At 41.6% G+C, this 51698-nt stretch carries 42 protein-coding genes and 1 pseudogene (1 of these 43 running past the window's edge); 21 read left to right on the top strand and 22 right to left on the bottom strand.

Annotation, left to right across the window (positions count from 1 at the left end):
* The coding region (locus LNTAR_RS07150) for a hypothetical protein (protein WP_007277993.1) at nucleotides 1–1957 on the bottom strand (1957 nt) is incomplete at its 3' end.
* A gap of 86 nt (nucleotides 1958–2043) precedes the next feature.
* Here LNTAR_RS07150 and LNTAR_RS07145 point away from each other — a divergent pair.
* The 4 genes from LNTAR_RS07145 to folK are packed head-to-tail and all read left to right on the top strand — an operon-like array spanning nucleotide 2044 to nucleotide 5008.
* Nucleotides 2044–3255: a class I SAM-dependent RNA methyltransferase gene (locus LNTAR_RS07145; RefSeq protein WP_007277992.1), complete on the top strand. Its 1212-nt coding sequence runs from the start codon at nucleotides 2044–2046 to the stop codon at nucleotides 3253–3255.
* Nucleotides 3248–4153: a GTPase Era gene (era, locus tag LNTAR_RS07140; protein WP_007277991.1), complete on the top strand. Its 906-nt coding sequence runs from the start codon at nucleotides 3248–3250 to the stop codon at nucleotides 4151–4153. Before LNTAR_RS07145 ends, era begins: the two co-directional genes overlap by 8 nt.
* Complete coding sequence (folB, locus tag LNTAR_RS07135) at nucleotides 4143–4505, top strand: dihydroneopterin aldolase (RefSeq protein ID WP_007277990.1); 363 nt, start codon at nucleotides 4143–4145, stop codon at nucleotides 4503–4505. The genes era and folB overlap by 11 nt, the downstream gene beginning before the upstream one ends.
* Nucleotides 4505–5008 carry a 2-amino-4-hydroxy-6-hydroxymethyldihydropteridine diphosphokinase gene (gene folK, locus LNTAR_RS07130; RefSeq protein ID WP_007277989.1) on the top strand — a complete coding sequence of 168 codons (504 nt, stop codon included), beginning with the start codon at nucleotides 4505–4507 and terminating at the stop codon, nucleotides 5006–5008. Before folB ends, folK begins: the two co-directional genes overlap by 1 nt.
* A gap of 1 nt (nucleotide 5009) precedes the next feature.
* Here the strand turns inward: folK and LNTAR_RS07125 are convergent, their stop codons facing one another.
* Genes LNTAR_RS07125 through LNTAR_RS25305 form a run of 3 tightly spaced genes read right to left on the bottom strand, consistent with a single transcriptional unit; the run spans nucleotide 5010 to nucleotide 8355 of the window.
* Entirely contained in the window at nucleotides 5010–5960 is a 951-nt protein-coding gene (locus tag LNTAR_RS07125) for an alpha-L-glutamate ligase-like protein (protein ID WP_007277988.1), read from the bottom strand.
* Complete coding sequence (locus tag LNTAR_RS07120) at nucleotides 5957–7489, bottom strand: inactive transglutaminase family protein (RefSeq protein ID WP_007277987.1); 1533 nt, start codon at nucleotides 7487–7489, stop codon at nucleotides 5957–5959. The genes LNTAR_RS07125 and LNTAR_RS07120 overlap by 4 nt, the downstream gene beginning before the upstream one ends.
* On the bottom strand, nucleotides 7489–8355 hold the full coding sequence (locus LNTAR_RS25305; RefSeq protein WP_007277986.1) for an ATP-dependent zinc protease family protein: 867 nt from the start codon (nucleotides 8353–8355) through the stop codon (nucleotides 7489–7491). The genes LNTAR_RS07120 and LNTAR_RS25305 overlap by 1 nt, the downstream gene beginning before the upstream one ends.
* Before the next feature lie 177 nt (nucleotides 8356–8532).
* On the opposite strand from LNTAR_RS25305, the gene LNTAR_RS07105 reads away from it, so the two are divergent.
* On the top strand, nucleotides 8533–10740 hold the full coding sequence (locus LNTAR_RS07105; protein WP_040914376.1) for a B12-binding domain-containing radical SAM protein: 2208 nt from the start codon (nucleotides 8533–8535) through the stop codon (nucleotides 10738–10740).
* 149 nt (nucleotides 10741–10889) lie between these two features.
* Here the strand turns inward: LNTAR_RS07105 and LNTAR_RS07100 are convergent, their stop codons facing one another.
* The 3 genes from LNTAR_RS07100 to thiS are packed head-to-tail and all read right to left on the bottom strand — an operon-like array spanning nucleotide 10890 to nucleotide 13153.
* Nucleotides 10890–11498: a 3-isopropylmalate dehydratase small subunit gene (locus LNTAR_RS07100; protein ID WP_007277983.1), complete on the bottom strand. Its 609-nt coding sequence runs from the start codon at nucleotides 11496–11498 to the stop codon at nucleotides 10890–10892.
* A gap of 4 nt (nucleotides 11499–11502) precedes the next feature.
* Nucleotides 11503–12918, bottom strand: coding sequence for a 3-isopropylmalate dehydratase large subunit (leuC, locus tag LNTAR_RS07095; protein ID WP_007277982.1), 1416 nt, complete (start codon nucleotides 12916–12918; stop codon nucleotides 11503–11505).
* Nucleotides 12919–12946: 28 nt separating this feature from the next.
* Nucleotides 12947–13153 carry a sulfur carrier protein ThiS gene (gene thiS / locus LNTAR_RS07090; protein ID WP_007277981.1) on the bottom strand — a complete coding sequence of 69 codons (207 nt, stop codon included), beginning with the start codon at nucleotides 13151–13153 and terminating at the stop codon, nucleotides 12947–12949.
* 357 nt (nucleotides 13154–13510) lie between these two features.
* Here thiS and rpmA point away from each other — a divergent pair, with 357 nt between their 5' ends.
* From rpmA to LNTAR_RS07075, 3 genes are read left to right on the top strand one after another with little or no spacing between them, the layout of a single operon-like run.
* Nucleotides 13511–13765, top strand: a complete 255-nt coding sequence (rpmA, locus tag LNTAR_RS07085) for a 50S ribosomal protein L27 (RefSeq protein WP_007277980.1) — start codon at nucleotides 13511–13513, stop codon at nucleotides 13763–13765.
* A 57-nt stretch (nucleotides 13766–13822) separates the two neighbouring features.
* Nucleotides 13823–14998, top strand: coding sequence for a GTPase ObgE (obgE, locus tag LNTAR_RS07080; protein WP_007277979.1), 1176 nt, complete (start codon nucleotides 13823–13825; stop codon nucleotides 14996–14998).
* Nucleotides 14999–15787 carry a PP2C family protein-serine/threonine phosphatase gene (locus tag LNTAR_RS07075; protein ID WP_007277978.1) on the top strand — a complete coding sequence of 263 codons (789 nt, stop codon included), beginning with the start codon at nucleotides 14999–15001 and terminating at the stop codon, nucleotides 15785–15787.
* A gap of 2 nt (nucleotides 15788–15789) precedes the next feature.
* Here LNTAR_RS07075 and LNTAR_RS07070 read toward each other — a convergent pair whose 3' ends face one another.
* The 7 genes from LNTAR_RS07070 to LNTAR_RS07040 form a co-directional block, all read right to left on the bottom strand.
* Nucleotides 15790–16956: a hypothetical protein gene (locus LNTAR_RS07070; protein ID WP_007277977.1), complete on the bottom strand. Its 1167-nt coding sequence runs from the start codon at nucleotides 16954–16956 to the stop codon at nucleotides 15790–15792.
* A 415-nt stretch (nucleotides 16957–17371) separates the two neighbouring features.
* Complete coding sequence (locus LNTAR_RS07065; RefSeq protein WP_007277098.1) at nucleotides 17372–18538, bottom strand: IS256 family transposase; 1167 nt, start codon at nucleotides 18536–18538, stop codon at nucleotides 17372–17374.
* 215 nt (nucleotides 18539–18753) lie between these two features.
* Complete coding sequence (locus tag LNTAR_RS07060; protein WP_007277976.1) at nucleotides 18754–19008, bottom strand: Txe/YoeB family addiction module toxin; 255 nt, start codon at nucleotides 19006–19008, stop codon at nucleotides 18754–18756.
* The gene (locus LNTAR_RS07055; RefSeq protein ID WP_007277975.1) at nucleotides 19005–19256 is read right to left on the bottom strand and encodes a type II toxin-antitoxin system Phd/YefM family antitoxin; all 252 of its coding nucleotides are present in this window, start codon (nucleotides 19254–19256) and stop codon (nucleotides 19005–19007) included. The genes LNTAR_RS07060 and LNTAR_RS07055 overlap by 4 nt, the downstream gene beginning before the upstream one ends.
* 166 nt (nucleotides 19257–19422) lie before the next feature.
* Nucleotides 19423–19812, bottom strand: a complete 390-nt coding sequence (vapC, locus tag LNTAR_RS07050; RefSeq protein WP_007277974.1) for a type II toxin-antitoxin system VapC family toxin — start codon at nucleotides 19810–19812, stop codon at nucleotides 19423–19425.
* Between the two features lie 4 nt (nucleotides 19813–19816).
* Nucleotides 19817–20017 (bottom strand): type II toxin-antitoxin system VapB family antitoxin, encoded by a 201-nt coding sequence (locus LNTAR_RS07045; protein ID WP_007277973.1) that lies wholly within the window; start codon nucleotides 20015–20017, stop codon nucleotides 19817–19819.
* Nucleotides 20018–20214: 197 nt separating this feature from the next.
* Nucleotides 20215–20673, bottom strand: coding sequence for an SMI1/KNR4 family protein (locus tag LNTAR_RS07040; protein ID WP_007277972.1), 459 nt, complete (start codon nucleotides 20671–20673; stop codon nucleotides 20215–20217).
* 168 nt (nucleotides 20674–20841) lie between these two features.
* On the opposite strand from LNTAR_RS07040, the pseudogene LNTAR_RS07030 reads away from it, so the two are divergent.
* A pseudogene (locus LNTAR_RS07030) lies at nucleotides 20842–22295 on the top strand (IS1380-like element ISLar2 family transposase).
* 971 nt (nucleotides 22296–23266) lie between these two features.
* Nucleotides 23267–24109, top strand: coding sequence for a helix-turn-helix domain-containing protein (locus tag LNTAR_RS07025; RefSeq protein WP_007277968.1), 843 nt, complete (start codon nucleotides 23267–23269; stop codon nucleotides 24107–24109).
* Nucleotides 24110–24526: 417 nt separating this feature from the next.
* On the opposite strand, the gene LNTAR_RS07020 is transcribed toward LNTAR_RS07025, so the two are convergent.
* Nucleotides 24527–24991 carry a ParB/Srx family N-terminal domain-containing protein gene (locus LNTAR_RS07020; protein WP_007277967.1) on the bottom strand — a complete coding sequence of 155 codons (465 nt, stop codon included), beginning with the start codon at nucleotides 24989–24991 and terminating at the stop codon, nucleotides 24527–24529.
* Nucleotides 24992–25399: 408 nt separating this feature from the next.
* Here LNTAR_RS07020 and LNTAR_RS07015 point away from each other — a divergent pair, with 408 nt between their 5' ends.
* The 3 genes from LNTAR_RS07015 to nagB are packed head-to-tail and all read left to right on the top strand — an operon-like array spanning nucleotide 25400 to nucleotide 28439.
* The gene (locus LNTAR_RS07015; RefSeq protein ID WP_007277966.1) at nucleotides 25400–26788 is read left to right on the top strand and encodes an ROK family protein; all 1389 of its coding nucleotides are present in this window, start codon (nucleotides 25400–25402) and stop codon (nucleotides 26786–26788) included.
* Nucleotides 26789–26796: 8 nt separating this feature from the next.
* The gene (locus LNTAR_RS07010) at nucleotides 26797–27645 is read left to right on the top strand and encodes a PIG-L deacetylase family protein (protein ID WP_007277965.1); all 849 of its coding nucleotides are present in this window, start codon (nucleotides 26797–26799) and stop codon (nucleotides 27643–27645) included.
* A gap of 8 nt (nucleotides 27646–27653) precedes the next feature.
* Nucleotides 27654–28439, top strand: coding sequence for a glucosamine-6-phosphate deaminase (gene nagB / locus LNTAR_RS07005; protein WP_007277964.1), 786 nt, complete (start codon nucleotides 27654–27656; stop codon nucleotides 28437–28439).
* A gap of 343 nt (nucleotides 28440–28782) precedes the next feature.
* Here nagB and LNTAR_RS07000 read toward each other — a convergent pair whose 3' ends face one another.
* Nucleotides 28783–30162 carry an arylsulfatase gene (locus tag LNTAR_RS07000; RefSeq protein WP_007277963.1) on the bottom strand — a complete coding sequence of 460 codons (1380 nt, stop codon included), beginning with the start codon at nucleotides 30160–30162 and terminating at the stop codon, nucleotides 28783–28785.
* The gene (locus tag LNTAR_RS06995; protein ID WP_007277962.1) at nucleotides 30159–31559 is read right to left on the bottom strand and encodes a TIM-barrel domain-containing protein; all 1401 of its coding nucleotides are present in this window, start codon (nucleotides 31557–31559) and stop codon (nucleotides 30159–30161) included. The genes LNTAR_RS07000 and LNTAR_RS06995 overlap by 4 nt, the downstream gene beginning before the upstream one ends.
* A gap of 212 nt (nucleotides 31560–31771) precedes the next feature.
* On the opposite strand from LNTAR_RS06995, the gene LNTAR_RS06990 reads away from it, so the two are divergent.
* A complete protein-coding gene (locus LNTAR_RS06990; protein WP_007277961.1) occupies nucleotides 31772–33829 on the top strand; it encodes a serine/threonine-protein kinase in 2058 nt (685 codons plus the stop codon).
* A gap of 429 nt (nucleotides 33830–34258) precedes the next feature.
* Here LNTAR_RS06990 and LNTAR_RS06985 read toward each other — a convergent pair whose 3' ends face one another.
* A complete protein-coding gene (locus tag LNTAR_RS06985; RefSeq protein ID WP_007277960.1) occupies nucleotides 34259–36835 on the bottom strand; it encodes a DUF7133 domain-containing protein in 2577 nt (858 codons plus the stop codon).
* 249 nt (nucleotides 36836–37084) lie between these two features.
* Here LNTAR_RS06985 and LNTAR_RS06980 point away from each other — a divergent pair, with 249 nt between their 5' ends.
* The 6 genes from LNTAR_RS06980 to LNTAR_RS06955 all read left to right on the top strand — a co-directional run bounded on the left by LNTAR_RS06980 (nucleotide 37085) and on the right by LNTAR_RS06955 (nucleotide 45442).
* Complete coding sequence (locus LNTAR_RS06980; protein WP_007277959.1) at nucleotides 37085–38668, top strand: arylsulfatase; 1584 nt, start codon at nucleotides 37085–37087, stop codon at nucleotides 38666–38668.
* Nucleotides 38669–38699: 31 nt separating this feature from the next.
* Entirely contained in the window at nucleotides 38700–40091 is a 1392-nt protein-coding gene (locus LNTAR_RS06975; protein WP_007277958.1) for a sulfatase, read from the top strand.
* A gap of 402 nt (nucleotides 40092–40493) precedes the next feature.
* Complete coding sequence (locus LNTAR_RS06970; RefSeq protein WP_007277956.1) at nucleotides 40494–42134, top strand: glycoside hydrolase family 31 protein; 1641 nt, start codon at nucleotides 40494–40496, stop codon at nucleotides 42132–42134.
* 14 nt (nucleotides 42135–42148) lie between these two features.
* Nucleotides 42149–43855 (top strand): beta-galactosidase, encoded by a 1707-nt coding sequence (locus LNTAR_RS06965; RefSeq protein ID WP_007277955.1) that lies wholly within the window; start codon nucleotides 42149–42151, stop codon nucleotides 43853–43855.
* A gap of 4 nt (nucleotides 43856–43859) precedes the next feature.
* Complete coding sequence (locus LNTAR_RS06960) at nucleotides 43860–44864, top strand: ThuA domain-containing protein (RefSeq protein WP_040914375.1); 1005 nt, start codon at nucleotides 43860–43862, stop codon at nucleotides 44862–44864.
* 20 nt (nucleotides 44865–44884) lie between these two features.
* Nucleotides 44885–45442 (top strand): hypothetical protein, encoded by a 558-nt coding sequence (locus tag LNTAR_RS06955; RefSeq protein ID WP_007277953.1) that lies wholly within the window; start codon nucleotides 44885–44887, stop codon nucleotides 45440–45442.
* Here the strand turns inward: LNTAR_RS06955 and LNTAR_RS06950 are convergent.
* The 3 genes from LNTAR_RS06950 to LNTAR_RS06940 all read right to left on the bottom strand — a co-directional run bounded on the left by LNTAR_RS06950 (nucleotide 45399) and on the right by LNTAR_RS06940 (nucleotide 48226).
* Nucleotides 45399–45752, bottom strand: a complete 354-nt coding sequence (locus LNTAR_RS06950) for a four helix bundle protein (protein ID WP_007277952.1) — start codon at nucleotides 45750–45752, stop codon at nucleotides 45399–45401. The two genes, LNTAR_RS06955 and LNTAR_RS06950, sit on opposite strands and share 44 nt — an antisense overlap.
* Nucleotides 45753–45937: 185 nt before the next feature.
* Nucleotides 45938–46537, bottom strand: a complete 600-nt coding sequence (locus tag LNTAR_RS06945) for an RNA polymerase sigma factor (RefSeq protein ID WP_007277951.1) — start codon at nucleotides 46535–46537, stop codon at nucleotides 45938–45940.
* A gap of 294 nt (nucleotides 46538–46831) precedes the next feature.
* The gene (locus LNTAR_RS06940; RefSeq protein WP_007277950.1) at nucleotides 46832–48226 is read right to left on the bottom strand and encodes a sulfatase; all 1395 of its coding nucleotides are present in this window, start codon (nucleotides 48224–48226) and stop codon (nucleotides 46832–46834) included.
* Between the two features lie 193 nt (nucleotides 48227–48419).
* Between LNTAR_RS06940 and LNTAR_RS06935 the strand changes: the two genes are divergently transcribed.
* Nucleotides 48420–50492 carry a serine/threonine-protein kinase gene (locus LNTAR_RS06935; RefSeq protein WP_007277949.1) on the top strand — a complete coding sequence of 691 codons (2073 nt, stop codon included), beginning with the start codon at nucleotides 48420–48422 and terminating at the stop codon, nucleotides 50490–50492.
* Nucleotides 50493–50702: 210 nt separating this feature from the next.
* Here LNTAR_RS06935 and LNTAR_RS06930 read toward each other — a convergent pair whose 3' ends face one another.
* Nucleotides 50703–51698, bottom strand: the 3' portion of a protein-coding gene (locus tag LNTAR_RS06930) for an aldo/keto reductase (protein ID WP_157473336.1). The gene runs 198 nt beyond the window's last position; the window shows 996 of its 1194 coding nt (coding positions 199–1194); the start codon falls outside the window, past its right edge; its stop codon occupies nucleotides 50703–50705.

Below are 51698 nucleotides of genomic sequence, written 5' to 3'. Positions count from 1 at the left end.
GGACGGGTTCAATATCCATGGTGAACTCAGTGGACCAAAGCTTGGCAAAATGCAGAATGCGCTTTTCTTGTCCCTTATTAATGGCTTTTATCAGTTGCAACCTCAGTAGATCTTTGCGCAAAGCCAGGGCTTGTACTGGTGTTTGGACTTTAGTGGGTTGAAGAAGCGCGTGAGCGAGTTGCAGTTCAGCAAATTTAGCCCATGCAATATGATCTTCTTTTTGAAGAAAATGTAAACCAGCCGAGTTAATGAGCATCATAGAGTCTTTGTTGAAAACGAGGGGGCGAGGATGTAAACGCCAATAAATTTGCTCGAGAAGATCCCTTTGCTTAGCTTTTTTGAAAAAGAAAGCCGTCTTATTTAAGTGAGCTAAACTCACGTAGTAGGATTCGGTGATTTCGTCAGCTTTTTGCGCTTTATCAAATGATCCCTTCTGATTGAGAGCAAAGGTGGCAATTTCCATGAGCTCAGGGATCTTCATTTCATGTCTTATGAGTCCATTATGAGCCGCTCCGAGGTATTCTTTTTTACGAAGCAGTGCCAGGGAGCCTGTGATAATATGTTGAATATGTTGGTTTTTGTCATCAATAACTTTTAAAGTGCCAAGTGCGGCATCTGGTAGATTGCTATCTAGGGCGAGTGAGGCACAGAGATTGACAAATTGGTCGAGATCTTGGTCGCGTAATTTGAGTTTTTGTTGGATTTTTACGATGTAGCCAAGGAAGGATTGAGGATTCTCAGTGAAGGACAAAAGGTTGACAAAGTTAAAGGCCTCTTTTTTGGGCAATCGTTTGTACAAGTAGAGATAGAGCTCAGCTGCACTATTTGAATTTGTGAGGTTTGCTAAGGCTAAAAAAGTTGTATTCGGATTGGAGCTTTCAAGAGAGATTTTTTGTAGCTTTTGAAAATAGTCTTCGTTCTGGTAATTGTTCTTCAGTAGCCAGGCAATTTGTTGGACTTGGTCAACTTCGCTAGCTTGCGAAGGAATTTTTTGTAATGATTCGGGGATGTGCCCTTGAGCTTTACGGTAGAAATAGGACTGCTGTGGAGCAGGGACTTGGGGAAGGAGTTTCTTGGCTAAAGAGAATTGATTGAGTTCGAGCAGGAAGGGAAATAATAAATTAGCTTTGGGATTAAGCAGGTACGCCTCTTGATGTTGGCCGGTAAAAATTAAGCTCTGGATAGAACGAGCGAGGTCGGCGTTGGGGTGATCAACGATTTGTTTAAGCAGGGCATTCGTATCTTTGCCTTGGAGCAGTTTGAGAGCGAGTTGATCGTGCAACTTTTCATAAGTCATTAAGGAATTTGAGGGCTCTTCGTTATATATTTTATTAAGGAATTTTTCGTATTGAGAAAAATCCCCCGTACGAGCCGAACAAATGATCATCCGTCTACGCAGTAAGAAACGAGAGTTTTGGTCATTGAGTTTATTGTGGGCTCGATTGATGGCTTCAAGAGAACGTTTGTAATGACCTTGGGCTTCATAAGCCAAGCTGAGTGTGTAATTGAGGCGAAAGTTCCATATACCTTGTTTGTTTTTCTGGACCAAGTCTTGGAGTTGAGTAATGACGGGGTCCAATTCACTCTTTTCTAACAACCAGGTATTTTGTTGGAGAATATTCTCCTGAGCCTGAGGTTTATCCTCCTTAAACCAAGTAATGAGTAAGGTGCGGTAGTAAGTGTCTGAAGTAAAGACTTTTATCGTAGGGGCTTGGTAGCTTTTAATGACCTCGCTAATACTATCGTCTGCACTTAAAACAGCGTTTTCTAATAACTTGTAGGGGTCGTTTTCGATGAGTTTGATGATGTGTTTTTTAAGCGCTTGATCAGAAGAAACTAAAAAATCTCTTGTTTGTTCTTGATTAGAAAGTCCACTATGTGCAGTAGTGGCAGGCTTTATTGCCTCTTCTGCATAGAGATTTATTGCTAAAAAAATAAATAAAACTATTCTACTCATAAATTATACCTAAGCTTCTTTCAACCACTATAGGTTATAGAAGAGTATTTGTCACATAATGGTACATAAATAAACATGAGAAGATAATGGAACGTGAAGAAATTTTAGTAATCGATAATATCGCCTATGGTGGAGACGGAGCAGGCCGCTTAGACGACGGACGTGTATGTTTTGTTCCCTTTTCGGTTCCTGGTGAAAAAGTTAAAGTTAGCATAGTCAAAGATAATAAGAATTTTTGTCGTGGTGAAATCCTCGAACTTGTAGAAGCTTCCGAGAACCGAGTTGAAGCTCCTTGTCAGTATTTTGGTGAATGTGGGGGCTGTGCTTATCAACATATTGATTACGATGAGCAAGTAAAGATCAAAGAAGCCCAATTTCGTCAAGTATTGAAGCGCATTGGTGGTTTGAATATTGATGAAGACGACGTTGAAGTCGTAAGTTCTACTAATAAGTGGAATTACAGAAATAGAATCAGCCTCAATGCTCGTCGTACAGAAACAGATGAAGTGATTTATGGTTTTATTGCGCGTGATAATCGCAGTCTCGTTAGAATCAAAGAATGTCTCCTAGCTCAAGCACCTGTAAATGAATTAGTGCCCGATTTGAATAAAACGAAGTGGGGACATAAAAATCGTCAAAGAGATCGTCCTCTGCGTGCGACCATTCGCCATGCGAGTAGCAATAAAGAAACAGTGGCGTTCTATGGCAAGGCTCCGGTTGGACTTCCTTGGCGTCGTGAGGTATATAATGACCGTGAATTTGTTATGCCAGCTGGTTCCTTTAGTCAAGTGAATCGCGATGTAGCCGAAGCTTTACAGAGAATGTGTGCAGAGATTATTTCGTCTTTGGAAGCCTGTACTTTCGTTATTGATGCTTTCTGCGGGTCAGGCTTCTTATCAATGGGCTTAAGAGATGTGAAAGTTGTGGGCTTGGAAATTGATGCGAAGGGCGTAGAAGCCGCTAACTTTAATGCACAAGACCAAGGGCTAACAACGCATAAATATGTAGCTGGTGATGTGAATAAGCTCTTGCGCCAGCGCTTGGGGAAATTAGCACCAGAGACGACTCTGATTCTTGATCCTCCTCGAGCAGGCGTTGGGCCGGGTACAATTAAGGCCATTAGTAAAAGGTCACCTAAATGGATTCTTTATGTTTCTTGTGACCCAGGAACTTTAGGACGTGATTTAAAAGAGATTCTCCCTTTAGGTTATAAGCATAAAAAATTAGCTATGCTCGACATGTTCCCACAAACCTCGCACTTTGAATCCTTGATCTTACTTGAGTTGGATAATGCTTGAAGACTACGGTTATGGTAATTGTGGCTATGTGGCAATTGTAGGACGTCCCAACGCGGGCAAGTCGACTTTTGTCAATCAAGCCTTGGGTTATAAGCTAGCGGCAGTGTCGCGAGTTCCCCATACCACACGCAGACGTTGGGTAGGGATATTTACCGACGATGATGCCCAGATAATTTTTTCTGACACTCCAGGGATTCATGAAAGTAAAAACCGCATGGACGAAATGATGGATCGTACTATCAAGCGTGCCATCGATAAAAATGACATAACGCTTTTGCTTTGTGATCCCATGCGTGAATTTGGTATGGAAGATGAAATGGCGGCCAAAGCTGCGGCAGCAGGTGGGAAGCCCACTATTCTTGTTCTCAATAAATGTGATAAGGCGAGTGCCGAAGAGAAACGCGAGATGGAGTCGAATTACTCAGCGCATTTTTCTGAGAAGCCAAAAATTCATCACATGTCAGCCTTAAATAATGAAGGTGTGAATGAGCTTCTTGAATTAATTAAAGAACTTCTTCCCAAAGGTCCTTTTTTATACCCAGATGATCAAATTGCCGATGCCTTTTTGAGAGATATTGGCGAAGATATTATTAGAGAAAGTGCTTTAGAACTTCTTCATAGTGAATTACCTCATTCTCTCGCAGTAATGATCGATAAATGGGATGAACGCGAGAAGAAGATCAAAATTGAAGCCACAGTTTTAGTCGAACGTGAGTCCCAAAAGCAGATTGTCATTGGTTCTGGCGGCAAAATGGTGCAGGAAATCCAGCGTCAATCGAGATCAAAATTGGGTAAAAGTTTTGAGAAATTTGTCGATTTGCGTCTCTTTGTTAAAGTGATGCCAGATTGGCAGAATCGCATTGGTTTGTTGAAGGAGATGAACCTCAATGACAAATAAATTCGATATCATTCATATTCAGAATATTCGCGTCAATGCGATCTTGGGGCTTTACCCCGAAGAGCGCGTAACTCCCCAAGATTTTATTGTTTCCGCTAAGCTTTATCTCGATTTAAAAAAAGCAGGTGAAAGTGATGATTTACAGCATACGGTTGATTACGATTCACTTCATCGTGATTTAGCGAAGATCGCAAAGACCTCTGAATGCTTATTAATTGAGAAATTGGCCGAGCTCTGTGCTCAAGAATGTTTATCAAGAGGCTTGGTGCAGGCTTGTGAGCTTACTATCGATAAACCCCAAGCGCTTGACTTGGCGGATAACGTAGCCATCACAATTTATAGAGAGAGATAATGAAAACTGCTTATGTTGCCATCGGTTCAAATATTGACCCTTTTGATAGCGTGAGTGCAGCTCTCGTCGACTTAGAAAATGAATTTAAAATTACTGCGGTATCAAAATTTTATTTAAATGGTGCAGTGGGGACGAGTGAAGGACAGCACGAGTTTCTTAATGGTGTTGTTCGCTTTGAAACAGACTTAGATCCCTATGACCTCAAGTATCGTGTTTTACGTAGTATAGAGCAAAGATTTGGTCGCCAAGATGGCGAACATAAGCATGATGAGCGCAAGCTCGATTTAGACCTGATTCTCTATGGATCATTAGTCGTCACTACCGAGCATATTCAACTGCCGCACCCCGAAATTCTTACTAGAGATTTTGTTTATGTGCCCTTGCTAGAGATTGTGCCTGGCTTAGTTCATCCACAAGAGGGGCTTTTGTTAGCTGATTTAGTTGATGGCGAGGCTCGCAAAATGCAAGCCTATAAAATGGGCAAAAGCCATTACAAAAACTAAGCTATCTAAAGTCCGCAAATTTTTCTTTGACTAGGGCGAGTTTTTCGTCGATATTCCGGCGCTTTTTGTTGACGGAATCAATGTAGCGCAAGCGACGACCTAAGCCATGGCCGTTGGCAATCTGGATAGAAAGCCCTGGACGAGCATTAAGTTCTAGAATGAGGGGTCCACGATCTCTGTCTAAGACAATGTCAGCACCTAAGTAGCCTAGTTCAGTAATGTCAAAACTCTTTGCAGAAAGTTTGAGGACAGTATCCCAGTCAGGAATCGCTAATCCCTCAAAAGATTGGCCTGTGTCAGGGTGTTTAGTCACAAGCTTATTAAATTGAACAGCCTGAATAGCTTTCCCTGTGACAATATCGAGCCCAACTCCTACAGCTCCCTGGTGAAGGTTGGCTTTGCCATCAGATACTTTTGTCGAGAGACGAGTCATAGCCATGACGGGGTAGCCTCGATAGATTATCACGCGAATATCTGGAACCCCTTGGTAGGTGTAACCATTAAATGTGTCGGTAAAATGAACAAGTTTTTCAAACATGGCGGAATCAGGAACACCGCCGAGTGAGTACATACCCGTAAGAATGCTCGCCACATGGCGATCGAATTCAATGTAACTTACAATTGAGCCAGAAGCTTTGACAAAACCTTTTTCATTGCGATCAACAATGACTAAAATCCCTTTGCCAGCACAGCCCTTGGCGGGCTTCACGACAAACTCTTTTTGAGTTTTAAGGATTTTATGGAGTTCTTTCATTTGGTGATTGTACTTCAAGCAGCAAATAAGGTCGGGAACACTCAAATCCTCGAGCAAAGCGATGCGCTTGGTCTCCATTTTATCATCGACTAATGGATAGAGCTCACGTTTGTTTTTAGAGAGGACATAACTAAAGTTTCGGGCATTCATTCCTAGAATGCCTTTCTCACTTAGTTTAAATGGTGAGGCCCATTTCATTGTTTTAAGTCCTCATCTTTCAAGAGGGGTTCAAAACGGAAGAGCTCAGTCAATCTATAACCAGTATATACACCGATGAGAAGCACGAAGGCGAGCATGATCAACATGACTTCGGGGAAAGTGAAGGTGAAGTATTTAACAAAGCTATTGGTCATGACGAAATAAACAATAATGGATACGATCAAGCTGCCACCCATTTTTTCGATTACTTCTCGACCGCCATGTTCTTCCCACATAATAGAGGTTCTCTCAATCGTCCAAGAAATAATAATCATTGGGAAGAAAGTCACACTAACGCCACCAGTTATTCCCATTTTGTAGGAACTCACCGAGATGAAGGCCATGAGGATGACCACGCAAATAACGACAGCAGAAATCCTAGGGACGAGTAGAAGGTTCATTCGCGAGAGGTAAGTCCGAATCAAAAGGCCTAAAATCATCATCAGTAAAAGAACCACTAAGCCTTTGACAAGAGTCGTTTCGATGAAGGCAATGGCGAGCAAGACGGGCATGAAAGTACCGGAGGTTGAGAGGCCAATAAGGTTACGGATGATCACAACAATCAAGGTGCCCACTGGAATGAGTAAAAGGAGTTTGAAAACGGCCTGAAACTCAAGGGGTAAACTGAAAATTGAGAAGCTCATGATCGGGTTGGAATCTTCAAGGCTATTTTTGATGGCTAAAGACTTGGCCGATTGTTCACTTTTTATCGTCGAAAAAGTGATGCGTGAGTTTGTGCAGCCTTCCACCTCAAGGACTGAAGTGAGAGCCCAGAAAATCGTGTCTTCAGGAATACCCACTTCAGCGGAAACGTGATTGATGACGCTCCAACTCTTGTCAAAATAAGCTAAATAGTTACTTGGAGTAGTTTTACGTACACCATCTTCAAGTTTTAATCCTCGCAGCACTGTGGCAGGTACATCTTTGAGAAGCAGCAGGTCGCGTACTAGGTGAGCCTCGGTGTAAGATCCTTTGATTAAGCTTCTGACTAAGTTGGTGTTTTGGTCTGGGTCAGCAAAATTTAAGCGACGAATAACTTCTTTAGTAAAAGTGGTGTTGTCGGCTGATTTTTTCCATGCCGAATCGACTAAAGAGAGGGCGGCAGTCTTAAATGAGGGGTCAAAATAGGGTTGGTCGAACTTATACCTGTTTCGGTCTGAAGTGTCTTGCAGTTCTTTAGTATCAAAAATACTAAAGGTGTAGTAGATGCTTTGTTTGCCTGGAGTTGGAGTACGGCTAGACCAAACAGCCTTTTTATTAGGACTCTCTTCTGTTGAAAATCCATAGCCATTTGAGGAACCTTGTTGTTCCAATAACTCGTATTGAGCATAGTAGGTTGGTAAAGCAGCTTTGATTTTGACGGGCTTGTCTTGCGCTTCAAACTCAATTAAAGCTTCCACAACCCACACATCGCGTTTTTCACCTTGGCTAAGCGGGATGTCGAGTTGCACGCTTTTGTAGGCGATAGCGCCAATGCCAAGAGTGATTAATAGAATTGACCAGAGATAAACTTGCGCTTTAGCACTCATTATTTATCATCCTTAAAGGTTAGTTCTTTGAGCTCAGTTCCAATGTGGAGGTCAACACCCATTTTATGTTTCATGATTTGCACAGGGTGACGAACTTGCTTTTTGTTGATAGTTAAGACAGCGAGAGCTACGGGTATAGATTTTTTCGATGCTTTTGCGGGGACTAGATCCAATGGCTTACTTTGACCAGGGAACTTTAAGCGGAACATTTTTTTTCCGTCAACCTCAACACTTGTGAAAGAGCTCGGGTAGATGGCAGATGTGGGTTTATCCCAAAAGCTACCACTCAAATCATTTTGATAATTTTGCAGTTTGACAGGAAAAGTTTTCTTTTGTTCAGCTTTTTTATCACCTTCCTTACCATGCTCTTTCTTTGATACATCAACTAAATATTTTCCACTAAGCCAGTTGCGACCAATAAGGAGTTTGTAAGTCATTTCTTCGCGATCTCGTAAGTTGACGCGGATTTTTTGACTCTGGCCTTGCCAGCTAAGGGTCAAGTCAACAACATAACGGAATTCGCGTCCTTGGGAATTAGTAACAATGACAACATTAACAATTCTAGTCGAAATGACGGCGACTTCACCGGATCTATTACGGGTTTTAAAGGTGACCAGTTTATTGATGTTATTTTGTTTCTCCTTATCTTTTCCTTTGATTTTGATGTCGAAGGCATTGATCGAGGTGGTTGTAGCTCCAGTGTCGATACGACTATCAAAAGCGAGTCCAGCTTCTTTAACGGTGATGAAGGCCGTTTGGCCGATAATGGCTTTGCCTACGGGAGCCTCTTTTTCTTTGCTAAATTGTGAGCAAGAGGGGAGGAGAGTGAAAGCTACTGCGACAAGCAGTAGAATATGCTTTTTCATGGTTTTTCCTTATGGACTATTTTTCCTAGCAGCACAATAGTCTTTTGCTCTATAATAAGCAAATTTCTACAGCTGATCTCAAGTTCAGATTTAGTTAAGATTCGACTCATCATGTAAAGTTTGTATGAGTAGCTAGACATTTTCTCCATGAGTGGTTTTATATGTTTAAATAATTCAATGGATAAGTTCTTGAAACCTGACATACTTTTAATCACTCCCCCTTTAACTCAGTTAAATACTCCTTACCCCGGGACAGCATACTTAAACTACTTTTTGCGATCGCAGGGCTACCTAGCGAGTCAGCTTGACCTCGGCTTAGATTTAATCTTGAAATTATTTTCATCATCGGGTTTGGAGCAGGTCTTTGACTATTGCGTAAAGAGTGACCGCGAAATGTCGTGGGAAGCGCAGAAGCTTTTGGCGCTCAAGTCTGATTACCTCTTCTGTGTGGATGCGGTGATTTTATTTCTTCAGAATAAAGATTTGACTTTAGCACAACGTATCTTTAGTCGAAATTACTTACCAGAAGGTGAGCGCTTTAAAATTTTAGATGAAATGAGCCCTGAAGTCTTCGGTAAGATGGCCGTGCAGGATTGCGCGCGCTTTTTTGCAACGCTTTTTCTGGAAGACCTCGGCGACTTTATTCGTGAAAATGTCGATGAAGGCTTTGGCTTTTCGCGTTACCAAGAAAAAATTTCAGTGGCCGCTAGCTCATTCGATTCTCTAGATGAAGCCTTGCAATCTAAGATGAGTTTTTTAGATGAAATTATGCTGAAAACTCTGGAAGCGCGTCTAGAGAATCAGAATCCTCAGCTCATTGCCCTCAGTATTCCCTTTCCAGGGAATTTGTACGGAGGTCTTAGGTGTGCGCAGTATTTAGGTGAACGCTTTCCAGATAGTGCGATACTCTTAGGTGGGGGGTATGTAAATACTGAACTGCGTGAATTGAGTGACCCACGCCTTTTCGATTATGTGGACTTTGTTTGCCTAGATGATGGTGAGCTTCCCATGACGCAGATATTAAAAGTATTAGAGGGTGAAGGTGATCTGAGCCAACTATCGAGAACCTTTCTTCTCAACGATCAAGGAGAAGTGGAGTACGTCGATACTTGCAAGCAAGAAGATTTTAGTCATTTGGAAACCGGTGTGCCAGATTATACAGGCTTGGAACTCGATAAGTATTTATCCATAATTGAACTAGCCAACCCCATGCATCGCCTTTGGAATGATGGGCGATGGAATAAAATGACTCTAGCTCATGGCTGTTATTGGAAGCGCTGTAGTTTTTGTGATGTGACGCTGGATTATATTGAACGTTATGATGAAGCTCCCGCAAAAATCCTCGTTGACCGCATGGAGAAACTCATGGACCAGACGGGTGTTAGTGGTTTTCATTTTGTCGATGAAGCGGCGCCTCCAGCTTTGTTGCAAGATTTATCCGAAGAAATTTTATCTAGAGGCCTTCGTGTCTCATGGTGGACAAATGTGCGCTTTGAAAGAGCTTTCTCAAAAGATTTATGCCGACTTCTTGCCGCTGCTGGCTGCATAGCCGTCTCGGGTGGACTCGAAGTGGCTTCCGAGCGACTCTTGCGAAAAATGAAAAAAGGTACGGGCATCACTCAAGTCTGCCAATCGACGAAGGCCTTCAGTGATGCAGGCATTATGGTTCATGCTTACCTAATGTATGGTTTTCCCACAGAAACAGAACAAGAAACAATAGATTCTTTAGAAGTTGTACGCCAGCTTTTTAAAGAAGAGATGATTAACTCGGGTTTTTGGCATCGTTTTGCGCTCACCGCACATAGTCCAATAGGTAAAGATCCAGAGGCTTACGACGTTAAAATTACGGGGCCTGAGTTTGCGGGCTTCGCAAAAAATGAACTCACTCACGATGACCCAAAAGGATGTGATCATGCTAAGTTTAGCGAGGGGCTAAAAAAAGCACTTTTTAACTATATGCACGGCATCGGTCTGAATGAAGATTTGTCTTTTTGGTTTAATCAAGAAGTGCCCACAACAAGTCATTCGCCTTATTTAATTCGTCAGCGATTAACAGAGTTTTACAAAGCAATCAAAGTGTTTGATAAGGACAGAGTCCTGTGGCTAGGTGGTGACGTTTTAGTTGATGATTTGAGTCAAGATCCATGTAAACTGAGTTTTATATCCAGAAATAAAGAAATGACTTTAGATTTGCCTGCGGCACTGGCAGAATGGCTCTATCACCTCTTGCCTCAGCTCAGAATCGAAAACGATGATGAAGTGACTTTTGCAGAGTTAAAAGATTATTATGGGCAATACTTCGATGATGAATTTGAAGTGATGAAAGAAAGTCAGTTTTGGCAAAAATTAGAAGACTTTGGCCTCATCTATCTAAGAAGAGTATGAACAGATACTTAATTGTGAGGCTATTTTTTCTTAAAAGATCTAGTGAGCTATAATGTTATTACAATTTTTGATTTGGGTCTTTACATCAATGGGATTAAAATAAAAAAGCCGCAAGTTTCCTTGCGGCTTAATAAGTCGACTGAAGAACTTTACTTCCAGTGATTGAAGTAAGGTAAGTTCGCAGCAGTCTCAGTGATGTCGGCGTCGTTCTGCAGGAGTTCTGCAGTCACGTCCCAAGTTCCACCAATAAATTGCTGACGAGCACCCTCGGGAAATTCAGCTTTCACGGAGAGATCCCCAGCTTTGATTTCCAAACTTTCTAAGTCAACTGAAAAAGAACATTCGGGTTCTTGTTCGCACTTGTCCTGGAGCAGAGCAATGTCAGCCTCAGAAACTTTTAAGCAAGGGACGCCGATAGCAATATTATTCCCGAAGAAAATCTCCGAATAAGATTCACCAATGATGCAGTCAATGCCGTGGCGCTTAATTGCTTGGGGTGCGTGCTCACGTGAAGAGCCACAGCCAAAGTTTTTGTTGACGAGCAAAATATTAGATTTTGCGTGGGCTTCTTGATCAAATGGATGAACTTCGCCTTTGTCCGCTAATTGTTTGCGGTCGTCTGTAAAGACTTCGGCCCCAAGGCCTTCAAAAGTGATTTTCGTGAGAAAACGAGCCGGGATAATGCGATCGGTATCGATGTCATTTCCGCGAACAGCAACACCCGTTCCTGTGATTTTGATGATAGATGATGAATTCATGGTCTTATCCTATGCTAAAAGTTTCACGTGCATCAACAACTTTGCCAGTGAGGGCCGCCGCCGCAACCATGGCAGGGGACATGAGTAGGGTACGTCCCGTGGATGAACCTTGTCGACCTTTGAAGTTGCGGTTGGAAGTTGAGGCGCAGATTTGATCGCCAATGAGTTTGTCGGGGTTCATTGCTAGACACATGGAGCAGCCGGCTTCACGGAATTCAAAGCCTTTTTCTTCGAAGACTTTGTCGTACCCCTTGCGGATAAGTTCTTGGCGAACTTCCTGTGAGCCAGGAACGATGAGTGCTTTGACTGAAGCGGGTACTTTTAAGTCTGAATCTTTGATTAAGTCAATCACTTCTTCAAAATCTGAAAGGCGACCATTAGTACAAGAACCAATGAAAGCCACGTCTACATCCTTGCCCACGAGCTTCTCGCCCGGAGTAAAAGCCATGTATTCATAGGCTTCTTTGATGAGGGGCTTATCGTTGTCTGAAAAGTCATCTTCACTGGGGAGTTGTGCGTTCACCGCAACGGATTGGTCTGGGGCTATCCCCCAAGTCACGAAGGGCTCGATATCTGCGGCATCGTAAACGACCACGTCATCGTAATCAGCGCCTTGGTCAGATTTGATGCTTTCCCAATAAGAAATGGCTTCATCCATTTTGTCGGCAACTGGAGCATAGGGCTTGCCTGAGAGGTAGTCATAAGTCGTTTGATCGGGATTGACGTAACCGATACGTGCACCGCCTTCAATCGCCATGTTACAAACAGTCATTCTCTGGTCCATTGTCATATTATCGAAGACTTCACCCGCGTATTCGTAAGCAAATCCCACACCACCTTTAACGCCAAGGCGATTGATGATGAAGAGCGCTACGTCTTTGGCGTAGACGCCAGGACGAAGTGTACCGTTGATTTCAACTCGGCGAACTTTGAGCTTAGCTACGGCAAGTGTTTGAGTTGCGAGAACGTCGCGAACCTGCGAAGTACCAATGCCGAAAGCAAGTGAACCAAAAGCTCCGTGAGTTGACGTGTGGGAATCGCCACAGCAAATTGTCATGCCGGGCTGTGTTAAACCTTGTTCAGGAGCAATGATGTGCACAATGCCTTGCTTGCCGGTAGAGGTGTTGAAAAATTCGATGCCATTGGCTGCCGTGTTCGTTTCGAGAGCATTGAACATATCTTCGGCCATGGTGTCGCGAAGAGGGCGTGCTTGGTTGTCAGTGGGAATAATGTGATCCACAGTCGCAAAAGTTCTGTGCGGGTAGCGCACATTTAAGCCACGCTCTTTGATCATGTCGAATGCTTGCGGGGAAGTCACTTCGTGAATCATATGAAGTCCCATGAAAAGTTGGTATTGGCCCGAAGAGAGCTTTTTTACCGTGTGTCTTTCAAAGACTTTGTTGTAAAGGTTTTTAGCCATTTGATTTCCTTATTGTATATACAGTAATTTATCCACCAGGAGCCGCAACGACGAGGTCAATGCGGTCTTGGTCTGAAAGTAGGGTGTTGTCCCAAGTTTCTTTGGGAAGTACTTCGAGGTTGAGGCAAAGGGCAATGCCCATTCTTTGACTGTCCACTTCGACGTACGCTAGGAGCTCAGCGATACTGAGAGCTGAATCAAAACTCATTGCTTTGCCATTAAAATTTATTGTCATTGGTCGTCCTTAAACTTAATCGGGCGCTACTATAACACACTTTTGAATCTCGGGAAGTTTAGTCCTCGCTATATTTTGAGGGCTTTTCGAATTTTATATGCAGGGTGACTAAGAACTTGCGCATAGGTGACTTGTGTTCAGAAGCTGCCTGTTTGAGTTTGTATTTTGAGCTCTTAGAGACATGTTCAAATTTACTTATTGAGCTCAAAAACCTATACCTTATCAGTTAATTTATTTTAGGAACGTATTTTTTGGAAAAATTCCTAGTTCTAGATCTTGTCTTTTATGGGAATTACATTATTATGGGCATCACTTTTCAAGATTTTAATTTTAACTATTTATGTAAGAGACACTATTATGGCACATAAGAAAGGACAAGGTAGTATCAAGAATGGTCGCGACTCCAATCCTAAAATGCTCGGAGTTAAGCGCTTTGGTGGTCAAAAAGTTAACGCAGGTACTATTATCGTGCGTCAGCGTGGCACAAAATTTCATCCAGGTAAAAATGTAGGTTGCGGAAGAGATTTTACTCTTTTTGCACTTTCAACTGGACGTGTAGAGTTCGACCAAAAAGGTCGTCGTGTGAACATTGTTCCTGAACTCGCACAGTAATCGAATTCAAATTCGAATTTAGCCTCAGATCGTAGGATTTGAGGCTTTTTTTTTCTCATGTTTGTTGATCGAATAAAAGTTTATGTAAAAGCGGGAAATGGCGGCAATGGCTGCATAAGTTTCCGGCGCGAGAAGTACGTTCCTAAAGGTGGCCCCAATGGTGGCAACGGCGGGGACGGCGGTAGTGTTATCTTTGTGGCTGACCCAGGGACGTCTAGCCTTGTAGATTTAAAATTTAACCAGCATATCGACGCCGAGCACGGTGGTCACGGATTAGGATCCGATATGCATGGTAACCGTGGAGAAGATCTCTACGTCAAAGTTCCCCCAGGCACAGTGGTAATGGATATTAATAACGATAATTACCAAATCTGTGATCTCGACGAACCCGAAAGCGAAATTGTCATTGCTCAAGGTGGTAAAGGCGGAAGAGGAAATCGTTCTTTTGCAACTTCCATCAATCGCGTTCCTCGTCAGGCAGAAGAGGGTTACCCCGGAGAGGAGCTCGTTCTCTTACTCGAGCTCAAAACGATTGCCGATGTGGGCCTCGTAGGTTATCCCAATGCGGGTAAATCCACATTCTTAAACTCAGTTTCCAACTCGGGCGCTAAAACAGCTTCCTACCCCTTTACTACACTCAATCCCATTGTCGGTACGATAGACTTCCCTGATTTTACTCGTATTACTATCGCCGATATCCCCGGACTTGTTGAAGGCGCGCATGAAAATATTGGTTTAGGTCACCACTTCCTCCGTCATATTGAAAGAACTAATAACTTGGTTTATGTCCTCGACATGAATGGTACAGATGGGCGTGATCCACTCGATGACCTCGTTAAACTCAAAGAGGAATTAGAACTCTACGAAGAGGGACTCTCTGATCGTGCTTGCATGATTTTGGCTAATAAAATGGATAACCCTGCTTCTGAAGAAAACCTCGAACGTCTAAGAAAAGAAACTGATCTCACTATTTTTCCTGTGATTGCTGAATTGCGTGACGGCGTCGATGAAGTTCTCGAATTCTTACACAAACGTGTCATGGAACTCAAGAAGTCTAAAGTCAAACATGTACCCAAACTCAAGAATATCTACAGAAAAGAAGGCGCGGTTGTCGTTGATTTAGAGGCAGATGGCGATGATTTTGCCCTAAGTTCTGATGACGATTTTGATTTTGACGTTGAGGACTTAGATTATGATGATTTTTACGATGATATAGATGAGGACGAAGTCTAGATGTTTAAAGCCTTTAAAAAAGCAACTCCGAGCTCTGCAATAGGACCCGATCAGGTCGCAGGTGGGACTCATGTTGGTTTGATAAGGGAACATAATGAAGACTCTTACCTCTACGTCACCCTTCCTGGTGATAAAATCACTTTAGTTGTTGTCACCGATGGTATGGGTGGTCATGAAGGTGGCGAATTTGCCAGCTATTTTGCCACCGAAGCTCTCGGTCGTATTTGGGGACAATCCGCCCATGTTACGACTGCAAAACTACGTGAATCTGAGCAGATTCTCGTTGAAACAATTAAGATGTGCAATGATAAAATTTTTGCGATCAATGAAAAACTCAATGTCTCACGTGCCATGGGCACAACAATTACTGCAGGACTCTTTGTTCCAGGTAAACTCATTGTAGCACAAGTTGGCGATAGTCGTGCTTATATGCAACGTGGCCGTAATCTTGTTCAAATTACCGAAGACCAAACTTGGGTTGCCAAGATGGTAAAACTCGGTAACCTCAAAGCAGAAGAAGCAGAAAACCACCCCCTCAGTCACTTGCTCTCCAATTGTATGGGTGCTGGTTCCGCTTTAGATGTACAAGTGAATATCTGTCGTCGTCGAGCAGGTGATCGCTACTTATTCTGTACCGATGGGCTTTATGGCTCTTTAACTCACCAAGTCATGACCGATTTGATGGCCGATTTGCGAAATCCGCAAAAAATTCTTACAGAACTCATTAACCGTTCTTTAGACGCTGGCGGGAAAGATAATATTACTGGCATCGTTATTTTTGACGATTAAGCTTATTGAAGCATCGCGAATACGTCGGATTGTTCCTGACGCAAATCCACATCCAATTTTTGCCTTTTTAGCATATTAGCCTCAGCTAATTTGAGCTTAGCTTTTTTATCATCGAGCTGTACGCTCCATTCTTCAATCACATCTTTGGCACGACTGCTGTGTACATAAACAGAGTCGCCATTCTGATTATTAATGACCAGTACAGTATTGGGGTCAATCTGCACCGTCATATTTTTAACTTTTACATAACCAGAAATCGCTTCGTCAACGATGAGTTGCCTCATAATAGACTGTAATAACATGATCGAAGTTTGCAGGTCGTCGACAACTCTTTTCTGATATTCAATTGCACTCAAATTGCTGGTGATACGCTTATTATAGTCGAGTTTGAGGCCGTTGAGATTGGCGAGGTCAGCCGAGTTGATGGTGTAGATTTTTTTGTTTAAAATGACTTGGTGAAAGCCTTTGTGCTTGGGATGCGGGCGTGCAGTGACCATTTCGCCTAGCTTGAGGTGGGTGAAGGTCTGGCTCGCTAAAAAAACCGGGGCATCTTTTTTAGTAATCACATATTTATTGGCATTTTTCTCGGCACCAGTAAAAAGCTTACTCAACATCTCCATATTGACTTGGTTCTGCCCAAGTGCAGAACTTAAATTAACGGATTCTTTAAATATTTTATTCTGCTCTGCCATCAACTTTTCTTTTTCTTCATTGAGAGTCTTTATAACCTTTCGCGCTTTAGTCGTGGAGATAAGCCGTGTGTAAGAATAGCTATATCGTGATCCACTACGATACCTCGATTGATATGACAGCGCGGTATCGCGCTGAGTCTCTAAGATCTGAATTTCCATAGTTTTTAATTCAGATTTCAAACGCAATAAGTCGCGTTGGCGGCTCTTAAAAGCATTCTCTAAACTGAGCTTGTGCTTCTCTGCATTATTGAGCATTTGCTCGAAAGTTAAAGTGTGAGCCGCTTCAAGTAAGTTTTGAGTATTTTTGATTTGTCGATATTTTTTATCTCTAGGATAAACTTCCACATCAAACTTGCTGTTCATCGGCACATTCTTTAAGACTGTGCCATTAAGAGCATAAATACGTGTGTTTTGCGAAGTCAGTACGACTTCAGCCACAAGGCTAATGGGGAGAATAAGTAGAAAAAATGAGCGCATAAAAAATCCTTTTGCTAAATATATCGCGGGGCATATAAAAACAAAAGTATTTAACTTTAATTCTTGCAAAACAAGAGTTAATAGATTTTCTATCTCTGCCAATGCTTCAGCTGACTTGTACTTTATAGCTAAATTTGACTCATAACGAAAATACTTACTCCAGCTTCTTGTTAGTATTGTGTTTTTTTCTTGTTTTTTATTTAAAAATTCTGATCATTATCAGATCATTATTTCTGATTCAATTAAGTTCTAAAATTATAGGTTCAGATAATTCTAAATTCGTGCATCCGCGATTCTGGGATTTTCGTTTCTATCATCTAAATTTATTATATACTAAAGTCCTAGATCACCTGTACTCGAGGTACGAGAGGATAGAGTCCCGTTGTTTCTGTAAATTGGTGTTGACCAATTTTAGTTAAACAGATAGATAAACTCTTTTTGTAGCTATCCAGGTTTCATCTAATTCCATAAGAATAGCGGATGCTAATCTAAGAAGTGAAGCTTCATTTGGGAATATAGATACGGTTCTAGTTCGCCTGAGAATTTCTCGATTCTGTCTTTCAACCATATTGGTCGTTCTCAGTTTTGTCCAACAAGAACGCTCGAGATCGAATACAGAAAAGCCTTCAGGAAGTGCAGATTCCATCCATTCAGATAAATGTGAAGCCTTTTCTTCATACTTTAAGCAAGTAAGCTTTAAAAGCCTTTCAGCCTCAAGCTTTGAAGGTGCATTAAAGATATCTCTAATATCTTGAGCTACTTCTGAGCGCATAGCTTTCTTAGGGACATAAGCACCAGCATTTTGCTGTAAGTGAAATTGACATCTCTGCCATGGGATAGAACCAAATACAGTCTTTAACGCTGCTTTTAGGCCCGAATGACTATCACTGGTAATCATCTTGAGGCCATGGAGTCCTCGAGCATTCAATGACAGAAAAAAGTTCCTCCAATGAACTTCCGCTTCACTTAAAGAAACACTTGTTCCGAGGACTGAACGTTTTCCTGATTCATCTATTCCATAGGCAATAAGTAAAGCACAATCTCGAACAGTCTTATCTACTCTAACCTTCTCGTATCTCGCATCCACCAAAAGATAAGAATATTTACCTAAAGGACGGTTGCGCCACTTTTCTAAACTCTCATCTAGCTCAGTTACCACACGGGATACCTGTGATTTACTTACAGATAGACCACACATTTTCTCTAAAAGTTTAGTCACCTTTCTAGTCGATGTCCCCTGAATATAACTCTCTGCCATAGCTGTCATTAAAGCTCGTTCACTTCGCAAGCCTTTCTCCAAAGAACTTGGATAAAAATCAATTTCACCTCTGACTTGAGGGATATTAAGCTTCATTGCTCCAAGTCGAGTGTTTACAGTTTTATTTTTATAGCCATTAGCATAACCCAAGCGACTTTCATTACGTTCATATGGATCAGCTTCAAGAGAATTACTTCTCTCCACTTTCATCGCTTCATTTAATAAAACTCTCATCGCTTCAAGCATTCCGCTTTCGCCGTTTTCTGTAACTTGTTGGATCATTTCTAATAAGACGCTACTGTTTTCTTGTGTAGAGTGGTGCATAATAATTCCTTGTGGGTTGTTTTGGTACAACACCACTCTGCATCTTCTTTACCCCGAGTTACAAACAACTTCCTCAATTTCGCTCCGACGAGAAAGTTCCCATTCTCGCGAAGTCTCGGAAGCTATTCATAACTCTTAAAGTAGAGCAATAGCAGAATTTACAGAAAATTTGGGACACTACCTACGAGAGTATCAGGTGCATCTAATGGTTCGATTTAGTAGTGATATCTAGCCTGTAAAAGAATTAAATTGTCATCTATTATTTTATACACAAGTCTGTGTTCATCAGTAATTCTTCGAGAACAATACCCTGATAATGAGTTCCTTAATATTTCAGGTTTTCCTAAGCCGTCATTTGGGCTCCGTTCAATATCTTTGATTAGAAGATTGATTCGTTTTAAGATTTTTTTATCTTGTCTTTGCCAATATAAATAATCTTCCCATGCTTTAGTCGAGAAAGTTATTTTCATTCAATTAAATCTCGTTCGACACCGCCACCATTTTGAATTTCATAAATTGACTCAAGTAGTCTTTTTGCATTTTTAGGACTACGAAGTAAGTAACTTGTTTCTTCCATAGCACTATAATCTTCAAGTGAAATCATAACTACAGACCTTTCTCGTTTACTAGTGATAATTACTGGGTCGTGATTGTTACACACACTTTCCATAGTTTTCGCTAGATTTTGTCTAGCTTCTGTATATGTCATTGCATTCATTTGGAACTCCATCTATTTAAGTACATGATAATGTACATCTGTTTATTGTAGATAGCAATGTATATTGTTTTTTTATTCTTTATCGAACGTCTAAACTGAGTTCGTACTTTCTATTTAAAACTTGATTCACAACGAAAGTATCAACTCCAGTTTTTTGTTCTGTTTATTAATATTGGATAAGATTTAGTTTTTCTTCTATTGGATCAAAATCTTTATCATTATGAATTAATGCAATTTTGTAATTCATTGCGACTGATGCAATCATACAGTCAACAGGTTTTCGAATGGTAATTCCTGCCTTTCTTAAATTTCTATATATGTTTGCTGCATCAGTAAATATAATTTTGTTCATCTCTAGATAAGATAAAGATTCAAATATCTCTTTTACTAATTCATATTCTTTTTTATTTTTAATTCCTTGGAGTACTTCTGTTAAAATCACTCCACAAATTGCAATATCTTCATTGTTTGATATCGCTTCTTTTAATTGAGAAACTTTTTCGTTTTCTTGAGAGTTAAAAAAATCAATCCAAACACTCGTATCAACTAAGACCATATTTCTATGGTCTTCCTTTTCTCATTTCTTTTAAATCTCCTGTCCAGTTTATTTTTCCCTGAAGATCTAAAAGCCTTTTTTGCTTATTTTTTCTGAGTAGTTCTTTAAGTGCATAATCCACTAATGATTTTTTTGTTTTTATTCCTGTTGCATTCATACAGTCTTTTACTAAATCATCATCTAAAACAATATTTGTACGTGACATACTTAACCTCGCTTTTATTTATACACATAATATATCTTTTTTTGTGTATAGTCAAGCTTTTTATTTCAACAGAACGTTGAGGATGAGCTTGTACCCGTTTGGCGTGAAACATGTTTCACGTTTTAGAGTTGATACCTTAACATGTTTCATGACATACGTAGGTATCAGCTCGATCCGTTGGTTCTGCTTTTTCTTTCTTAATTTTCGATTGAATCCAGTAAATCTGAAAAACTATTAAATGCTTTTTGATATTCCATACCACTTCCGTCCCATCTATAGATCGGATCATAAGGTGAAGCGTCTTGTTCAATTACAAGGTAGCCATAGCCTGATTCAGCAATGGGATAATGCTTTGCATTAACCATCGCTGGAATAAAAAAAGGATAATTTTTTAGAACATTATTCCAACCAGTTAATTCTAGAAAAGTATGTTCTTCCATATATTGTTCTTCAGGTTCAGGAGCTAAAAAGAATAAACCAGACAGTGGAACTGATTTTAGAATATTTGAGAACCATGAGGGACATTTGATGAGTGGAGACTGAGGACTCCATTCTTTTTCGTTAATATGTATGTCGTAATTTTCAGATGTTTGAATAGTTCCAGGTTCATTGTCACAATTTAATTTTTGAATAGTGGCAATGAGTTTCTCTCTCAAGTCTTGTGATAATTCTAATGATGTATTTTTAATATTTCTTTTTTTATTTATGCAGAACGACTAAACTGAGTTTGTACTTTCGTATCTAAATTGTGATTCACAACGAAAGTATCAACTCCAGTTTCTGGTTAGAATTTGTCTTTATTTCTAACCTAAGAAGTACGAATTGTGTATAAAAGCTTCACTGGGTGGGTGAAAAGTGGAGTTTGGGTTAAATTAGCTTCGACCAAAAAACCTCAACCCAAAAACCACGTACTTACGATGCCCAAGAAAATCAAAAAACTAGAAAATCCAAGAAAGAATGTCGAAGAAAAATCAAAAAAATTGGAATCACCACAAACTGCTTAAGTTCTCAAGCAGGATTAGCACCTTTTGTTAATTTCATTAATGGCACAGGTATTTGTGATGAGCTCGCACAGGTATTTAAAGATCTAAGAAAAAGCAAGAAAGGCATAGAGCTTGAAGAAGCTTTTTTACAGCTTGTACTCTTTTTTGCGGACGGTCGTGAAAGTAGTTTAAACACCTTTGATACGCTGAAGGAAAACGAAGCTTGGCAAAAACTTTTAGGCTGTGAAGTTGCTCTAGGTACGGCTGCATTAAAAAGAATCCTTCACAAAGCTTATACAGTAGATGTTGAGATGATTCGTCCTTTAATCCGCAGGGTTTTTCTTAGTGCGCTCAAAGCTAAAAATCCGAATAAAGTCATTCTCTTTCTAGACTCCAGTGTCTACGATAACGACGGCGCTAAATGCCGCGCGGGAGTAAAATGTACCTACAAGAAAAAAGAAGGCTATCACCCAATCAACCTCATATGGGACGGCATGTATATCGATACTTATTTCCAATCGGGTCATTGCTCAACAAATCACGATGGGGTTGCTATTGAGATGTTACAAGAAATCGTACCAATGATTCGTGAAAATCTTGGAGAAGACATTCAGGTCATCGTTCGAATGGATGGTGGTTATTACGATCAAAAGATTTTTGCTGCTTGCGACGCGCTTAAAATCAACTTTATTTGTGCAGGGAAACGCTATTCAGATCACAAAATTCATGCCAATACAAAACTCGAAAACTTCGATGGCGTCTATCGTAAAAAAGCTTGTACTTGGCATTACCTTACTTTTCAAGAACGTCGTAAATCTTGGCCCAAAGAGATGGCGTATCGAGCTTTGTTTTTACGGCCTACAGAAGAGAATGGCGAAGCTTTATTAGGTTTAGAAAGTCGTATTATCCTTACAAATCTTGACGTAAAATCTTGCTCCGATCAAGAAATAATTGATTATGATCATTCCCGCGGAGCTGATGAACTCACTTACCGTGCAGCTAAAGATTTCGCAAGTGAGAGGATGCCATGTCTCGACTTTCACGCTAACTCCCTTTGGTACTCAATGGGTATTGTATCCTTCAATCTCTTTCAGATTTTCAAACGCAACATTGCGGGTTTTTCTTGGAACTGCTACCCCACTACGGTACGTCGTAAACTTTTTGATTTAGCAGGAAAAATCATTAATAAAGGACGCTCATTGACACTCAAAATTACCCCATGGAAAATGAGGGAGTTGAAATTTGATCAAATATGGGAGAAATCACTTACGCCTTGGGTTCTTCCTGTTCTTTAGTTGCTGAATATACATTTTAAAAACGGGTGCTTTTCAATAAGCGCCAGGATCCTCACGCCCAAATAATGGATGAAATACACAGAAATCACAATCTGAAGATCGAAAAACTCCATAAACTGATCTCTGGAGCAATGGAGTCAAATTGATAAACGAGATGGACTTCAAGGAGAAAAATCATCCCTTTTGTAATGCCTAAAATAGTCTATACACGCGTATCACGACCTTTGGGAAATAAAATCGTACGATTTAGGTAAATGATAACTTTTTAGGATAATTATCGGACATGTCCGATAATTATCCTAAATGGTTAGCACTTACTTGTCCGAAATTTGACCAAAAATGGTAAAAAGCTTGTTTTGTGAATTTTAAAGGACTAAATTTTTAAGGATTTTGAGCTTGGAAATGGATAAAAGGAAAAATAGCAACCATTGGGTGCTAATTTTCCTAAAAAATTAGCAGTGAGGAAAGGTGGAAGGGTTTAAAAAGTACTTGGGGTCAATTGGATTGACGAAACAGCAGGCGGGTTATTACCTTGCTTGGGTGAGGCAGTATGCTGAATTTTGCGATGATCGCCAATTGGAAAGTGGTGCAATCTGAAGATGCAGTTCGGGAGGACCTCTTACGATCTCGGCAAAAACACAGTTATTCGATCAATGATCTATTTAATAGCAACATTTCATATGAACTATAAAAAACTTCGTGTCTTGGCACCTTCGCGAGAGATATCTAGTAACAATGCCTATGTGCTAGAATCCTAAAAATCATAGTTTTCACGCCAAGACGCTAAGTAGGCAAGAAGAACAATTATAAACTATCAGCGCTCGAAAAAGCTAAAACCATGTTTTAACTGCAATGAGCTTGCGAACGATCTGCCAACTGCTGACTGGAAACTGCTAACTTCGCAAAGAATCAGTCTTTGCTTTGTTAGAATTCTAATATAATATATCATAATATTGATATGAGAGTTTTTTATGAGACATAATGTTGCTCCACCACCCCTGCGAGATATCACCGTGGGGCATTTTAGTTTACACAAGGCTTACACTTGTTATCGAGAAGAAGGCACGCAGGATTGGCAACTTTTGATTCATCACAAAGGCAAAGGGGTCTTTCACCATCTGCAAGGGGATTTGTTTATGGATGACTTGGAATGTGTCTTATTGCCTCCTCGTGTCGCTCACGATTATGGTATACCTGAGGGTGATGATGGTTTTTGGGCAGCTTATTGGGCACATTTTATTCCTCGTCCGCATTGGCTCAGTTTTTTGCAGTGGAGTGAAGTAAGAGATGGCTTATTTTATTTTAAAATACCGGATCAAAAACTTTATAAAAAAATTATTGTCTTAATCCAAGAAGCCATTGAATTAGCCAAGGAAGAGGTTGCTTTCTCGGAGCAGTTAGCGATGAATCGCTTAGAGGAAATCTTGATTCATATTGCGCGAGTACAACAGGACTTGGAGCACTCGGGCCTGGATCAACGCATTGTCAGCGCGGTTCGTTACATTCAGGGAAATTATAGCCGCAGTATCAATCTCTCAATTTTATCTGCTCGAGCGAGCTTGTCAGAAGCGGCTTTTTGTCGCCTGTTTAAAAAAGAAATGGGCAAGAGTCCCATCAGCTACTTAGAACATATTCGCATTACCCATGCATGCCATTTTTTGAGCATGACGACTCATAGTATAAAAGATATTACTTTTATGCTCGGCTTTAGCTCGAAATCACATTTTTGTGCTCGATTCAAAAAGTTTAATCATATGACTCCCCTAGAATATCGCCGCAATGCTTTGCCCCTCGATAATAGCTTGGAAGCCTGAATTAATTTTAAATTATAAATTCTTAATTTTGAATGGGAAGAGTTGTCCGCAGTTGCGGGCAAGATGCCCGCGCTCCCAGCAAAGAAACAACAATCTGAAAATTCATCTCTTCTCTGAGTTCTCCGTACACTCTGTGGTGAAATAGTTTCTTGAACTTATTCACTGAACAAAAACTTCGTGTCTTGGCGCCTTCGCGAGAGACATTTAAGAGCAATCCCATGTACTAATCTCATTGAAAATAGGTTTACTATTTCACGCCAAGCCGCCAAGCCGCCAAGAAGGATAAAACTTAAGATGATTTTGAATAGGTGTTGTTCGCAGTTGCGGGCAAGATGCCCACGATCCCAGCAAAGAAACAACAATCCTAAAATCCCTCTCTTCTCTGAGTTATCGGTACACTCTGTGGTGAAATAGTTCTTAGACTTCGACTAAGGAGAGCACGTATTTGATTTGCTCGGATTCGAAGCCAGCGAGGCGAAGTTGATCACCAATTTGCTTGGCGTAATCGAGACTGCGACGTTCAATATACTCCTCTTCAGTCTCAGCTGATTCATCAACAGGGGCAGGGGTTTTCTTGGTGCTGGCCTGGCTTCTCTTTTTGTGGAATTCTTTGGCGTATTCGACGGCTTCTTCGGATTCATCAAAGTCGATGCGAGTGGCTTCCACATGAATGAGCCCGGCGCGCTTGCAAGCCTCGAGGGTCATGTGACCATAAACGACCACGTAGCCGATGTTTTTGATGTACTGAAAGATGATGGACTCGGGCTCATTAAAGCCATCGAGTTCTATTTGATTGGCGAGATCATTGATAAGTGATTTATCGAGGGGAAAAAGATCTTTGTAGGGCGAGCGCGTTTTAATCGTTTCAATATCAACTTTCATTCTAATACATCTTTACTGGTTTTTCGTCAAAATTAAGGGCGAACCTTTATTGAATAGATATTAAAAAACCGCTTTATTTTCATTCTTCCATTCCTTATGAAAATTTATTTGCAGAAATATTGGTTTAAAGATCGTTCGCGGAGCTCGCTGCAAGACCGCTACACTGCAAGACCGCTACACTGCAAGACCGCTCACTACAAGACCGCTGCGCTGCAAGACCGCTGCGCTGCAAGACCGCTGCGCTGCAAGACCGCTGCACTTAAAGTTAACTATAGAGGGCTTAATCCCAATTTATGAATAATCGTGTAAAAATATCAAGATCGCGATATTATATATCAAAAAACTATCATTGTAATCATCCTCGATACTCTTTATCTTTAGCTCAATTAAGCCAAACTGGAGAATCTTATGAGTTTAAATATCGAGCAAAAAGTAAAAACAGATTTAGATGTAAGCTACCTTCCTGCCTACTTATGGAATCAGGCCTTTCGCAAAAAAGCGAGTGAAGAAAAGAGCTTGGATTTTGCCATGGCGCTCGTGCAAGATAATGGCACAAGCTTCACGATTAATGAGAAAATTTTAGAGCATTCGGGTGAGAATATCGAGCTCAATAATAAATTCGTTGAACGTTTCCTGAAAGCAATGTTATGGATGGTGGGCGGTAATAAAGTTTATATTGCGGGTCCTCAGGCACTTTTTGATGCGATTAAAGGGACATATTCAATGAGCGGAGAGCGTAAATTTGATAATGAACTTATTGGTAAAAAAGTTTATGGTAGCGATTTAGAATTCATTCACTGCGCCCTCGAAGATGTCCCTAAGAATAGTGCTAATGCACAGTCATTGGGTGGTTATACAGATGGTTGCCGCGTTGGTTTTGACCTCGGCGGTTCCGATCGAAAGTGTTCGGCAACAATTGATGGCAAAGTGGTTCACACTGAAGAAGTGGAATGGGATCCGTATTTCCAAAATGATCCAGCCTGGCATGTGGAAGGCATTAAAGATTCCATTCGCCGTGCAGCTGAGAAACTCCCACGCGTCGATGCGATTGGTGGAAGTGCTGCGGGAGTTTACGTAGATAATCAAGTCAAGATTGCTTCTTTATTCCGTGGCGTTGATGAAGAAGATTTTGATTCCAAAGTCAAAAATATTTTTATTGAACTCAAATCAGAATGGGACGTGCCAATTGTGGTGGTTAACGATGGTGACGTCACGGCCTTAAATGGTGCCCAAAGTTGTGGTGTGACTCCCTGCATGGGCCTAGCGATGGGAACGAGCGAGGCAGTGGGTTATGTGGATAAAGATGCCAAAATTACTGGTTGGCTCAACGAATTAGCTTTTGCACCTGTTGATTACCGCGATAATGCTCCCGTGGACGAATGGTCAGGTGATCACGGTTGTGGAGTGCAGTTTTTCTCTCAACAAGCGGTCGCACGTTTAGCACCAGCAGCGGGTTTAGATTTTGAAGAGAGCATGCCTTTTCCAGAGCAACTTAAAGAAGTTCAAAAATTGATGAAAGCCAATGATCCACGAGCCCGTAAAATATACGAAACCATTGGAGCTTATTTGGGCTACACAATTCCCCACTATGGAGAATTCTACGAAATGGATAACTTGCTCATCTTGGGTCGTGTGACGTCGGGTGAAGGCGGAGAAATTATTTTAGAGAAAGCACGCGAAGTTCTCGATTTTGAATTCCCTGAGCTTTCGAAGCAGGTTAATTTCCATATCCCTAATGAAACTGATAAACGTCATGGGCAGGCTGTTACTGCAGCAAGCCTAGCACCTTTAAACTAGGATTGATTATGAATTTTGTACAGGAAAAAGCCACAACATATATTCCTTCGGGAAAAGCTTATGAAGAAGCTTTAGCAAGCACAACGCATTTAGCGATTGTCGCGCACCAGGATGATACCGAGATTTTAGCTTACAATGGTATTGCTCAATGTTTTGGTCAGTCAGATTTAAATTTTAGTAGCGTCATTGTTTCCAATGGTTCAGGAAGTCCGCGTACGGGGATTTACGCAGCCTATTCCGATGAAGAAATGCAGGCAATTCGTCGCGATGAACAAAACAAAGCCGCGAGTCTTGGTGACTTTGCTGCTCAAATTCAGTTGGCCTACCCGAGTTCGGAAATCAAAGATTCACAGAATAAAAACACTGTGGCAGAACTTCGGGCTATTCTTCAAGTCGCACTGCCCGAAGTTCTGTACTTACACAACCCTGCGGATAAGCACGATACACATGTGGCCACGATGTTGCGCTCGATTGAAGCCCTGCGTTCACTACCCAAAGAGCAACGGCCTAAGAAAGTTTATGGCTGCGAAGTTTGGCGCGATTTGGATTGGATGATGGATGACGAAAAAGTGGTTCTACCAACGGATCAATACCCTCATATTGCCCAAGCACTCATTGCCGTTTTTGATTCGCAAGTGAGTGGTGGTAAACGTTATGATTTAGCCACTGTGGGAAGACGTGTCGCTAACGCCACTTACTTCGCCTCACATGAAGTGGATGCTTGCGATTCAATGAATTTCGCCATTGATTTAACTCCGCTTATAGAAGATGAAAATCTATCGATTAGTGATTACGTTAAGTCGACGATCGAGCGTTTTCAGAATGATGTTTGCAATAAATTAGATAGCCTTTCTTAGGAGTCACCATGGAAGTTATTATACAAAAAGATGCGGCGACGGCCATAGACCTTACCGCGCGTTTAATCTGCGATGCAGTTCAGGAAAAAAAAGATAGCGTTTTAGGTTTAGCAACAGGACGTACAATGGAAAATTTGTATGCCAACATTGTGAAGCGATACGAAAATGATGAAGTGAGTTTTTCGCGTTGTGCGACTTTTAATTTGGATGAGTACGTCGGCCTAGAGCCTGATAATAAGCAATCCTACCGTTACTACATGAATGATTTGCTCTTCAATAAAATTAATATTGATTTAGAAGAGACCTTTTTGCCTAATGGCGTGGCTGCGGATCTCGCAAAATCATGCCAGCAGTATGAAGAAAAAATCATTGATAAGGGCGGTATTGATATTCAACTTTTAGGGATTGGCAACACTGGCCATATTGGCTTTAACGAGCCCTTGTCCTCCTTAGCCTCAAGAACAAGAGAAAAGGCTCTCGCACCCATTACTCTGGAACAAAATGGTCCCTTGTTTGGCGATCTCGAAGAAATGCCCAAACGCGCTTTAACCATGGGCGTTGGAACTATTCTCGATGCAAAGAAAATTATTCTTTTAGCGACGGGAAAAACGAAAGCTAGTATTTTAGCCAAAGCCGTAGAAGGGCCAATCACTTCGATGATTTCTGCGTCGGCCTTACAATTGCACCCCAACTGTGTCATCATCTGCGATGAAGATGCAGCCGAAGAACTCGAAGGTAAAGAATATTATTATCGAATATTCGAAAATGAACCCGAGTGGCAAACCTATCACTAAAGTTAGTTTATTAGTGTGTTTAGGAAAAAATTGACTTTCCCCTGAGGTCAAAATTTTACGAGCTAAAAAATATTGTCGGATACCACACACAATGTTTTTTAGCTCGCTTTTTTAGTATTGCGATTACTCAGAGGCATGATGCAAATCATAGGATAAGGCGCGGTCACTTTCGAACGCGCTCTCTACAAGATACTGCCGTATAGGCAAATATTTTTTATCGCCTCTCTGACAAAACCCTTGACCAGGTGACTTGGGCTTTGTCCCGCTTTATGGGGAATCAGAAAGAAAAAAGCCCATGCTGTGAGCCACGGGCTTTTTGATGTGCTAGTTTTCTTGCGAAAAATTATTTTTTAGAAAAGAGCGGGAATTCTTTTGATGGTACTCGGCTAGCATCCATTTCTTTTTCAAGTTTTTGTACGATTTCCGGGTACTGAGTTGCAAGGTTGTTTTGCTCGGCAGGGTCTTTTTTGAGGTTGAAGAGGAAAGTTTTCTTCTTGTCCGGATTATTGATAAAGAGTTTGATCAGTTTCCAGTCACCCATGCGAAGGGCGCGCTTACTCTCGTGGAGGTCGATCTCCCAATAAAGGCTGCGGTGAGCTGGCTGAGAACCTTGTGAAAAGAGCGTTGGAGTCATGGAAATGCCATTGATATCTGCAGGTGTTTGAGCTCCTGAGATCTCCGCAAAAGTGGGCATGATATCCCAGAAAGCAGAGATGTGATTGGATTCACTTCCCGCTTTGATTTTGCCGGGCCAGCGAACGATGAAAGGTGTACGGATTCCGCCTTCATAAAAATCGCGCTTGTGACCAGTGAAAGCACCATTAGAGCCAAAGAATTCCGGATCAGCACCACCCTCAATGTGACAGCCGTTGTCTGAAGAGAACATAACGATAGTGTTGTCGTCGATACCGAGTTCTTTGAGAAGGTTCATGAGGACGCCGATATCTTTATCCATGCGTGTTACCATGCCAGCAAAAGCTGTGCGGGGCTTGTCTTGTGGATAGTAGAATCTATTGCCTTTAAATGTTTTTGTTTCTTCGATTTTACCCTCGTACTCAGCCATGGAGTCAGCAGGGACATCTAGGTCGGCGTGGGGAATAATTTCCGCTAGGTAGAGGAAAAAAGGCTGTTTGTTTTCAGCGTGTTTGCGCACGAAGGCTTCGGCTTCACGATGAATGATATCGTGAGCGTAAACTTTTTTGTTGAGCATAACTTTTTCATTATTTTTCCAAAGGAAATCAGGGTAGTAGTGATGCGCGTGCTTTTGGCATTTGAAGCCGTAGAATTCATCGACACCATGGAGAGCGGGATTACCGCTATTGTGGGTGTAACCAAGTCCCCATTTACCAAAGACACCTGTTGCGTAACCCGCATCTTTGAGCATGGTAGGAATACTCTGAGTTCCGGCGGCTAAAGGGGTTTGACCAAATTCGTATTTCCCGTTGGGAGAATTGGCGCGGATTTGAGCGTAACCTGAAGTTTTACCTGTGAGTAGAACAGATCTAGAGGGGGCACATACGGTTGAACCCGAGTAATGCTGATGAAACTTCATGCCCTCGGCAGCCATTTGGTCGAGGTGAGGGGTTTTAGTAATTTTCTGACCATAAGTCCCCAGGTCGCCGATTCCTAAATCATCTGCGAGAATGTAGATGATATTGGGTTTCTCTGATGCTAGGGAACCAAAGCCTAGCATGAGAAGGAAAGTGAAGAAGGACTTGATCATTTTTTAGCACCATAAGCGACAAAGAGGCAGCCGTTTGCTGGGATAGTGACCCAATCGCCTTCTTGAAGCATTTTGTCACCCCAAATGTCGCGGAGACTTAGGCCTTCGAGGGAATCTAAACCGAGGTAATGCTTACTGAGTTTAATCTTGCGAGTTTTAGTGCCGCGATTAAAGACGCCGAGCCAGCCTTTTGATGAATCCATTTTATTTGGAGTCACCCAAGTTTCCATTTCGCTGCCTTCGAATTCAAGTGTGCCTTGAACACCATTTTGGTTACAGGCAAGCATGTCTTTGTTCGTGATAAGTTCGAGTGAGAAATCGTCGAGAGTTGGCAGATCACCACCCATCATAAGCGGAGAAGCGGAGAGTGCGCGCATAGTCATGAAGGTATACATTTGTTCTGTGCTGAACTGCGACCAACGCTTGTAACCGTGGCCAGCTAGACGAACAGCTTTTTGCTTCTTTTCTTTCACTGCAGGTGCAGGAGACATTAATTGAAGTTGACCGAAGGGGATCATGTCCATATCAATCCAAAAGCCAGGAGTTGAATATCCTGACCATTTGCGCCAAGCCTCAAAGCATTGATCTAAACCTTTTTGTTCATCCCAGATATCGGCAGTGACGCGCAGCATGTTACCCATTTTAAAGGATTTAACTGCCTCTTCGTTTTGCGGTGCATTATTACCAGGAGAAAGTGAGAGCATCATCGGGCGTCCGGTTTTTTTGATAGCTTTTGCGACAGCCGCAACTTCGTCTGGGTGGGGAACAATGTCGTCATACTTGATCATATCGACGCCCATATCAGCCATGTGTTGCATGAGGCCGTCATACCATTCCTGAGCACCAGGTTTCGTCATGTCGACTGCGTAGTTATATTTACACCAAGTACAGTTTTCTTTTGGATCAGTATTAGCGATATCACGTGCTGTGTAGTTAGTGCCCTTGATGGGAAGGTTGAGGTCGTAAGCTTTTCTTGGGATACCACGCATGAGGTGAATGCCGAATTTAATTCCCAGTTCATGGGAACGATCAATGATGGGTTTAAGGCCGTCTTTGAAGTAAGTTTCTGAAGGCATGAAGTGACCATATTCGTTGATAGCAATATCGTGTGCGTGCTTTTCATTAGGCAAGTTAGTCCCAGGTTTAAGCTTGTACTCACCAAACCAGCCATTGTCGATGACAAAGTACTCGTAGCCGTGAGGTTTGAGTTTTACGGCAAATTCTTCTAAGTTGGCGATGGCGGCTTCTTGAGGGATATAAACGCCGTAGCTATCGAAGCTGTTCCAGCCCATAGGGGGTGTTTGAGCGATTTGCTCATTTGACGATGTTGAGCTCTGGCAAGATGCAAGGAGTAATGCACCTGCTGTTAGAATAAATTTTTTGCTAAGAAGTTTCATAAGTTTCCTTAATTCGTTTTGTTTAAAATCTTTCACTAGAGAACGAGGTGGAATGGGACGTGCCCTCCGTGTAATTCGTTTTCTTTTTTCACTCTCATTAGCTAACGAAGGGTAGAACCCTGTTCTTTACAGTTAAATTCACTTTTTTTCTTAAAAACCGTAAGATACTCCGTTGGCTTTCGTGTATTATAGTAAAAACAAACTGGATAGATATGCCCAAAGATATTAAAAGTTTTACTGAAAATTTGGATTTAGATCTCACTTCTTTATACGACGATCAGGAAGAAAATGAGATTGATGAATCGCTGGTCTATCCACTTTGTGCATCTTTGCAAAATAAACTCGGCTATACTGAAAAAGAAGAAATAGCCCGAGGTGGAGAAAAGAAGATTTTTCGAACTTTTGATGCGCGATCTGACCGATATATCGCTTTGGCACGTCCGCTCAGGGATAGTAAAGAACATCAGGAACGCTTTTTGCGAGAAGCGCGAATTAGCGCAAGTCTAGAGCACCCCAATATCATCCCCGTTTATGATATTGAGCTCGACGACGCGAGTCAGCCCTTTTTTACCATGGAATTACTTAAAGATCAGACCCTAAAAGATTTACTCACAGATTTTCATTCACTTGAAAATCAAACTTATGACCTGCCTCAATTGTTGGATGTTTTTGTGAAAGTTTGTGATGCGATTGCTTATGCCCACTCAAAAAATGTCTTGCACCTCGATGTAAAACCAGAAAATATTAATGTGGGTGAGTTTGGTCAAGTATTGCTCATTGATTGGGGCTTGGCAAAAATTGTTAATAATCCTAAAGAAGAAGATTTGTACCTCAATGAATCCACACTCGATATGGATTTGCTCAATGATATGACTCAGATTGGCATATTAAAAGGAAGCCCAGGTTTTATGGCACCTGAGCAGGCGGTTTCACAAGGGGAGAAATCCTTCAAAACAGATATCTACTCACTAGGGGCACTGCTTTATCATATTCTCACAGGAGAAATTCATGTTGAAGGAGACTGTATTGAGGAATATTTAAAGGGGACACGTGAAGGAGATTTGAGAGATTTTAAGAAGCCCATTGCGATAGGCCTCAAAGCGGTTTTTTATAAAGCCTGCCAATTAGATCCCCAGCAACGCTATGATTCAGTGGATGATTTAAAGCAGGAGATACAAGCTTTTTTACGCGGCTATGCCACTCAGGCAGAAGAGGCGGGTTTTTTAAAACAGCTTAAGCTCATTTATCAGCGCAACCGCATTCGTTGTCAGCTTATATTTGGTTTTTTACTCTTCAGTTTAGTCGGGACATCACTCTTTATTCAGGCTCTTAGAGAGAGTGAAGCAGAAGCGATTATGGCGAGAAAAAAAGCTGAAAAGGCCTTGAGTCTTTATGAAAAAGAAAAGCGTGGTCGCGAGAGCATTATTGCTGAGTTCGATAATTCGCTGCAGGACTTCAAAGAAAACTTGGGATCATCTAGTAAAATTGAAGCGCATTTTAGTCGACTACTCGTGGGCTCGGCGATTGCCTCGAGTCGCAAGCTGGATTTTGAGATGGCGCTGGCGCTAACTGAGTTGGCAATTAAGAAGAATCCGGAAGATTATAATGCGATTGCGGAAAAGGGATTTATTCATCTCATTAGACATGAATTTACCAAAGCAAATGATGCTCTTCAACAATGCTCAACTCATTCACCACACATTTATGATTTAATCCGTGTAGCGAGAAATTATTACATACTCAAGCCCAATGATGAGCAGCGCTTGAGCAATGAACAATTTTTGAATTTTTTAGAAGAATTGCCAGATAATCGTGCGTGGTTAAAAAGTTACATGCTGATTTATGACCGCAAAGTTAATCCTTCCATGACAGCTCATAGTGACTTAGTGAAAGGGTATATCATATCTTTAAACCCTGAACTCACCAAGGAGAACTTTAATTATAAGTTTACAGAAAGGCCAGAGGGGAATCATTTGGATATCTCTCATAACCCTGAGCTAACGTCACTGAGGAATATGGGAGGTAAGCAATTTCCTTATTTATCCATTTTACGAACGCTTGATTTAAAAACTTTAAATGTGAGTCATACGGGTTTACTCAGAATTACGAACTTGAGCCAATTAGGTTTAGAAGAAATCAATATCGCTAATACACCAGTGAGAAATTTTCATGTTCTCAATGACTTTAAAGTGAAACCCAAGCTCAAGATCTCACGCAAGCATTTAGAGCTTGGCTGTCCAGAAGACTTAGTGATCTCTATCGCCGATTAAACTTCTACCTAACTAAAAAGGCTTCTTTACATTTTTTCGGGAGATCGGAGCCAAAATCCTTGAACAGGCTTTTGACTAAGAGTGACTTATCTCAATTGTCGCCGAAGGTGGCAAACTTTGATTAGCCCTAGGTGAGCATAGCAAACCTAGGTGAATCATTAGAAAATGATATTCGGTCCTCGAAGAAGAGGGCCAAGCTCAAGCCGGGTGGAAATAATAGGACTGTACGCCCTCTTCGAGGACGGTCTTCTTATTTATAGAGTTCCCCAGGTTCATTGCATTCACCTAGGGCTAATAGTATTCTCCCCCTCCGGGGAAGGGTCCTTACAAAAAGAAAGTGATTAAAGCTCCTTTCCTGCAATTCCGTGAAGAAGCTAAAAAGGCTTCGAGGGAGTCCCCCGAAGCCTTTGCGTTTAAATGTAGCTAAATTTATTGAAGCTCTTGTTGAGTCCATGGTTTTGTGCGACCACCATAGGAACTGCGGACTTTTTCAATCTGCCTAGTTGGAATGGCGGATGCTCCATTGCCCCATGCATTGCGTATATAAGTTGTGATCGCGCTCATCCACTCATCGTCATTAGAGCCCATTGGCGCCATGAGGCCACTATAAGTTTTCCCATCAATGGGTCCAGTCATACCGTGGAGTAAGATTTTGATGAGAGTATTTTGATGACCTTTAACGCGTGGGTTGTTGACGAGGGCAGGGGCAAGGAGGCTTTTACCGTCAGTTCCGATAATGCCCATGCCATCTTTACCATGACAAGCGTAGCAGAGGCTATCATAGATAATTTTGCCTTTATCAAATTGTTTCTTCTCCTTGCCTTTAAGAACCGCAACGCGTGGCTTGTCGTAGCCGGGTTGACCTGGCCAAGTAAACCAATAAAGAGCTTCCGTTATGAATGCATCCATGGCCTTGTTAGTCTTAGCTAAATCTTCTAATTTGCTGACTGAAGCAGGCTTATTAGTGAACTTGTATGCATCGTGTTGAGCAAAATCTATATCGCCTTTTCTGGTGATGGGGAGAGCTTTCTCCATAGCATGAATCATTGCTGCATGGTATTTTTTATCAGTGCTGAGGATGTAGTCTAAATAGTTGAGGGCACGCTTCTTGTTTTTAGAAACCATGATCATGCGCGTCATGCTAATAATCCATTCTTTGGCATGCTTGGGGTCCGGGTTTTGGGCCAAAAGATTTTTCAAAACGAATTCTTCTTTGCCTTTCATGGCGGTCATCGTACATACCGCTAAGACGCGGTTATCCAGATGTTTCAAGATTGTTTTACTAATGAGTTGACTCGCGGCTTCGCGATTTTCCTGAGCAATATCTTTTAAAGAATTACAGAGACCAAGAGAAAGCACAATTTGCTTGGCGAGTTTGGGGTTAGAATTATCTAGCTTAGCAATTTCTGCAATGAAGGCCAGATCTTGTTGCATGAATGCTTCACTCGCGCGAACAGCGTTGACCTGAACTGAGATATGTTTGTCTTGTATCGCTTGTTTTGCGAGATCCGCATTCCATTCACCAAGGCCATGAAGAGTCCACATGGCGTGGAGACGGCCAAAGTGAGATGAGTCATTGAGTGCCATTGTTTTTAAGCTTTTGACAGCAGATTTATCTTGAGCAAGTACGAGGCGCTTTTGGGCCTCGTCACGCCACCAACCGTTGGGATGGGCAAGTGCTTCGACGAGTTGAGCAGTGGTGAATTCATCGAGCTTTGGCACAGCGCCAGGCTTAATGCCCTTTTTGCTGATGCGGTAGATGCGACCGCGCTGAATATTTTTTTGTAGGTCGCGGCGTTCCACTTCTCGACGGAGGTAAGAGCCGGGTTTTACCCAGTTGCCGTCCTGAATAATGCCACGGTACATATCGACGATATAAAGACAGCCGTCAGGTCCAGTGTAAGCATGAACGGGTCTAAAGTTAGGATCAGTAGAAGCCATGAATTCAACTTTTTGATCTTTCATGGGGTTTATTAACCTACGGTTCCCTTGAGAATCTTCGACAAATTTGGCACGTCTCACCAAGCGTCCTACGGGTTCGGGAATCCAGTAACTCTCCTTCATATCTTCTCCCAGCTTATCTCCTCGGAAAATGTGCTGACCTCCGATGGCGGTAAAGCTCTTCAGAGTATTGTCTTCGGGGCGAATAGCACCTGTGCCCCCTTGTACATCTGGGGTTCCGACAATTGGGAAGACTTCTTTGAAGTTGGGTTCAAACATTTCTAAATCCTTGATGAAATTCGCATTACTAAGACCGGCGGCCTCTAGATAATCTAGGCGGAATTGTTCTCCATACCATGGGTTGGTATTGCCGGTTGAATAAATGTTGCCTTCGCTATCCTGAGTGATGCCCCATTGTCCTCGGAATACAGAGCGGTGACTAGTGATTTTTCCACCTTGATCGTCAGGGGCATAAGTAAATTTTTCGGAGCTTTTGGCATTGTACATGTAGTTGTCTAAGCCCCACATGAGGCCATTGATTTTGTGTTCTACGTTACCTGTGCGCTTAGCGAACTTATCGTAAATTGATTTGCGTACATCGGCAACGCCATCACCCGTTGTATCTTGGCAGAAGAAGATATCTGGTGGTGCTCCCACAAGCATGCCGCCTTTGACCGCGGCAATGGTTCTGGGTTCAACGAGCTTGTCCACAAAGACACTTTGTTTATCCATGATGCCATCACCATTGGTGTCGACTAAACGCACGACTTGACCCACAGGATCCTGAGCGCCAGTATGATCAGCATCTTGCATATAACCACGTAGTTCAACGACATAGAGGGCGCCATCACCACCCCAGGCCATAGCAATGGGTTCGTTAACCATGGGTTCAGCCGCAACGAGATCGACTTGGAATCCCTCTGGAACTTTAACGAGCTTGTGAGACTCCTGAGGACTGAGTGGGGTCGCATCGGGATCTGGGTTAATAGTGTTTGCGGATTGCGCAAAACATATTTGGGAAAGTGTTGCAAAAGCCATTAATTTTGCAATAAAAGAAAATTTCATATTGAGTCCTAAATAGATTGTTTACACTAATACACCGACTGCTAAGCAACTTTTGTATCAGTTCTTATAAAAAAACTAAGCTTTTCTTTAATGAGGCTGTCTATTTTTTGATGTAAAAAGTTTATGAATTTAGACTTAAGCCTGGAATATAAAGAATCAAAATAAATGTAGATCCTTGTAAAGGTTTGGTTTTTAATTGCGTTATGTATACGAAATATTTAAATTGTCTAAAATTGAAAGGTTAAAAAAATGATTCGAAATTACATAATTATCTTTTATTTATTATTGCTAGGCGCTGTTTTTGCCCAAAATCAAAAGCCCAATATTGTACTAATTATGTGTGATGACATGGGCTATTCGGATCTCGGTTCTTATGGGGGGGAAGTGCAAACACCTCATATTGATTCCCTAGCTAAAGATGGAGTCAAATTTAGTAATTTTAAAAACACAGGGCGTTGTTGTCCGAGTCGAGCTTCATTGTTGACGGGGCGTCACCAGCATGCCGTAGGCTTGGGCTGGATGACTGCCGTTGACGAACACCGACCCGGGTATCGTGGTCAAATCACTCATAAAATACCTACGATTGCGGAAGTTTTAAAAGCAAAGGGTTATTCGACTTATATGTCGGGGAAGTGGCATGTGACCGTGGATGGAGCTTGGAAGCCTAAGGGAAGTCAAGCAAATGGGAGTTACCCTAGACAGAGAGGTTTTGACGAGTTTTATGGAACCATGAGTGGTGGGGGTAATTTTTATAAACCCAAATCACTCTATCGCAACGAGCAGTTAATCACGACTTATGAAAAAGATTATTATTACACTGATGCGATCACCGAAAACGCTTTGGATTTCATTAAAAACCACGACTTTCAGAAGTCGTTTTTTCTCTATTTAGCACATTATGCACCGCACCGTCCACTCCAAGCTCCGAAAAAGAGAGTCGATCAATGCAGGGAGCGATATGAAGTTGGTTATGATAAGCTACTAGAAGAGCGTTTTAATCGTTTGAAGGATTTAGGCTTGTTGAAACAAACAGAGCAAATGCCTCTTCAAATCAGCGAATATAAAGGTAAAAAACGCCCCTCATGGGATTCTTTAAGTGATGAACTGAAAGAAAGCTGGGTAAAAGAAATGGCCACTTATGCTGCCATGATTGAGATCATGGATGATGGTATCGGTGAGATCATACAGGAGTTGAAATCCCGAGGGGATTTTGAAAACACCTGCTTTATTTTTCTAAGCGATAATGGCGCAACTAATGAAGGTGGTCAAATTTCGCAACTTGCGGCAGACCTTAGCAATACTCCCTTTCGCTCTTATAAAGCCAGAACTTTTATGGGTGGTATTAGTTCACCACTTATTTTTCATTATCCCAAAATGAAAAATAAGGGTATCCGCACTGGGCAGGCTCATATCATAGATATGCTCCCTACCTGTTTGGATGTGGCTGGTATTGAATACCCCAAAGAATTCCGCAAAGAAACAATAGCTCCCCTTGATGGCATCAGTTTACTTCCACTCATAAAAAATGAAGCGTGGCCACAACGAGATTTTTTCTTTGAGCATCAAACTTCTTGTGCGATCATTTCCAATGGATGGAAACTGGTGCGTATGAGTAGTACGAGGGATTGGGAGTTGTATAACTTAAAAGAAGATCCCTTTGAGCAGATAAATTCAGCGAAAAATAATCCCGAAAAAGTCATGAGTTTAGAGAAAAAGTGGCAGGAATGGGGCGAGAAAAATAATGTACTTCCTTTAAATCCCAAAGGGCTTTCATGGAATGAGCGGGTCAAGAAATATACTGAACTCAACTCAGATCAGCATGGTCGTGATTAATCAATATTCAAATATGTATAGGAGAAGTAAAATGAATTTTAAAACTGTTACCATGTTTGGCATGATCATCATGTCACTGAATTTCCTAATGGCAGAAAAAGCTAAGCCCAATGTTGTTTTCTTTTTAGTGGATGATTTTGGTTGGGGAGCTTTGTCGAGTATGGGCAGTAACTTTCATGAAACCCCTAATATTGATAACTTAGCTAAAAGCGGGGTGGCTTTTAGCGATGGCTATGCCGCTTGTACTGTATGCTCACCAAGCCGAGCAGCCATTCTTACAGGACGTTACCCTGGGCGAACACATCTCACTGATTGGATACCGGGTCACAAGAGGCCATACGCAAAACTCAGTGTTCCCGATTGGAACATGAAAATGGAGCACGAAGGCATTCTATTTCCCGAAGCTCTCAAAGAAGCAGGTTATGCAACGAGCTTTATTGGTAAGTGGCACCTATTGCCAATCAATGAAAAAGAAAAAATGAAAGATCACTACCCTGAGTTCCATGGCTTTGATCAAAATATTGGTGGACGTGAATGGGGTCAGCCTAAGGGGCGAGGTATATATTTTCATCCCTTTGATATGCCAAATATGACTAGTAAAGAGGGCGATTACCTAACGGATCGCTTAACTGATTACGCCGTCGATTTTATTGAAAAGCATCAAAAGGATCCGTTCCTGCTGTATTTTTCCTACTACACAGTACACGGACCTCTTCAGGCTAAGCCGGACTTAGTTGAAAAATATAAAAAGAAATGGCAGAGCGGTAAGTATAAACATAAAAATCCCGTTTATGCGGCCATGGTTCAAAGTTTAGACGAGAGTGTAGGGCGCGTTCTTGATAAGTTAGACGAATTGGGGATTGCCGATAATACAATCGTCATTTTTACGGGAGATAATGGCGCTGTAGGGACAAATTATTGCGGGGGTTTGAAAGGAGCCAAAGCATTGTCGCATGAAGGTGGAGTGCGAGAGCCATTTTTTATAAAAGGTCCGGGCATTGAGCCTGGGGTATCAAGCGTTCCTGTTATGGCGACAGATTTTTACCCTACAATTCTCGATTTAGCAGGTTTACCTTTAAAGCTCGAAGAACATCAAGATGGAGTCAGTTTGAAGCCCTTGCTAATGCAGTCTGGTCATCTTAAAGAACGTTCATTATTTTGGCACTATCCTCATTACCATAAAACAAAACCTTATGGCGCAATTCGCAAAGGTGATTTTAAATTGATTGAGTTTTTTGAGGATGGATCTCTTGAACTCTATGATTTGAAAAATGATCAGTCAGAGAAAAAAAACTTGGCCGAGAAGATGCCCGAAAAAGCAACAGAATTACTTAAGGACCTTAAAGCTTGGCGCCTTAGTGTGGATGCACAAATGCCAACAGCAAATCCCAATTATGATCCCGCCAAGGAGAAAAAGAAGTAAGACCGCTGCGCTGCAAGACCGCTATGCAGAAAGAAGCAAGAGGCCTGCAGATTTTTTTGCTGGGAGCACAGGAATCCTTCCTGCTTTTAAAGCAAGATCAGTAGTGAGACAAAGTAAATCACGCCGAGGCGCTGGGGCGCAGAGTTTTTAAAGTCCTGAGAGTGGGCACGTAGTCCATGTTTAGTCATGCAAAAATATAAATAAAGCATGCACCATTTGGTGCATGCTTTATTTATTATACAGAAGCCTCTTAGGCGGGGGCATTTTTTATCCGTGTAATGCATGTGAAAGAGTACTTATCTAAATCATTTCTTAAATAAAAGAGCGATAAAATTGATGTGACTTGTAAAGGTTCGTTTTTACTCAGCGGTTATTAATTCAAAACAACTGGAGTTATTAAAAATGAAAAAATTATTATTTACATTGGCGGCCTTAGGCGCTGTTGCCGCACAGGCAAAAGACAAAGAGTATAAAGTGGAAATCCCCCTCGAAAAAGGTGAAGCTTGGTGGGGCGGTTTAAGTGTTGATGGTCATAAGATGCCATACGTTGAAGAAACGGATTATACGAGAGATTTACTCGGTAATAATTACGGTAATCAGGCTCAGCCATTGTTAGTATCGAATACCGGTCGCTATGTTTGGTGTGAAGAGCCCATGAAGTATGAATACAAGAAGGGTAAGCTCGTCGTCAGCTCTCAGTTTTCTGAGATTAAATGGGGTGATGCAGGTGATACACTAAAAGATGCTTATGAGTATTCTTCTAAAAACTTCTTTCCATCTGATGGTAAACTTCCAGATGAACTACTTTTCACTGAGCCTCAGTACAATACTTGGATTGAGCTCATGTACGACCAAAACGAAGAAGACATTCTTGAATATGCACAAAAACTTATTGATCAGGGTTACCCACCGGGTGTCTTGATGATCGATGATAACTGGCAAGAAAACTACGGCGTATGGGAATTCTCTGCAAAGCGTTTCAAAGATCCTAAAGGTATGATCGATAAGCTCCACAAGATGGGCTTTAAAGTGATGATGTGGGTTTGCCCTTTTGTGACTGCGGATAGCGCAACTTACCGCCACTTAGCAAAAGAAGATTTACTTCTCCGTGATCCAGGTAAAACTCAAAATATCCTCTGGGCCAATACATCGAATAAACCAGCGATTGTACGCTGGTGGAATGGCGCGAGTGCTTGTCTTGATTTAAGTAACCCGAAGGCAATGGATTGGTTCAAAGATCAGCTCGATCACCTCGTTGAAGAGTATGGCGTAGATGGCTTTAAATTTGATGCTGGTGATGCGCGTTTTTATAAGAAGGGCGTGGTATCTAAAAATCATACACACGCTAATGATCACACGATCTACTTTTCTGAACTCGGTCTTCATTACCCTCTCAACGAATACCGCGCTTCTTGGAAGCTTGCCGGACGCCCACTAGCGCAGCGTCTTCGTGATAAAAAGCATAATTGGGGTGATATGGGACAACTCATTCCAGGCATCATTGCTCAAGGTCTGATGGGTTATGCCTTCACATGTCCAGATATGATTGGAGGCGGTGAGTATCAGTCCTTCCTAAAAGCGGACAGTATTGACGAAGAATTAGTCGTTCGTTCAGCGCAGTGCAGTGCACTTATGCCGATGATGCAGTTTTCCGCAGCCCCTTGGAGAGTTCTTAGTCCTGAAAATGCTAAAATCTGTAAGGATATGGCGACTCTTCACTCAAAGTTTGGTCAAGACATTTTAGATATGGCAAAGAAATCTGCGAAAACGGGTGAGCCCATTGTGAAGTCACTCGAATACCTCTTCCCAGAAGGTGAATATGAGAACATTCAGGACCAGTTTATCCTTGGCGATAAGATAATGGTGGCTCCAGTATTAACTCAGGGAGCTCGCTCACGTGAAGTTGTTTTTCCAAAAGGTACTTGGAAGGGAGACGACGGATCCACTGTTGTCGGCCCCAAGACTATAACTATCAATGTACCGCTTGAGCGTTTACCTTGGTATGAAAAAGTTCAAAATGCAAAATCTGTAGCAAGTAAGTAAAAAAAAGGGAAAATATGAAGGTACTCAGTTTATTAATCATTTTAGCTTTTGTTTCATGTGATAGTGGAATGAAGGGTGTAGAAAAAGAGGCAACACAAGTACCTTCAGTTCCCAAACCGGTGTTAAAGGATTTATCATCTCCTCCTCAAAGTATGAGTCCTGGCCCTTATCGCTACTGGCCAAAGTATGAAAAAACTCCTGTTACGGAGATGAAGGCTGCTGAGTGGCATGAAGGCGATCATATTAGCTCTGGCTGGGATTGGTCCTTACCGGCTCATGTAAAACCAGATCCTAATGGGCGCCTGTGTATTGCGCGTTTGAATCGCCTGAACTACAAGGCCGAAAAATCTTTAAAAGAAATCAAAGCACCAGTTACACCGGTTTTAGCTCTATGGATAAAGTGGAAGGATATGGAGCCTGTTGAAGGCCAGTATAACTTTGATTTGCTCAATCAGAAAATTAATGAAGCTGCAGAAAAGGGCTATAAAGTCGTTTTTCGCCCCTTATTTTCGGCTACTGTTTTTGCTCCCGATTGGCTTAAAAAATATAAGATCCCACATCGAAAGGAATACAAAGCTGCAAAAGTAATCAACTACCAGGTTGACCATCCAAAATTTCATTCTAGGTATTTGAAATTTATTAAAGCTATGGGCAAAAGTAAAATTGCTGAAAACCCAAATTTAGTGGGCACATTTTTTGGTTATGCTTCACCGAGTTATGGAGATGAAGGAATTGGTCCGCACGGCAAAGATCCCGATAAAATCCCTCATGTTGTTGAACGAATTAACGCTTGGGCTCAAGCTTTTAAGGACTACGAAAATAAGGTCTTTATGGGTGGTTGGTCAAAACTTGGTGTTAAGAAAGGCTTTGGCTTGCGCCGGGGTTTTGTAGAAATGTATCTCTATCATCTTCCCAGCGAAGAATCGGGTCAGCTTTTGGATAAGGATTTTCACCTTGATGTTGATGAAGATAGCTTTGCGGTAGATGGCCGTTTCAACGGCGATGAAAATGAGGAATATGAAGAAAGCTGGGCAAGTGCAAAAAGAGGCTTCCGCTTTGGTAAGAATACAAATTCTTTCTCTTACCGTTACTTCACCTCCAATTTGCGGGCCCTGCAAATGAGAAGTAATTACCTGCTTTACAATGATTTTTCTCTCATGCCCGAGCAATTGGTATGGGTCGGTCAAAGTATGGGGAAATCCATTGCCGATAGTCCAGATATTTGGTGCGCACTTCGCGAAAGTTATATTAAAAGATGGAGCTTTAGAAATTATCCACAGGATTACTTTTCTGAGAGTATAAAAGATAAAGAATTTATACCGGTTAAGAATTTTGAACGCGGACTTAAACAGCGTGATACAGCTGAATTCAAAAGTGAAGCTCTCGTAAAAGTTTCCCATGGGGTTCATCAATGGATGACTCCCAAGGACCGCAGTTATGACTTAATTGCTCGCAAAGCGGATCAATTAGTTTTTAATATTGATAGCCAATGGCTAGCAAAATGCGGTGAAGACATAGCCCTAAAAATATCTTATTTTGATCAGGACAACGGCGAAATAAAGCTCAAAGGTTTTAATAAGAGCCAAGTCCTTTTGAAAGGCACAAATGATTTAAAAACAGTGACCTATTTTATTAAAAAATCTGAAATTAAAGATCAGCAAATTATCATTGAAGGCGGAGCTCCCCTTTCATTTGTTCGCTTGATCAAAGTGAACCCCTAAGGAGATGCAAGTGCTCAAATTCATTCTTACTTTATCGCTATGTTTTAGCTTGATTTCTATACAGGCTGAGGAATCGGTGGCGGACTTAAAAAAGAGGGGACAAGCTTTTATGAAGAAGGCCAAGCCTCTCAAAGAAACTGACAAAGTAAAGTACTACAAGCTTAGGGCTCAAGGTAGTGAGCTCTTGGCTCAGGCAAGGATGATTGAAAATGCTCATGAATATGAAAAAATGATCGCTAAGCTCGATGTCGTTAAACCTCAAAAGAAAAGAAAGTTATTGGCTTATTCTCATACTACGGGCTTTCGTCATGGGTCCATTGAATTTGGCACAAAAATGCTGACGGCAGTAGGTCAACAAACGGGTGCTTATGAAATTTATCACACTGAAGACGAAGCTATTTTTACCGATGAATCACTAGCGCAATTTGATGGCATTATGATTATTAATGCGACTCAGAATGCGATTGTTTCTCCTAAAGCTCGAGCTGCTTTCGAAAAGTTTTTTGAATCTAAAAAAGGCTTGATCGGCATTCACGCAGCGACCGACTGCCACAAGGATTGGGCCAATTATAAAGAGGCCATAGGCGGTTTATTTAATGGTCACCCTTGGTGGGCCAAAGAAACGGTGACACTCTACAACGAATGCCCTGACCATGCTTGTTCAAAAATGATTCCCCAAGGCTATCAGATTAATGATGAAATCTATCAGTATGAAGATGATTCGCATTTTACTCGCGAAAAGCTTCGCATACTTGTCAGCCTAGATATTTTCGCACCAGGAATGAAACGCGATAAAATGAGACGTAAAGATAATGACTACCCCGTTTCATGGGTCAAAACTTACAAAAACTCAAATGTGTTTTATACCAACCTCGGGCATAATCAATCTACCTATGAAAATCCCATTGCTCTCCAGCATATGGTCACGGGTATTCAATTCGCCATGGGGGACATCGAAGCCGACACAACTCCAAGTGCGAAAATTGGTAAGTTTCCGAAGAGTGAGTAGGATCGGGATTTATCCTTAAGGTGGCGCCTAAGAGCTTAAGGTATCGCTTCGCTCAAGGTATCGCTTCGCTCAAAGTATCGCTTCGCTCAAAGTATCGCTTCGCTCAAAGTATCGCTTCGCTCAAAGTATCGCTTCGCTCAAAGTATCGCTTCGCTCAAAGTATCGCTTCGCTCAAAGTATCGCTTCGCTCAAAGTATCGCTTCGCTCAAAGTATCGCTTCGCTCAAAGTATCGCTTCGCTCAAAGTATCGCTTCGCTCAAAGTATCGCTTCGCTCAAAGTATCGCTTCGCTCAAAGTATCGCTTCGCTCAAAGTATCGCTTCGCTCAAAGTATCGCTTCGCTCAAAGTATCGCTTCGCTCAAAGTATCGCTTCGCTCAAAGTATCGCTTCGCTCAAAGTATCGCTTCGCTCAAAGTATCGCTTCGCTCAAAGTATCGCTTCGCTCAAAGTATCGCTTCGCTCAAAGTATCGCTTCGCTCAAAGTATCGCTTCGCTCAAAGTATCGCTTCGCTCAAAGTATCGCTTCGCTCAAGGTTAATTTTGTAGAATGGATTTTCTTAGTGATTGAATTGAAGTAGATAGTTTTTTGTATGAAGTAATTAAACCATCACTTTGGTCTTTTGTGAGATAATTAAGTTTATTAGCTAAGTAGAGCATACTTCTTACTTCGCCACTTGAGGCTTTTGATATCAAGAGGAATCTGGCAAAATCAGCTTTGCTTTCCCGCTCAAACCCTTCTGCGATATTATTCATTACTGAAACAGCAGCTCTTTGAATTTGATCTTTAAATCCGTAATCATGGCAGGCTTTGAAAAGCGCATAAATTTGAACTGATAAGTCTTGAGAACTTTGCCAAATATTTAATTCTTCAAAAGAACGTGCATACATTATTTACTCCTCCATTTTATAAAGAAATAAACAAACTTACCGAACTAAATTCAAACTTTTAATACTTTAAATTCCACTTTGAGGACAAAGTCCGATACCTTAAGCCGCTAGGCGATACCTTGAGAGAAGCGATACTTTGAGGGCGCAGACCGAACCTTTAACCTGATTCCCAAGCACTCAGCTTCCTATTCATAATGCTCTCTAAGACGTTTGATTTCGTCGGTAATTTTCTTTTTGACGCGATTTTTAAGGAGATAAACTGATTCGATTTTTATCTCCAGTTCTTCGGCAATACTCTCATTGGATTGACCGTTCATGCTCATTTCAAAAACCTGCACAGCTTTGCCTGAAAAGCTTTTACGAATGTTTTCCAAAGCCATGTTGGTAATAAAGATTTTCCATTCTTTTTCAGCCATAGAGTCAATTTCTGGTTGAGAGAAAGAACGAATCGTTTCACATTCGTTTTGTGCTTTATCGTGCTTGTTGGAGTCACGTACTTTTTTGCGAATATAGTCTACTGCAGTACCGTGAGCTAAAGTGGTCAACCATGTACGAAATTTTGAGCGTTCCCGATCGTATTCGAATTTTGGGATTTGTTTCCAAACTTTCAGGAAAATCTGCTGACAGATGTCTTCTGAATCACTTGCGTTGATATTCATACGACGAATAATGACGTAAAAATAAGATTTATAAAACTCAACAAACTCGTTCCAAGCGGCTTCGTCATCTTGGCTTTGAACTCGTTGAATAAGTGTTAGTCGCGTTGAGTGCTCAATTTTGCTCACGATTTCTCCTAATTAGATAAACCTAGTGTATTAAACAAAGTTAGTTCGTCAAGGTTTATCATATCGGACTTCGTCCTCAAGGATCGCTATATGAACTTAGGATTCTGTTGCAGGAATTAATTATCTGAGGGCTGACCACTGTTCCTTCTGTGTATTTTAAACTACCACCTAAACGAGCATCGCGAGTGCTTCCTAAGTCGAAGACGCTAGCCAAGGCAACTTGTTGCCGCAAGCTAACTCGGAACGAGCGCTACCTTGAGCGCAGCGCTACTTTAAGGCGAAGCCGATACCGATTTATTTTATCGACATCTGACTATGCTTTCTGAGTTCTTTACTGAGTTCTTTTATGACTGAGGCGTACTCGGGCTTTTGGGCGAGGTTGACTTTTTCTTCCGGGTCATTGTTGTGATCGTAAAGCTCCAAGCCGGCATCGCCCTCCATCCATTCGGTATAGCGCCAGCGCTGGCTGCGAATCGAGTAGCCTTGCTTATCTACGGTGTAGTAATTTTGAGAAATGGCAGGTGCCAAGCGCTCTTTTTTTGGATTTTTCATATAGGAAACGAGGCTTTCTCCATCAAGCTTGTCGTAGGCTTCATCGAAGCTAGCGTCAATGAGTGTGGGGTAGATATCCAATAATTCTACAGGCTGCTCAAATTTGTTGGCTTTTTGACCGGGAATAGAGATCATCATGGGCGAGAGCAGGGCACGTTCGAAGTTCTTTGCTTTGTACCAGAGGCCTTTTTCGCCGAGGAAGTAACCGTGATCCGACCAAAAGACGATGATGGTTTTTTCGAGTAAGTGATTTTCTTCAAGGCAGTCTAAAAGGCGGCCGACTTGGGCGTCGAGAAAGGAGATCGAAGCATAATAAGCCTGCTTACATTTTTTGGCTTGCTCGTGATTGGCTCTGTGTTTGTATTTACCAGATTTCGTAAGTGCCATGGGAGGGACATCATCTAAGTCTTTTATCGCTTCACTAAAGTTTTCTAGTTCAATTGACTCCATGGGGTAGAGGTCAAAGTATTTCTTGGGTGCCACATAGGGGCAGTGGGGGCGAAAAAATCCGCAGGCCACGAAGAAGGGGATATCCTTATTATTTTCGATCATCTCAATAGTTTTGGATGTTACCATGCCGTCGGTGTGCTCTTCATCTTCACTCACAGGATCCCAGTAAGACATGGAAATGCCGAGTTGACCTTTTGTGCCGTTTTTATGACCTGGGAAGCGAATGATTTTTTCTTCGTGTTTTTTATCAATGCCCACAGGATTGTGACGTTGCTGCCAAGAGAGCACGTCATCGGCACCATCGCTGCCAATGCCAGCAGGATTGTTGTAGTGATAGATCTTGCCCGCACGACCTGAGAAGTAACCTTTTTTCATGAAGTACTGAGGTAGAGTGACGACATCTGGCACCTTCTCTCTGATTTTATCATTGAGCTTATAGCATTTGCTCGTATTGGGTCGCAAACCTGACATCACACTCGCTCTACTGGGGCCGCAGAGGGGCTGTTGGCAATAAGCTTTGGTAAAAGTGGTACTCATTTTTGCCAAGCGATCGAGATTTGGAGTTTTGACAAAAGTATTGCCGTAGGGACCAATGTCATTATTGAGGTCATCAGCAGAAATGAAAAGGATGTTATACTTCCCGTAGGCGGAACTCATTAGAACGAGCAATGTGATAAAAAATTTCATAGTTTTCCTAAAGTTATTTACCTACTAATCGACTGGAGGCAGGGCAATATTATCAATTTTGCTTAAGAAAATCCCAAAATAAATAATTTCGCGGTGTATTTAATGAGAAATGATAGGGCTTCATCAGTGAAACTTATTGGGATCATGGTTTTGAGCCTTATCTTTTTATCAAATAAACTTAATACGGCCTGATGTGGATTTAGAAAATTTAGTCAACAATATCAATGAAAACTTGGATGATCTCTTTGATGATGATTCTTCTTTCGACGATGCTGTTTTATTCCCTTTACAAGAAGGCTTAGCTCATTCAGTTATCTATACTGAGGAAGAGGAAGTTGCTCGTGGGGGGGAAAAGAAGATTATCCGTGCCTACGATCACAAAGGCAAACGCAAGGTGGCTATAGCCCGTCCCCTAGATGAGTCCAAAGAGGGCGTCGAACGCTTTTTGCGGGAAGCGCAAATTACTGCTAGTCTTGATCACCCCAATATCATTCCCATTTATCGCATTGACCAAGATGAAGACAAAAGGGTTTATTATGCCATGGAGCTTTTGGGAGGTGAATCTTTTGGGGACTTGATTCATAAATACCATTCCAAAAGTGAGGGCGTTTTAGAAGATTTATTAGAGGTGCTCATTAAAGTTTGCGATGCGGTGGCTTATGCTCACACTAAACAGATCCTTCATTTAGATTTAAAATCGGATAATATTTTAGTGGCTCCCCATGGGAAAGTGGTACTCATTGACTGGGGTTTGGCAAAGATAATACACGATTCAGACGAGCTTTATTTCAACGAATCGGAAGTAGGCATTGAAGAACTAAATGACATGACTCGCTTGGGAGAACTCAAGGGCTCTCCCGGTTTTATGGCTCCTGAACAAGCCGGTTTACAGGGCGATAAGACTGAGCAGACCGATATCTATGCACTCGGAGCCATTCTTTATCAAGTACTGACTGGAATGGCGCATGTGGAGGGGGGAGATAGTCAGGAAATTCTCAAAAACACCCGTGAAGGAAAAGTGCAAGAGGCCAAAGATCGCGCGAATTGTAAAGTTGACTTAAGTTTAAATGCCGTGTGTATGAAGGCCCTCAAATTAGAAGCTGAAAAACGCTATTTAGATGTGAATGAATTCCGCAGTGAAATCCAAAAATATCTTCGAGGTTTTGCGACTCAAGCAGAAAGTGCGAGTTTCGCAAAATCACTCAAATTACTTTACTTCAGGAACAAGGTCCGCTGCCAAATTATTCTCATGTCCTTAGTTATTATTGGAGCTTCAACTTTTACCTTTATTCAGCAGCTCAAAGCGAGTGAACTCAAAGCCCTTGCAGCCAAAGAAAATGCGACGACCGCAAAAGAGAATGCGATAAGCTCAAAAAATGAAGCTGAAAAATCTCTTGAGCTTTATGAAGAAGAACGCAAACGACGCAAGATGCTTAGGCTCAAAATGGGTGATGCGATTTTGGAATTCAAAAAATCATTTGAGGGCGATGCTAATCTTGAGGAAAACTTTAATAAACTCATGGTAGGTGCCTCGATTGTACGCAGTCGAAAGTTTGATTTCGAGGGTGCTTTGGAATTGGTCGAGTTGGCTTTGAGAAACGATCCGGATAATGCCAATGCGCTTGCAGAAAAGGGCTTTATACATCTCATTCGCCAGGAATTTAATGCGGCAAATCAGGCCTTTAGCAAATGTATGACTCGGTCACCCCATATTTTCGTTTTGCTACGAGTCACTCAAAAATATTCTGGTGTTAAGCCTGATGACAATGAGCAACTTAGCCTAAAAGATTTAAAGCAATATGTCGCCGACATACCGCGAGGTAGGGGCTGGTTGAAAATGTATGTGCTGAATCATCAAAGCCAGTATTACCCAGATGCTATGAGACAAGCTGAATTAGTGAAGTTTTATTTGCGTTTCAATAATCCTAAATTGCCAGAAGATTTTAACTTTGTCTATGACCCGAAAAAGAGATCTTTAGATCTTTCCAACAATCCCGAATTATTAATTCTCTCCTCCTTAGGAGGACCGAACTTTACTCAAAGTTCGATGTTCGACACCTTAAATATAAAATCCCTGAATATCAGCAATACCAAAGTGAGAAATATTAACACGCTGAATACCCTCGACTTAAAAACTTTAGATGTACGTGGCACCAGAGTTAAGCTGGAGGAACTTTGTAGGTACGCCAATGTGGGAACGATGATCACTCTTCCAGGCCAATTGGACTTTGAGCCTAAAAAGATGAAGGTGATAGAGCGTAATTAAAGCTTTTTGATCTTAAACCTGAATCCGTGAGCTACATTAAGTTAATCATCTTGGTCTATCACCTTCATTGACTTACAACTTTTTTCAAAAGACCTACGGGTATTCCTGCAAAAAGTTGTAAAGTTCTGAAAATAAAAAACCTACGAGATTATTCCAAAGCCAGCTCACGGATTCAGGTTAAAGATAAAGAACGGAATGTACTTCTACGCTTTATTCTTTTGTAAGCTCAACCTTTTTATCGACGATTTGCAGGTTCTCCTCTAACATTTTCAAGGTTTCCATCTGTGCAACACAGCAGCTTATATTAGGGTTTTGCAAACCCCAGAGATAGGCCTTGGAAAACTTACTCAGATTATCCTTGACAATAGAGCAGTTAAGTTTTTCTATACGCCATTCTGGATTATTTTTCACGAGGGCTCTGGCCACTTTCATTGCCAGTACTCCAACGCCCGCTTTTTTGGCCCTGGCGATTGGTCTTTCCAGTGCGGCATGATTGGCGATGTTATAGGCGACCATTACGGCATCGTAATAAGCGACATCGATGGTTTTTTCGAGATTGTATTGAACATCATTGTGAAAGGAAACAGCTGAGGCGCGAATTTTGCCCTGCTGTTTAAATTCTGCAAATAATTCACGCAGAATTTCATCGTCCATCATTTCCGGCATGGAACAGCCGTGGGGGAAGTGAAGGATATCGACGTAATCGGTCTGCAGGCGTTTTAAGCTTTCATCTAATAATTGACGTGCAGAGTTTTTGATTTGCTCACGCCATTCTTTTTTATAGCCGTATTCAGTTAAAACGACGTGACGGAAGTAGCTTTTCTCAAACTGTTTCTCCTGACCACGAAAATAATTGATATGATATCCCGGTTTGGCAACGGCTCTTTCTTCAATCATCTGCAGTGCCTTGTCATGCATTTGCTGACGTTTACTAGCGGAAACTCCTTTGAGCATTTCTTTTATTAATGCGTCAACTTTTTTATAATAATTACTGAGTTTAGTCGAAATGAAAAACTTTTCGCGCTCAGTAGTGTTTTTCAGATAATTCCCCAAAGTGTTTTCCACTCTTCCCTTAGCATAACCACTAGCTGTATCGAGATAATTGACACCTCGTTCAGCTGCTTTTTCGATTAATGGGATAAATGACGGCTCCTTGAAAGGCAAGGTGCCCAAGGTGATTTCAGAGACCATGAATCCGGTGCGCCC

Source organism: Lentisphaera araneosa HTCC2155, from assembly GCF_000170755.1.
Lineage (GTDB): Bacteria > Verrucomicrobiota > Lentisphaeria > Lentisphaerales > Lentisphaeraceae > Lentisphaera > Lentisphaera araneosa.
The sequence above is the reverse complement of the archived record's forward strand: the minus strand, read 5'-3'. Positions and strand labels throughout refer to the sequence as shown.

Excerpts from the sequence above, each read along its gene's own strand:
- LNTAR_RS07145 (WP_007277992.1), top strand. The coding sequence starts at position 2,044 with ATGGAACGTGAAGAAATTTTAGTAATCGATAATATCGCCTATGGTGGA.
- era (WP_007277991.1), top strand. The coding sequence starts at position 3,248 with ATGCTTGAAGACTACGGTTATGGTAATTGTGGCTATGTGGCAATTGTA.
- folB (WP_007277990.1), top strand. The coding sequence starts at position 4,143 with ATGACAAATAAATTCGATATCATTCATATTCAGAATATTCGCGTCAAT.
- folK (WP_007277989.1), top strand. The coding sequence starts at position 4,505 with ATGAAAACTGCTTATGTTGCCATCGGTTCAAATATTGACCCTTTTGAT.
- LNTAR_RS07125 (WP_007277988.1), bottom strand. The coding sequence starts at position 5,960 with ATGAAATGGGCCTCACCATTTAAACTAAGTGAGAAAGGCATTCTAGGA.
- LNTAR_RS07120 (WP_007277987.1), bottom strand. The coding sequence starts at position 7,489 with ATGAGTGCTAAAGCGCAAGTTTATCTCTGGTCAATTCTATTAATCACT.
- LNTAR_RS25305 (WP_007277986.1), bottom strand. The coding sequence starts at position 8,355 with ATGAAAAAGCATATTCTACTGCTTGTCGCAGTAGCTTTCACTCTCCTC.
- LNTAR_RS07105 (WP_040914376.1), top strand. The coding sequence starts at position 8,533 with ATGGATAAGTTCTTGAAACCTGACATACTTTTAATCACTCCCCCTTTA.
- LNTAR_RS07100 (WP_007277983.1), bottom strand. The coding sequence starts at position 11,498 with ATGAATTCATCATCTATCATCAAAATCACAGGAACGGGTGTTGCTGTT.
- leuC (WP_007277982.1), bottom strand. The coding sequence starts at position 12,918 with ATGGCTAAAAACCTTTACAACAAAGTCTTTGAAAGACACACGGTAAAA.
- thiS (WP_007277981.1), bottom strand. The coding sequence starts at position 13,153 with ATGACAATAAATTTTAATGGCAAAGCAATGAGTTTTGATTCAGCTCTC.
- rpmA (WP_007277980.1), top strand. The coding sequence starts at position 13,511 with ATGGCACATAAGAAAGGACAAGGTAGTATCAAGAATGGTCGCGACTCC.
- obgE (WP_007277979.1), top strand. The coding sequence starts at position 13,823 with ATGTTTGTTGATCGAATAAAAGTTTATGTAAAAGCGGGAAATGGCGGC.
- LNTAR_RS07075 (WP_007277978.1), top strand. The coding sequence starts at position 14,999 with ATGTTTAAAGCCTTTAAAAAAGCAACTCCGAGCTCTGCAATAGGACCC.
- LNTAR_RS07070 (WP_007277977.1), bottom strand. The coding sequence starts at position 16,956 with ATGCGCTCATTTTTTCTACTTATTCTCCCCATTAGCCTTGTGGCTGAA.
- LNTAR_RS07065 (WP_007277098.1), bottom strand. The coding sequence starts at position 18,538 with ATGCACCACTCTACACAAGAAAACAGTAGCGTCTTATTAGAAATGATC.
- LNTAR_RS07060 (WP_007277976.1), bottom strand. The coding sequence starts at position 19,008 with ATGAAAATAACTTTCTCGACTAAAGCATGGGAAGATTATTTATATTGG.
- LNTAR_RS07055 (WP_007277975.1), bottom strand. The coding sequence starts at position 19,256 with ATGAATGCAATGACATATACAGAAGCTAGACAAAATCTAGCGAAAACT.
- vapC (WP_007277974.1), bottom strand. The coding sequence starts at position 19,812 with ATGGTCTTAGTTGATACGAGTGTTTGGATTGATTTTTTTAACTCTCAA.
- LNTAR_RS07045 (WP_007277973.1), bottom strand. The coding sequence starts at position 20,017 with ATGTCACGTACAAATATTGTTTTAGATGATGATTTAGTAAAAGACTGT.
- LNTAR_RS07025 (WP_007277968.1), top strand. The coding sequence starts at position 23,267 with ATGAGACATAATGTTGCTCCACCACCCCTGCGAGATATCACCGTGGGG.
- LNTAR_RS07020 (WP_007277967.1), bottom strand. The coding sequence starts at position 24,991 with ATGAAAGTTGATATTGAAACGATTAAAACGCGCTCGCCCTACAAAGAT.
- LNTAR_RS07015 (WP_007277966.1), top strand. The coding sequence starts at position 25,400 with ATGAGTTTAAATATCGAGCAAAAAGTAAAAACAGATTTAGATGTAAGC.
- LNTAR_RS07010 (WP_007277965.1), top strand. The coding sequence starts at position 26,797 with ATGAATTTTGTACAGGAAAAAGCCACAACATATATTCCTTCGGGAAAA.
- nagB (WP_007277964.1), top strand. The coding sequence starts at position 27,654 with ATGGAAGTTATTATACAAAAAGATGCGGCGACGGCCATAGACCTTACC.
- LNTAR_RS07000 (WP_007277963.1), bottom strand. The coding sequence starts at position 30,162 with ATGATCAAGTCCTTCTTCACTTTCCTTCTCATGCTAGGCTTTGGTTCC.
- LNTAR_RS06995 (WP_007277962.1), bottom strand. The coding sequence starts at position 31,559 with ATGAAACTTCTTAGCAAAAAATTTATTCTAACAGCAGGTGCATTACTC.
- LNTAR_RS06990 (WP_007277961.1), top strand. The coding sequence starts at position 31,772 with ATGCCCAAAGATATTAAAAGTTTTACTGAAAATTTGGATTTAGATCTC.
- LNTAR_RS06985 (WP_007277960.1), bottom strand. The coding sequence starts at position 36,835 with ATGAAATTTTCTTTTATTGCAAAATTAATGGCTTTTGCAACACTTTCC.
- LNTAR_RS06980 (WP_007277959.1), top strand. The coding sequence starts at position 37,085 with ATGATTCGAAATTACATAATTATCTTTTATTTATTATTGCTAGGCGCT.
- LNTAR_RS06975 (WP_007277958.1), top strand. The coding sequence starts at position 38,700 with ATGAATTTTAAAACTGTTACCATGTTTGGCATGATCATCATGTCACTG.
- LNTAR_RS06970 (WP_007277956.1), top strand. The coding sequence starts at position 40,494 with ATGAAAAAATTATTATTTACATTGGCGGCCTTAGGCGCTGTTGCCGCA.
- LNTAR_RS06965 (WP_007277955.1), top strand. The coding sequence starts at position 42,149 with ATGAAGGTACTCAGTTTATTAATCATTTTAGCTTTTGTTTCATGTGAT.
- LNTAR_RS06960 (WP_040914375.1), top strand. The coding sequence starts at position 43,860 with ATGCAAGTGCTCAAATTCATTCTTACTTTATCGCTATGTTTTAGCTTG.
- LNTAR_RS06950 (WP_007277952.1), bottom strand. The coding sequence starts at position 45,752 with ATGTATGCACGTTCTTTTGAAGAATTAAATATTTGGCAAAGTTCTCAA.
- LNTAR_RS06940 (WP_007277950.1), bottom strand. The coding sequence starts at position 48,226 with ATGAAATTTTTTATCACATTGCTCGTTCTAATGAGTTCCGCCTACGGG.